The organism is Actinokineospora guangxiensis, assembly GCF_042657845.1.
Classification (GTDB): domain Bacteria; phylum Actinomycetota; class Actinomycetes; order Mycobacteriales; family Pseudonocardiaceae; genus Actinokineospora; species Actinokineospora guangxiensis.
This window is the reverse complement of the sequence record NZ_JBHSKF010000013.1, coordinates 172,181-225,984: the sequence shown is the minus strand read 5'-3', so window position 1 is coordinate 225,984 and position 53,804 is coordinate 172,181. Positions and strand designations below refer to the sequence as shown.

The following is a 53,804-nucleotide window of genomic DNA, read 5'->3' as shown; positions in this document are numbered from 1 at the left end:
GGGGGGGGGTGGCGGGAGGGGGGTGGGGTGAAAGGGCGGAAGGGATCAGGAGAGCGGGAGGGCGGGAGGAAGCGAGCGGGGTTGGGTGGGCGAGTGAGTCGTGTGCAAGTGGGTTTGTGGAGTGGGCGAGTACGTGGCGTGGGTCAGGGGAATGGGTGGGGGAGGGTGTGGGTGGCGTGGAGGCGGGGGAGGTTGGTCAGACGGCGGAAGCGGTGTCCGAAGGTCATCGGCAGGGTGCCGGGGATGATGACCTTTGTGGACCAGAGACCCAGGCGGGAGCGGGGGGTGGGGTCGCTTTGGTCCACTGAGAAGAGGGGGAGGTTCAAGGGGCGCAGGTGGTCGGCGTAGTGGGTCAGGAGGTCGGGGAGGGAGGGGCCGTCGGCCAGCCAGGGGGGTGGGGCGGGGAGGTCGACGGTGGGCCCTTCGCGGAGGAAGGTGTAGGCGGGGGCGGCTTCGGGGAGGCCGTAGAGGGCTACGTGGTCGTCCATGGTGCGGACGAGGTCGGGGTTGTCGAGCATGGGGAGTAGGCGGGCACGGTCGTAGAGGTGGGGGTTGTGGCGGGCCTGTTCCGCGGCGCCGACGACGCACAGGGCCAGTTCGGCCGCGGCTGAGCGCAGGGCCGTCGCCGGGTCGGGGTGGGCGCCTGCGGCGAAGAAGGCGGCGGGGGCGGGGCCGCCGCGGTGTTCGGCCCAGGCCAGGACTGTGGGGACGCCGAGGTCGTTGGTGGCGTCGAAGTAGCGGGCGCGGTAGCCGAGGTCGGCCATGCGGTCGTCCAGGTGGGGGACGAAGCCCTCGCGGGCGGGGACCCGCAGGCGGGGCAGCGGCGCGCGCGTGTACCAGGCCATGAGGAAGGCGTCGCGCTCGGCGCACTCGAAGAAGCCGTGCAGGGCGGCTTCCTCGCGGCTGCCGCCCAGGCCGCAGCCGCTGGAGGTCTCCCGGAGGAAGCGGGGACCCGGCGCGCCCCAGAACGCGACCTGCTCGGGCACGGCGATCGCTCGGCCTGCGCTGTGGTCCCACCCGTGCACCCAGCGGATCGGCTGGTCGGGGGCGAAGCGGGTCAGCTCCCCGCTGTCGTACGCGGCGTCGGGGTGCAGGCCCAGCAGACGCGGGTCGAGCGCGTCGGGGCCCAGTTCGGCCAAAGAGGCCGTGATGACGGCGTTGGCCCCCACCCCGATCCCGCAGCGGCGCTCGAGCGCCTCCAGCAGCGCGACCCGCTCCGCCGCGGCGAAGTCCCCCGTCCTGCCCACCCCGGCCTGCCGCGACCCGCCCAGCTCCGCCGACACGACGGCCAGCGGCAGCGGGGAGTCCACGCGGGACACCGAGGTGATCGGTCCGTGCCGCTCGTCGACCAGCTCGGCGCGCAGCGCGGGCAGGGCGGTGCCGGGGTTGGGCACGCGCAGGGTCCCCGGCACCGCCCGGGTCGGGACGCTCGCCGGGGCGGGCGCGCCCGCCGGGCACTCGGGACGGTGCCCCACCCGGTGGCCGCGCACCCGGCCGGTCGTGGTGTCGACCGAGTAGAGCGCGTCCGTCGTGACGGCCTTCCGGACGGCCCGCACCGCGAGGGCGAGCGCGGGAGCGACCACGGCCGGGTCGGCCGGGCGCGCCGTCACCTCGCGCCGGGCGGACTCGGCGCAGTCCGCGCAGCCGGGCGCATCCGGGTGGGGGAGCGGGCCGAGGTAGGTGAGGGGGCCGTCGTGGCGGATGGGGAAAGCCGGTGCCCGACGCGTGGTCGTGGCCGGCTGCCCGGGGGTCATGGGTGCGCCCCGGGCAGCCGGAAGGCGGTGATGCCCGCCGCGCGGGCGGCGGCGGACAGCGGGGTGGGCGTCGGCAGGTCGGGCAGGGCGGCGCGGGCCGCCGCGCGGAAGGCGGGCTCGTCGGTGGGGGCGGGCCAGCGGAAGTCCTCGGCAGGCCACGGCGGCGCTTGCGGGGGCGTCGCCCCGCTGCCGGTCAGCAGCGGGCCGGGGCGGACGCCGACCTGGCAGCCCGCGGCGGCCGACGCGGCGGCCCATGCGGCCGCGGCGCCGGGTGTGGACTCGACCGCCCAGCCCAGCAGCCCGGCGTCATCGCGGACGACCGCGTGGACGACCCCGGGCGCCCACTCGGACACGGTCATGGTCGCGGGCACCCCGAAGCGCAGGGTGACCGTCTTCCACCACCGGCGGGCGGCGGGGTCGCCGGACCAGGCGGACGCGGGCAGGGGAGTGCCGCCGCCCAAGGTGTGCACGGCGGTCCGCAGGGCCAGGCCCTCGGCGTCATCGGCGATGCCCGCGACGACTCCCGGCCCGGCGACGGCGGCCGTGACGGCCGCGACGCGGGCCCGGCCGGGCTCGACGCCAGCGCCGATCGCCGCACCGCAGCGGGCGACCGGCACCGGCAGCTGCGGCAGGTCGTCGGGCTCCACGGGGGCCAGGTCCCCGAGCCGCGCGTCGCACAGCGTGTCCAGTCCGCCGACCGACTCCCGGTGCCGGGAGAACCAGGGGTGGTACTCGGCGCGCAGCGGGTCGAGGTCGGCCACGAACACCGACGGGCCACCGGACTCCCGGCCAGGCCGCTCGGGCCCGCCCGACGGGTCCGGCAGCCCGGCCACCGCGCACACCAGCCGGTGCGCCGCCGCCGAGCCCACCAGCGCGGCCAGCACCTCCGCGGGCTCGCCGACGATCCCCAGCCGCCGCGCGACATCCGCGGCGTCCGCCTCCACCGCGCCCTCGCCGCCGGGGGCCACCGCGAACCCGGTGCGGTCCCCGCACCCGGCCGCGACGGCGACCCCGCCCGCGGACAGCAGCACCCCGTCGCCCGCCGAGATCGACACCTCGACGCCGATCCCGACGTTGCGCAGCGCGCGCACCGCCGCCGCCGCGAGCAGCCCCGACCCGCGGACCGCGACCGGCTCGGCCGACAGCCTCCGCCAGGCCAGCGCCGGGTCGGCGGCGACGCTCTCCAGCCAGGCCAGCACGTCCTCCGGGGGTGGCGGCCCGTCCCACCTCGTCGGGATCGGGACCAGCATGTCGTGGGCCCGCAGCTGCGCGACCAGCGCGCCGACGGGTCCGGTGTCCGGGAGTGCCTCGGCCGGGACGCCGGTGGCGAGGGCGGTCGCGACGCGGTCCCACAGGGTCGCGACGCCACCGCCCTCGACGGCGAAGGAGGAGCGCCATCCCCGCACCAGGACGCCGGTGGCGGTGGGGGAGGCGTGGACGACGGGGCGCAGGCGCAGCAGCATCTCCGCTCAGCCCCCCGTGACCGCGGCGAGCTGCTCGCGCCAGGTCAGGCCGGTGACGACCTCGACGGCGCGGGCGGTGAGGTCGGCGGCGAGCAGGCGCTCCACGGGCGCCAGGTCGCAGACGGCCAAGAGCAGGTAGAGCATGTTCGTGGTGAACCGGTGGGCCGTCAGCGGGCCCGCGACCGCCGGGGCGGTCAGGTCGATGCGGGCCAGGACGCGGTGGTACTCACTGCCCTCACCCGGGGTGGCCGGGCGCCAGCGGGCGGACAGGGCCGGGTCGCCGAAGCGGTCGGCGGTGGCGCTGTGGCCGGTGGGCGGCCCGGCCAGGGCGCCCAAGCCGCGGGTGGCCGACTGCCAGGACGTCCACCTGGTCTCCGCGCCGTCGATGGCGGCCCGCACGCGCAGGACGACCTCGTCCGCCCCGTCGGACCACGCCCGGTCGAAGCGGGCCCGCAGCACGCCCGCGGTGTCCTCGTGGAACAGCAGACCGTCCACGTGGGAGCGGAAGGACTGGGCGCCGAGACCGCAGCCGCTCGGGTGCCCGGCGGCGATCGCGGCCATGGCCGAGCAGGCCAGCAGCACCCGCTCGGTCGGCGAGTCGCCCGCCGCGCCGAGGCGGGCCAGCAGGTCGGACACGGCGGGGACGCCGTCGGCGAGGGCGGTGTCGCGCAGCAGCGCCGTGCGCTCGCCCAGGATCGACACGACCCTGGCCCGGTCGACCTCCCGCACGGCGACGGTGTTGTCCGGCTGGATCGGGCCGTAGGGGGGCGGCACCAGCTCGGCGCGCCCGGCGACCTCGGACTCCGCCAGCAGCCGCGCCTCGGTGATGTCCGAAGTGGAGGGAAGGGCGGCGAGGCGGTCGCGCAGGACGTCGGCGAAGCGCCGGGCGGCGGCGCCGTCCGGGACGCGGAACAGCAGGTGCGGGCCGCGCAGCCAGTGCCGTTCGACGTGGGCGTCGTCGGGCAGAGCGGGCAGGACCGCGCGCAGCAGCGGGGCCTTGATCGGCGCGCGGTAGAAGCAGAGGACGTCGGCGGCGGTCATGTGGCCCTCCGGTAGGTCTCGATCACCATCTCGGTGACCCTGGTCCCAGTCGCGCCGGGCACGGGCGTGGCCTCGGCGACCTGGAAGCCGTCGGGGTGGCGGTCCAGGAGCCGGGGCAGGCAGCGCAGGTGCAGGGCGTCGGCCAGGTCGACGTACTGCGGCTTGGCGGCGCGCTGCCTGCGGCTGAACTCGCTCATCGAGCTGACCCCGCCCAGCGTGCTGACGAACACCTCGGCGGGCAGCCCGTGCTCGCCGCGCAGCCGGGCCGCGGCCAGCGCGGGGGACTCCCCGCCCAGCCCGGCGCGCAGCGCGGTGGCCGCCGCGCCGTGGAAGCGCACGGACCGGCGCACCAGCACCACGTCGCGGTAGGTCAGGCGGTGCTCGGTGCGCACCAGACCGTCGCCGGTGCGCACGGCGAGCCGGGACAGGCCCGGCAGCCCGCACGCCAGGTCCGACACCAGCGGGGAGAGCCGCTCCGGCAGCGCGAACGGCACCAGGAACCCCAGGTACAGCACGTCGAGGTCGACGCCGCCGGTGCGGTGGCGCACGCGCAGCTGGTCGCCCACCGGGTCGTGGCGCAGGACCAGGCCCGCGGTCGTGATGTCCGCGCGGGCCGGGTCCTCGCCGACCTCGTGCTGGGTGACGAGCGGGTGCAGGTTGGCGTTGAAGCCCGCGGTCGGCCGGAACTGGGCGGGCAGGTCGGCCAGCGACCGCCGCACCTGGGTGGCGACCATCGCCCGCGCGGCCGGGGCGAACTGGTCGAGGAAGCGGCTGGTGAACCGGCCGAAGCCCGCGTAGACGTGGTTGACGACCAGGCCGCGCTCCAGCGGCTGGGCGAAGAAGGAGTACGACACCGGCCGCGTCCGCATCCAGTGCGGCAGCAGGTCGGCGGCGGCGAGCACGGCCTCGTGCGGGATCTCCCGGTCCCCATCGCCCGCCTGGGCGACCAGGTCGGCGACGACCGTGCGCGCGGCGGTCAGGTCGCTCGCCGCCCCGCCCGCGGCGCTCTCCGGGTCGAACGCCTCACTCCACAGGTCGGCCATCATCCGCGCGCCGTCGGCCAGGTCGACCTCGGCGCCCTCGCCGAAGCGCTCGACGAAGCGGTCGCGGGAGAGCCTGCGCACGAGGAGCTGGTGGTCGAACAGCATGGTCAGCGGGGTGAGCGCGGTCAGCGTCGGGATGGTGCCGCGGCCGTGCGCCGCGCCGAGGCGCACCGGCGCGGGGTGGGCGACGTCCTCGGCGAGCACGGGCGCGCCGGACATGTCCGCGCCGACGGCCTCGCCCAGCGCTGCCCAGCCCTCGGCCAGCGCGGCCAGCGCCGAGACGCGCTCGGCGGCGGGCAGGTCGCCGAAGGCGGTGGTGGCGCGGTCGAGGTCGACCACCTGGTCGGCCACGTCGGCGGCTCCCGCCTCGCGCAGCCACCGGGCCCACGCGCCCGCCGCGTCGGTGTCCTGCTCCCCGACGGGCAGCAGCGGCACCAGCAGGCCGGTGGCCACCAGCTGGTCTACATAGGACCTGGCGGCGGCGGTGTCCGCCCCGGGCAGCCGGGCGGCCAGCTCGGCGACCAGCTCGGCCAGCGGCCGGGGCGCCGAGGCGGTCGAGACGACGAACCGCACGGGCGGCGTCGCGGGCAGCCGCACCTCCTCCTCCCTGGTGGCCGAGAGGTGGGTGCTGGCGACGGCGACGTCCCGGTTGAACAGGTACTGCCCGTCGCGCTCGCGCAGGTCGGCCGCCAGCCGGTGGGGCAGCGCCGCGCGCCGCGCCGGGTCGGCGACGAGGGCGGCGGCCATGCGGTCCAGCAGCGCGCGGTTGATCCGGGTGGTCGGGCGCGGGGCGTTCGGCCCGGAGTCCGGCACGTCCTCGGTCGCCTCGTCCTCCCAGAGGCCGAAAGCCACATGGGTGTACCAGGACAGCGGGCTGGTCTTGGCCGCCGCGCGCAGGGCGTAGCGCAGGGCGGTGTGCTCGGATTTGCGCGCCCGCTTGTCCGGGTGCGCGCCCGCCGCCGCGGCCCGGTCGATGCCGTGCAGCAGGTCGCGGCCGGTCAGCGTCGCGGCCTTGCGCAGCTCCTCGCGTCCGCACAGCTCGGCGAGGCGGGCCCGGTCGGCGGCCAGCGCGTCCGGCCAGAGCGCGGTCAGCTCCTCGGCGATGGCGGCCAGGCGCTCGTGGGCGGTGAGCCAGGAGTGCAGCTCGGGCACCCGGGCGCGCAGGCCGTCGAGGTCGGCGCGGCGCGGGGTCCTGCCGTTGTGGATGTCGCGCCGCAGCGGCAGCACCACGCGGCGGTGGAAGTCCGCGCCGTGGCCCGGGGCGCTGGCGTGCAGGGCGTCGGCGGCGGGGCCCGCGGCGGCCGCCAGCGCGCCCGCGGTCTCGGCCGCCTCGGCGAGGGCGGCGCGGAAGCGGGCGGTGGCCGGGTCGGGAGCCGGGTAGGGCAGCGCCGCGACCCTGGCCAGGGCGTACGGAGCGGCCTCGACGCCATGCTCGGCACCGTGCTCGGAACCATGCTCGGGACCGTGTCCGGCGCTGTCCTCGGCGGGGCGGGGGTCGGGGCGACCCCGGTGCCGCTCGGTCGTCAGGGATGTCGTCATCGGGTTCTCCGGGGTCGTCGGGGCGGGGCGCTGGGCGACCCGCCCCCGGCGGGCTACTGGATCTGGGGCTCGGTGCAGCAGCAGCAGGACGACGCCCACCAGCTGCTCGCCGCGGCGGACGCGCCGGTCTCCGGCAGCGCGACGCCGTCGCGCAGGGAGGTGACGGTCAGTCCCTCGATCACCAGGTCGGAGAGGTCGAAGTTGATGTCCACGGGAATCCTCGCTTCCTTGGGGTTGGGGTTGGGGGAATCGGGTCAGTCCTGGGCGCGGCGGCGGAAGCCCGCCACGCCGACAGCGGTGAACAGGGCGGCGGCGGCGGTCATCACCGCGAGGCAGATCAGCAGCGGGATGTGCGGCACCGACGGGACGACGACCGCGCGCATCGCCTCGCTGAGATAGGTCAGCGGGTTGGCCGCGCAGACGATCTGGAACCAGCGCATCCCGTCCAGGGCGGGCCACGGGAACTGGGTCGCGCCGGTGAACATCAGCGGCGTCAGCACCACGGTGAACATCACCGTGATCCGACGCGCGGAGACCACCGTGCCGACGGTCATGCCGATCGCGGCGCCCAGGTACGCGCCGATGACGGTGACGCCGAGCGCGGGCAGCCACGCCGACGCGGGCCAGGCGACGCCGGGCAGGATCAGCAGTCCGATGGGGACGATCACGGCGGCGGCGACGATGCCGCGCAGCGTGCCGAACACGATCTTCTCCAGCGCCACCAGGGAAGTCGGCAGCGGCGAGAGCAGCCGGTCCTCGATCTCGCGGCTGAAGGAGAAGTCCATCACCAGCGGCAGCGCGGTGTTCTGCAGCGCGCCGAGGAAGGCGTTCATCGCGACCAGGCCGGGCAGCAGCACGTCGCCGAAACCGGAGCCGGTGTAGCCGATGTCGCCGAGCACCTTGCCGAAGATGAACAGCAGCAGCACCGGCTGGATGACGACCTGGGCGAGGAAGGAGCCCATCTCCCGCCAGGTGGCGACGAAGTCGCGGCGCAGGATCGCCAGGAAGACGGCCGTGCGGCTGGGCAGGGGGACGTGCCTGCGCGCGGTGCTCCCGGCAGACGGCGGGGTGATCAAGGCGGTCATCGCAGTTCCCGTCCGGTGAGGTTGAGGAAGACGTCCTCCAGGCTGGGGCGGCCGACGGCGGCGTCGGTCATCGCCAGCCCGGCGCGGCCGCACGCGGCGAGCGCGGCGGGCAGCACGGCGGCGGCGTCCTTGGCGGTGTAGAGGCGCACCCGCACCGACGGCGGGCGCGGGGAGACGACCTCCAGGCGGATGACGTCGTCCACGTCGCACAGCGCGGCGACGACGTCGTCGGAGGTGCGCTCGCCGACGTCGACGGTCAGGTCCAGGGTCGCGCTGCCGGGCAGGGAGGCGGTCAGCTCGTCGGGGGTGCCGACGGCCAGCAGCTTGCCCTTGTCCACGATGCCGACCCGGTCGCACAGCTTGGCCGCTTCGGCCATGTCGTGCGTGGTCACCACGACGGTCACGCCCTCGTCCTTGAGGTCGGCGACGCGCTCGTGCACGAACAGCCGCGACTGCGGGTCCAGGCCGCCGGAGGGCTCGTCCAGCACGAGCACGCTCGGCTCGTGCATGAGCGCGCGGGCGATCATCACCCGCTGCGCCTGCCCGCCGGAGAGCCGGTCGGCCCGGTCGCCGCCGCGACCGCCGAGGCCGAGGCGCTCCAGCAGGGCGTCGGCCCTGCGGACCCGCTCGGCCTTCGGCACCCCGTGGTAGGCGGCGTGGAACAGCAGGTTCTGGCGGATGTCGAGCGAGCGGTCGAGGTTGTTGCGCTGGGGGACCACCCCCAGCCGCGCCCGCGCCGCGACCGGGTCCCGGCGCACGTCCACGCCGTCGACCTCGACCTCGCCCTCGGTCGGCGCGAGGCGCGTGGTCACCGCGCCGATCGTGGTGGTCTTGCCCGCGCCGTTGGGGCCGAGCAGTCCGAAGACCTCGCCGCGGCGCACCTGGAAGGACAGTCCGTCGACGGCGGCGGCCGGGCTCTTCGGGTATTTCTTGACAAGATTCCTGACTTCGACAGCGTTCACGGCCCACACCAATGCAGAGAGGCTATTAGTCGGATCGGTCCGGCCACCGTCGGCGGCGTTCCCGTGAAATGAACGGTACCGGCGGCTGGAAACGTGTCAAGACAGCAGTTTTCGGGTTTCAGTGGGCTCGTCTACCGCTGCCCGCCGGGGTTGTCAATACCGCAGAACGGCGGTCGGGTGTTCTGCGCCGAACCTGTGCAGACTTCATCCCATGCCGCCCCGGTCGGAGCGGAAGAACCCCCGAGAAAGGCCACCACCATGAGCATCGACGGCCAGCGCGACAACGGTTTCAGCCTGGGCGAGCTCGACCTGTCGGACCTCAGCGTCACCGTGATGCGCGACGCCGTGGACGTGCCGGAGACCGGCGCGACCTCCGGTTCGTCCAGCTGCACCACCTGCTCGACCTGCGGTTCGTCCTCCTGCTGCAACGACCAGGTCCTGCAGTAGTCCGACCCGGGGCCCAAATGCCCCGGTAAGCGTTACCGATATACGGGGGTCCGGGATATCTGATCCAGATATCCCGGACCCAATCGTCGCTTTTCCCGTCAATCCCGGAGTGGGCCGTGTACGACGTCGTCTGCTATTACCACGAATCGCGCAAGGCGCCGTTGCTGCGCCGTGCGCTCCTCCCCGCGGTGCGCGAGCTGGCCGGCGCGGGCGTGCCCGCCCACATCGAGCGGCACTGGCTGGGCGGCCCGCACGCTGTGCTCCGCGTCGCCGCCGAGCGCGAGGTGGCCGAGACCGCGGCCGCCGCGCTGCGCGACCACCTGGCCGAGCACCCGTCGACCACCGTCCTCGACCCGGACGCGCTGCTGCGCCAGGCCGAGGAGCTGGGCAGGCGCGAGCTGATCCCCGGCCCGTACTCCCCGATCCACCCGGACAACACCGTCATCGTCCGCCCGTCGGACTTCTCCGCCCTGACCGCCCTGCTGGGCACCGAGCGCGCGGTCGCCGAGCGTTCGGCGCTGCTGCGGCTGGGAATGGAGCCGGTGGCGACCACTGTGGACTACCTCGCCCGCAACGGCGACAGCTCCGGCGCGCGGGTCACGGCCACCATCGCCGCGATGGCCGCGCACGCCGCCAACTACCCCTCCGGCATCGGCGCGGGCTACCAGTCGATGCTCTCGCACGTCGAGGACCACCTGGCCTTCGCCGACCCCGACGGCGCGCTGCGCGCGGGCTTCGAGCGCGCGGGCGCTGCCCTCGGTGACGGCCCGGCCGAGCTGGTCGCCGCCATCGCCGACGGCGACGACGGCCCCGCCGACCTCGCCCCGGTGATCGCCGCCTGGCGCGGCTGGACCACCGCGGCGAGCGCGCACGCCGACGCCGCGCTCGACACCGCCGAGCTGGTCGGCAGCCGCAACGGCCACGCGGGTGTCGCGGCGGGCTTCGGCGGCGAGACCGAGCTGCGCTGGGACTTCACCAGGCGCAGCGTCTACAGCGCCTATCACGACGCGCTCAACCGCTCCGGCTTCGAGCAGATCGCGATGGAGCGCAAGTTCGGCGTCTACCGCTTCGGCACCAACGTGCTCTACCGGCTGCTCGCCCTCTACGACCTCGTGCCCGTCGAGCGCTACCTGGCCGCGCATGTGTTCAGCGCCGCCACCGAGAAGGTCGTCGGCCGGACCTGGCAGGAGCTGCTGGGGGTGGCCCGGTGAGCACCTTGCGGCTGCGCCCGGCGGTGCGCGCCACCGCGACGACGTCGGGGCTGCACCTGCGCGGCTGGGACAGCTCGGTCACCATCGACGGCGGCACCGGCGTGCACGCGCTGTGGCGCTGGCTCGACGGGCACCTCTCCGCGGGCGTCGACCGGGAGGCGCTGCTCACCGAGCTGCCGCCGCCGTCGGCGCGGCCCGCGGTCCGGCTGCTCGTCGACCAGCTCGAAGACCTGGGCATGGTGTACGCGGGTGAGCGGGCCCCGGACTGGCTGGCCGCCTTCGCCGACGCCCCCGCCGACGCAGGCCGCCGCCTGTCCGCCGCCACCGCGGTGGTCACCGGAGGGCCGCTCGGCGCGGCTGTTGTCGCGGCGCTCGTGCGGTGCGGTGTGCGTGCCGAGCACGTCCCCGGGGAGGGGCCGGTCATCGCCGCGAGCGGCGAGCACGCCGTCGTCATCGACGGCGAGGTGCCGATCGTCGTCTCGCCGGTGACGGAGCCGGACACCGCCCACGCCCTGGTGCAGCACGCCCGCGGCGCACTGGGAACGACATCCGCGCCGACTCCGGCCGCCCGCGAACTGGCCGCGTGGATCGCCGCCGACCGCCTGGTCAGGGCACTGGCGGGGATGGCGGCCGACCCGGCCGTGGCGGTCGTGCGCACCGATCCCCTCGGCGTCACCCGGCACACCCGGCCCGACTCCACGCCCCCCGCCGCCGACACCCTCGACGCCGCCCTGCTCGCCGCCGACGTCCTGGCCGACCCCGTGTTCGGCCTGCTGCGACCGGTCCGCGTCGACACCCACCCGCAGCTGCCGGTCGGACTGGCCGAAGTGGACGGTCCGCGTGCGCCGGTCACCGCCGCGGGCACCACCACCGACACCGCTCGGCTCGCCGCCGTCACCGCCGCCGCGCAGCAGCTGCTCGGCCCGGCGCGGGACTCCGCCGTCGGCTTCACCGCGAGCCACGCGCTCGGACTCCTCCTGCGCCACCGCGTGCACGCCGACCCCGCGCTGGGCACCCCCCGCGACACCGACTGGCGGACCGACCCGCAGGCGGCCCGCTGGACCCGCACCACCGGCCACCGCCTCGGCCTCGACGTCACCGTCGGCACCCGCGACCTCGGCGGCGCCTGGCACGCCGTCGCCGTCGCCCCGTCCGGGGACGTCCTGGGCTGGGCCGTCGAGCTGACCGCAGGCTCCGCCGCCGCCCTGGCCCTGGTCGCCGCCGCGGGCCGCCACATCGCGGGCACACCGGTCGTCGGCCCGTCCGGCGCGCTCCCGGCACCCGACATCACCACCGACGACCTGCGCGGCGACCTCGGCGCCTGGCTCTGGCCCGCTCCGCTGGCCGAGCGCGAGCCCCAGCTGCACGACGTGCTGGGCCGCCTCGTCGGCGGCAGGCACGGCACCGCCCCACCCGCCGCCGCTGACCTCGCCCGAGCGGGCCTGACCGTCGCCACCGGGCCGGGATCGCCGTGCTGACCGGCCGCGTCGACACCGCGCTCGCGGACCCGCCACCCCGGCCAACCGACCCCTACGCCGACATCCTCGGCTGGCTGCTGACCGCCCCGCCCGCCGCGCGCGACCCCGAGCCCGCCACCGTCCTGCCCGCCGCCACCGGAACAGAGCCGCCATGCTGACCGACCTCATCGACACCGCGCTCGCGGGCACCGGCTGGACCATCCACACCGGACCCCGCGACGACGGTCCCGCCGTCGTCCTGATGGAGCGCTGGCGCCAAGCCGACGCCAACGCCCTCGCGGTGGCCGCCCACGCCGGCGGCCACCCGGTGCTGCCGATCCGCTGGGACGGCGCGCTCACCCTCATCGGCCCGGTCACCGGCCCCGGCTTGCGCGGCTGCGTGAGCTGCGCCGAACGCGCCCGCATCGCCGCGCTGCCACCCGGCGGACCCGGCGACGGCGCCCAGCACATGGGCGGCGCCTGCCCGCCGTCGGCCGCCGCGCTCGTCGCGACCCTGGCCGCCGAGCTGGCCACCAGCCCGGAGCCCGGCCTGCTGCTCGCCGTCCGCGGTGACTCGCCGCAGGTCTCGGCGCACCGCGCCCGCGCCTTCGGCGGCTGCCCGGTGTGCGCGCCGCTGCCCGAGGACGGCCCCGACCCCATCGCGATCGGGTCCGAGCCGCTGCCCGACCCGGCGCAGCTGCGCCTGCCCAATCCCCGCACCACCCCCGAGGCCCTGCGCGAGTCCCTCGCCGACTGGCGCCTGGGCCCCGCCGCGCACCTGTTCCGCTGGGAGGCCCGGCCGCTGCCGCTCGTCAGCGCCGAGATCGTCACCGGCGTCAACGGGCGCAACGCGGGCTACGGCCGGGCCACCGACTTCCGCACCGCCGAGCGGGTCGCCCTCTTCGAGGCGCTCGAACGGCTCACCGGGATGCGGCCCCGGCGCAGGCGCACCACCGTGGAGGCCGCCTACCGCGACCTCGACCCGGCCGTCGCCGTGGACCCCGACACCCTCGGCGCGCACGACCCGGAACTCCAGGCGCACCCGGCTTTCGTGCTCGACCCCTACCACCCCGACAAGACCGCGCAGTGGGTGCACGCCTGGTCGCTGACCCACGACCGGCCGCGCCTGGTGCCCGAACCGCTGGCCTACTGGCAGACCCCGCGCAAGCCCGACGGCTCCGAGCGGCGCATGGTCTACGACTCCTCCAACGGCTGCGGTCTCGGCAACAGCCTCGCCGAGGCCATCCTCTACGGCCTGCTGGAGGTCGCCGAGCGCGACGCGTTCCTCATGGCCTGGTACGCGCGCACCCCGCTGCGGCGCGTCGCCGTCCCCGACGACGACCCGCAGACCGCGCACCTGGCCGACCAGCTCGACGCGCTCGGCCACGACCTGCTGCTGTTCGACGCCGGAAACGACTTCGACGTCCCCGTCGTGCTCGCCATGACCCGCAGGCGCGACCCGCACCCCGACCGCCCCAACACGCTGTTCGCCGCGGGCGCCCACCCCGACCCGCTCTCGGCCATCCGGGCCGCGGCCGTCGAGGTGGTCGTCGACACCCGCAACGCCGCCGACCCCCGCATCCACGTCTTCGACCCCGACCGCCTGCGCCCGATGCTCGCTGACCCGGCTCTCGTGCGCACCCTGGACGACCACGTCGACGTGAACGCCCTGGCCGAGGCCGCCGACCGCCACGGTTTCCTGCTCACCGGCGCCGAGCCCGCGCCGTGGCGGGAGGTCTGGCCCGCCTGGGAGCCGCCGACCGACCTCGGCGCCCACCTCGCCGACTGGGTCGGCAGGCTCGGCCGCGCCGGGCTGGAGGTCATCGCCGTCGACCAGACCGAGCCGGTCACCCGCGACCGCCTCGGCCTGCACGCGGCGAAGGTGATCGTCCCCGGATCGCTGCCGATGACCTTCGGCCACGTGTTCCGCCGCACCACCGGCCTGGACCGCCTCGCCGAGGTCCCTGTGCGCCTCGGCCGCGTCCCGGCCGTCGACCTGGACAACCTGCACCCGCACCCGTTCCCCTAGGAGGACACCGTGACCGCCACCGCGGACCCCGCCATCGCGGCGGGGACGCGGTGGACCAGCCTGCACCTGCACGTGCACTGGTCCGCCGCGCAGACAGACGAGTTCCTGACTGGGACGCTCGGCCCGATGCTCGACGCCCGCGCGGCGGACGGGCTGCTGGGCGAGTGGTTCTTCATCCGCTACTGGATGGGCGGCCCGCACCTGCGGGTCCGCGCGACCGGCGTCGCCGACGCCGCCGAGCTGGCCGCGGCGCTGCGCGCGGCCGTCGCCGCCGGACCCGCGCCGGAGGGCGAGCCCCGGCCCGGCTGGACGGCGCACGGCACCGTGCTCGCCGTGCCGTACGAGCCGGAGACGCAGCGCTACGGCGGCGAGGAGCCGCTGCCCATCGCCGAGAAGGTGTTCGCCGCGTCCACCCGCGCCGCGCTGCGCGCGCTGGCGAGCCCGGTCGAGCGCAGGATGGCCGCGGCGATGGCGCTGGTCTACGCCACCGGCGTCGCGCTCGGCTTCGGCGACCGGGCCATCGCGCTGTGGCTGCGCAGGCACGCGGGCGCGTGGCGCTGGGTGCGTGAGACGGAGATGCTGCCGGCGGCCACCGTTCTGGCCCGCACCGCCGCGGTGCGCGCCGACCACGGCACGCCGGTCACCGCCGCGCTGCGCGCGGTGCGCGCCGGACGCGCCGACAGCGCGGTGGGGGAGTGGACGGCCGACGTCGCCGACGCCGACCGCGCCGCGGCGGCGGTCGGCCTCGAAGGACCGCGCCGCGCGGCGGTGTGGGCCTCGCAGGTGCACATGCTGTGCAACCGGATGGGCGTGGCGCCCGACGAGGAGCGGGCGCTGTGCTGGCTGCTCGCCGCGATCCTGCTCGACGGCCTGGAGGGCGAGGACTACAGCGACACCCGCTACCTGGAGCGCTCGCGCTACGAACCCGGCCAGTTCGGCCCGCTGCCCGTCGACGACGAGCACTCCGACGGCGGGCTGCCGTGGGCGCGCTTCGCCCGCCGGATCACGCTGCCGCCGGGACCGGACCTGGACGCGCCGCTGGGCGCCGCCCTCGGCAAGCGCTCATCGGGCCGCGCCTTCGGCGGTTCGCTGCCCGCGTCCTCGCTGGGCGGCCTGCTGCGCGGGGCCTACGGCGCGCTCGGCAGCCGGACCGTCCTGATGGACGACGGCGTGCGGCGCAGCTACGAACGCCGACCCTTCCCCAGTGCTGGGGCCAAGGTCGCCACCCGGCTGCGCCTGCTCGCTCTCTCGGTGGACGACGTTCCGTCCGGGACCTACCACGTCGACACCGACGGTGCGACGCTCGTGCGACTGGGCTCCGCGCCGACGGTCGATGACCTGCGGGCGTCCTCGATGTGGTTCTCGACCGACCGCCGCCCCGGTCTGATCGATATCCGCTCGGTGCCCGCCATCCTGGTGCTCTCGGTCGACCTCGGGGTACTGCGACCCCGCTACGGACTGCGATCGCTGCGCTTCGCCGCGCTGGAGTCCGGCCACGTGGCGCAGAACCTGGCGCTGTGCGCCGCCGCGCTCGACCTCTCGATGATCACCCTGGGCGGGTTCTTCGACGACCTGGTGCACGAGCTGGCCGGGCTCGATGGCGTCGACGAGGTCGCCCAGTACCTCATCCCCCTGGGGAAGGCGGTCAGCTAGCCCGCGATGAGGCCGTCCTCGCGCGCCCGCAGCGCGAGGTCGAGCTTGGTGTACGCCGTGCGCCCGCTGTCGGTGTACTTGCGCTTGACGCGCTCCAGGTACTTCTTCGCCGTCGCAGGCCGCACCCCGGCCTGCCGGGCGGCGGCGGCCAGCGTCAGCCCGGACGCGTAGCCCACCATCACCAGTTCTTCCTGAGTGGACAGCCGCGGTGCGCCGAACACCAGCGGCCGCAGCCTGTCCAGGTCGTCGGGGCCGATGCAGGCCACCCCGCTCAGCGGCGGGGCCGACCCCACCGCGACCACCCGGCACCCCAGCTCCACCGCCGGTTCCCCGTCGGCCTCCCCGGCCAGCACGAGGACCTCGACCGGTTCGAGCGCCGATTCCGCGTCCAGCACCCGGACCAGCGGATCGGCGCTCAGCCGCGTCCGCACGCTCTCGGCCACCTCGCCCTGGCCGACCACCGCCACCGTGATCATCACGTCGTCCCCGCCCGCGCCGTCGGCCCTCAGGCCTCCCGGCAGCCTTCCCACAGGAACGCCCCGCTGGAGCCTTCCTCGCCGCCACCGGACTCGCCGCCGTCGCCGGGCTCCACGGGCTCGGTGGGCAGGGGCAGGGTCGGGGTGATGGTGGGGACCGGCACCGGGCACGGCGGCACCTGGCCGGTGTCCGCCGACGCGACCCCGCCGAAGACCACCCCGGCGACGACCGCGAACGCCGCCACCGCCCCGCCCATCGCCGCCGCCGCGCGAACCCTGTTCGACTTGTGGCTCATGACTTTCCCCTTCCGGAGGACCTTGCCGCTCGTGACCCGACAGGAGCAATCCTGCGTGGGCAAGCCGGAAGTGGACAGTCACCGGGATGTCAGCATCCGGACCGCCCTCTGACAGGAAGCGGACGCCCGGCGGATCGCCGTTCTCGCAGGGTGGGGCGGTGCGGGCACGGTTGTGCCGCGCGACCTGGGAAGTGGTAAGACCTGCCTGTTCGCAAGCGAATCCGGTGAGAAGCCACCACAGACGCGGGGTGGCAGCAGGCTGCCGGGGACGGCCGGAAGCGGACGTCGGGGAAAGCGGGGCAGCGGCGGCGAAAGCGCTCGTGCACAGGAACTTCTCGCTGGCTGTGGTGATCCGACTTCGAGCGGTCACCGGCGCGCTCGGAGGCCCCACGTGCGCTCGGGGTGCCAGACGCGCGGAAGGGGTGTCAGATCCAGCCCTTGCGGGCGGCGGCCACCCCGGCCTCGAAGCGGCTCTCGGCTTCGAGTCGGTCCATCAGCTTGGCCACGCGCCTGCGGAGGTTGCGGACGGACATGCCCAGCGCCCGCGCCCCGGTCTCGTCGGTGCCGCCGGAGGCCAGGTGCCGCAGCACGGCCTTGTCCTCCTCCGTCAGCTCCTCGTCCTCGCCGTTGGCCGAGGCGCCCTTCTCCCACGGCAGGGCGTCGGCTTCGGCCCACATGCGCTCGAACAGGCGCAGGAAGCCGGTGATGAGCCCGGCCTGGCGCACGACGAGCGCGCCGCGCTTGCTGTCGGCCGGGTCGATCGGGACGACCGCGACGCGGCTGTCCATGATGATCATCCGTTCCAGGGCCTGGCCGCTGACGCGGTACTGGGCGCCCGCCTCGCTCAGCTCGCGGAGGTAGGCGCGGTTCACCTCGTCGTCGAGGACGGCGACGTCGTAGATCACGCGCATGTCCAGGCCGCGGCGCAGGCCGCGCATGTCCAGCGGCTTGCTCGCCGCCAGGGCGGCCGCGGTCTGCGGGCCGCCCGGCTGCACCGCGTAGACGCTGGAGCGGGTGAAGAACGACAACTCCTGCAGGGCCTCGCGCACCGCGCCCAGGTCCTCCAGGCGCTGGATGTCGGGCTCGTCGGCGCCGGTGGAGCCCACCGGGCGCTCGAAGCGCCGGGCCAGCTCGGAAAGCTCGGACCGGGCCGCGGTCACCCGGCGCTGCCTGCGCAGCAGGTCCTCCTCGGCCTCCTCGATCAGCGCGCCGACGGCGGAGGTGGGGTTGATCAGCTCGAACCCGGCGGGGTGGTCGTCGGCCAGGCGGACCACGCCCAGCGCGACCAGTCGGTCGACGGCGTCGGCCAGCTCCTCCTTGGACAGGCGCAGGCGCTCGACCAGTCCGCTCGCCCCGAGCGCGGGCTCGTCCAGCGCGGCCCGGTAGGCCCGCTCGGCGACTTCGTCGAATCCCAGATCCCGCAGGCCCACCCAGGCACCTCCCGTGTCCGCGTGATGACACACCGGTGGCAGCTACCGGCCACCGACGCCACTGGCGGACCCCGCTCCGCAGCCACATGCTAATCACGTGGAAGTGCGAATGAAGCTGACCAGAACCACTGTTCCCCCAGAGCTGCCGAGCCCGGCGGTCCTGGCCGCCGCCCGCTTGGGCGCCGAGCTCGGCCACGAGGTCGCCGTGGACCTCGCCGGCTGTGACATCGAGGTCACCGCGGCGGGCATCTCCCGCGCCGACCTGGCCGCCCGCCTGGCCCGCGCCCTCGCCGAACCCCGGTTCGACGGCTGGCGCATCGCCGCGGAGTAGCGGCGGACACCCCTACGGCCCGGCTCGTGCCGATCGGCTGGGCCATAGGGGTGCCAGGGTGACTCCGAACGTCTCCGAACGCCGTCCTGTTAGGAAGCGAACGCGCTCGGGGTCCCGGGGCTGACCCGGATGCAGTTGCCGGGGTCGTCGTAGCCGTGGACCCACGGCGGGCCCGAGGGCAGATCGGCGCGCCTGAGCGGACGTTGGCGCGGGCAGGTGCGCCCGATGGGACAGCGCCCGGCTCGCGGAGCCCTCAGCGCGCGGCGGGTGCGGCGGTGCTCTCCCTGACCACCAGCTCGGTCGCGAGATCGATCCGCTCGTTGGGCGGGCGCTCGCCCCTGGCCAGGGAGAACACCATCCGCGCCGCCGTGGTCGCCATCTCGCGCAGCGGCTGGCGGACGGTGGTCAGCGGCGGGCCGATCCACTCGGTCACCGGCAGGTCGTCGTATCCGACGATGGACAGGTCGTCCGGGATGGACAGGCCGAGCTGGCGGGCGGCGCGCATGACGCCGAGGGCCTGGAAGTCCGAGCCCGCGAAGATCGCGGTCGGGCGGTCGGGGCGGTCCAGCAGCTCCAGGCCGTGGCGGTAGCCGCCGTTGACGTAGAAGTCGCCGTAGCGCACCAGCGCCGGGTCGATCGGCACGCCGTCGGCCTCCAGCGCGCTGCGGTAGCCGTCGACCCTGGCGCGGCTGCACAGCATCGTCGTGGGGCCGGAGATGACCGCGATCCGCCGGTGCCCGAGGCCGAGCAGGTGCCGGGTCGCGGCCAGGCCGCCCGCCCAGTTGGCCGAGCCGACCGTCGGCACGTCCGGCGGCTGCTCACCCGCGGTGTCGACCACCACGAACGGGATCGTGCGGGTGGTCAGCTGGTGACGCTGCCCGGCGTCGAGTTCGGCCAGCACGAGGATGACGCCCAGCGGGCGCCGGGTGAGCAGGTCGTCGAACCACTCGCGGCGGGGGCGGTGCGCCCCGCCCAGCTCGGAGAGCACGACGGCGGCGCGCTCGGCGGCGGCGGCCTCCTCGACACCGCGGATGATCTCGGTCGCCCAGGCCGAGTTCATCTCGTGGAAGACCAGGTCGATCAGCGCGGGCCGCGACGACTGGCGGGCGCGGCGCCTGCGGTACTGGTGGCGCTCGATGACGCTCTCGACCCTGGCCCTGGTGTCGGCGGCGACGTCGGGCCGCCCGTTGAGGACCTTCGACACGGTCGGCACCGAGACCCCGGCCTCGGCCGCGATCGAGGCGATGGACGCGGGGCCCTTGGTCCCCGGGGCGCCGCCCGGTTCCGGTTCCGTGGTCGCGCTCATGTCTGGTCCTGTCTGACCTCGGGCGCGGAGACGCGCGATTCCGAAACTTTCGATTCCGAGTCTATCCGCAGAAGCATTGCTAGCAGTTCTGCTCACCCAGTGAATCATTGACCTGGTAGTGAATGGGCTTTCCGGCCCGCCCCATGAATCTTAGTATCGGCGAGAGTTTCGATAGTTTCGGACTTCCGATGTCGTGGGAGCGGAGGGCCTGATCGATGCCGCGATGTCGCTGCGCGAGAAGCTTGCGCAGCTCGTCGGGCTCTGGGCGGGCGCCGACCCCGACGGCGGCGAGGTGGCCCCGCACCAGAACGACATGCTGGGGGAGCCCGTGGCGTGGGCCGAGGCCATCACCGCCGGGCTGGGCCGGCTGACCCGCCCGCCCGCGTGGGGGGCGAGCTTCGACCCCGAGCTGGGCGCCGAGGTCTCCGAGCTGATCGGGGCGCAGCCTGCTCATCGGCGTCGCCGTGTTCCCCATGTGATGAAGGCGTTCTTCGAGAGCCTGCCCAACGAGCTGGAGGAGGCCGCAGCCATCGACGGCCTGAGCGCCTACGGCATCCTGCAGCGCGTCGTGCTGCCGCTGTCCAAGGCGGTGATCGCGACGATGGTGCTGTTCTACGCGGTGGCCAACTGGAACTCCTGGTTCAGCGCGTTCCTCTACGTCGACCGGTTGGACCTGTTCCCGGTGCCCCCGTGACCCGCACTCGCCGTGACCCGATGGGTCGGCCGTTGTCGTCACCCGGTTGAACCTAGGCAGGGAAGCTTTGTCGGACAGGGGATCAGTGTCCACACAAGACGCGTTGAGGCATCGAAAACGGTTCAGGACAACGACTTTGTGTGGGCGAGTATTGGAACGCCGTGTCAGATGCCTTCTGTTGACCATGAACGCGCCCGCCGAGGGGGTTGTGTCTTTCCGGCGAACCTTCTTATAGTGGGCGTGACGACCCGATGTAAGCGCTTACATAGCGTTCACCTTATGTAAGCGCTTACAGACTCTGATCAGCGACGATGCGGGAGGCGGCGTGGCGCGGAAGACGGCCGGGGCCACCGGGCCGGGCGCGACCATCTACTCGGTCGCGGACCGGGCCGGGGTATCGATCGCGACCGTGTCTCGGGTGCTGCAGGGCGGGACGGTCGTCGCCGAGCGCACGCGCGAGAAGGTGCTCGCCGCGGTCGAGGAGCTGGGGTACGTGCCGCTGGGGGCGGCGCGCAGCCTCGCCGTGCGCCACCACGAGGCGCACGGGCTGGTGCTGCCGGAGCTGTCCGGGCCGTACTACTCCGAGCTGCTGATGGGCTTCGAGGCGCGGGCCGCCGAACTGGGGCAGTCGGTGGTGCTCGTGCTGACCAACGGGCGGCGGGATCTCGTGGGTGACGTGCGCAGGCTGGCCACCAGGGTCGACGCGATCGCGGTGCTCGGGTCGGCGGCCATCCCCGGCGAGGTCGTGCGGACGCTGGCGGAGAAGAAGCCGGTGGTGGTCATCGCCGGGCAGCCCGGCGACGGTGTCGAGGCGGTGGCGGCCGAGAACGTCGACAGCGCCAGGGAACTGGTCGGCCACGTGCTCGGGCACGGGCGTCGGCGGGTGCTGTTCGTCGGCGACCCGGCGAGCGGACCCGACATCAACAACCGGCACGCGGGCTACCGCCAGGCCCACCACGACCACGGTCTCGCCCCCGCCGAGCCGGTCCGGATCTCCCTGCGCGAGGACGACGGCTTCGCCTTCGCCCGACGGCTGCTCGCAGGCGAATACCACGCCGACGCCCTCGTGTGCGCCAACGACGAGCTGGCGCTGTCCATCATGACCGCGCTGCAGGACGCCGGACGCGACGTCCCCGGCGACACCGCCGTCGTCGGGTGGGACGACGTCATGACCGCCCGGTACGTGCGGCCCGGATTGACCACCGTCCGCCAGCCCGTCCAGGAGCTGGGCGCACTCGCCGCCGACCGCCTGCACGACCTCGTGGGCGGAGACCGCCCACCCACCGACACCCGAGTCCTGCCGACCCGCCTCGTGCTGCGCGCCTCCTGCGGCTGCACCCCCTGACCACCCGGCCCCGACCCCGCTCCGCACACCCAGGAGCCCCACGGGCTTCTCCTTCCCACTCCACCCCCTTCACCCCATCCCCCAGGAAAGCGAGGAACCATGGGACGCCGCACAACCAGGGCGGTCGCGGGCTTAGCCGCGACGGCTCTCGTCCTCTCGGCCTGCGGCCGCGGCGACGAGCAGGCCGACGGCCAGACCGGCGCCGAGGTCGCCCCCGGCGCCGCGACCGGCACCATCACCGTCTGGGCCATGGGCGCCGAGGGGGAGAAGCTGCCCGCGCTGGCCAAGCAGTTCGAGGCGGCCAACCCGGGGGCCAAGGTCGAGGTCACCGCCATCCCATGGGACTCCGCGCACAGCAAGTTCACCTCGGCCATCGCCGCGGGCCAGACCCCGGACGCGGCCATGGTCGGCACCACCTGGATGGGCGAGTTCGCCGACATGGGCGCGCTCGACCCGACCCCGCCGTCGATCGACAAGAGCGTGTTCTTCGAGGGCGCGCAGAGCACCACCGAGGTCGACGGTACGTCCTTCGGCATCCCCTGGTACGTCGAGACGCGGCTGCTCTACTACCGCACGGACCTGGCCACGAAGGCCGGGTACGAGACGCCGCCGACGGACTGGCAGGGCCTCAAGGAGATGGCCAAGGCCATGCAGACCAAGGCGGGCGCCAAGTGGGGCATCGGCCTGCAGGCGGGCGGCACCGGCTCCTGGCAGTCGCTGCTGCCGTTCGCCTGGTCCAACGGCGTCGAGCTGACCAAGGACGGCGGCGCCGCCTACAACTTCGACAGCCCCCAGATGCTGGAGACCCTGGAGTACTACGGCTCGTTCTTCAGCGAGGGCATCGCCGACAAGGCCGCGCCTGTACAGCCGACCACCGAGCCGGACTTCGCCAGCGGGCGGGTGCCGATGTTCATCTCCGGGCCGTGGATGATGTCGGCCGTCGAGAAGGTCGGCGGGCCCGGCTTCGCGGACAAGTACGACGTGATGCCGATGCCCACGAAGGTGACCTCGTCCAGCTTCGTCGGCGGCTCCAACTTCGTCGTCTTCAAGAACACCGACAACCGCGACACCGCCTGGAAGTTCGTCCAGTGGCTGGCCGACCCGGCCGTGCAGGTCACGTGGTACCAGCAGTCCACCGACCTGCCCTCGGTCGCCAGTGCCTGGGAGGACCCGGCGCTGAGGGCGGACACCAAGCTGGCGACCTTCGGTGAGCAGCTCAAGACCGCGCAGGCCCCGCCGACCTTCGCGACCTGGGAGCAGGTCATCACCGCCCTGGACATGGAGGTCGAGAAGGTGGCCCGCTCCGGCGCTGACCCGGCCGCGGCGCTCAAGGCGGCGCAGGCCTCCGCCGACTCCATCGGCACCGGCCGGTGACCACCACGGCGCGCGGCTCCGTCTCCCGTGGGCGTGCCTCACGGGGGACGGGCCGGGCGGCGTGGCTGCTCGCGCTCCCGTTCTGCCTGCTGTTCGTCGTCTTCACCGCGTGGCCGGTGGTCCAGTCGCTGTTCATGAGCTTCACCGACACGCGCAACCGCGACCTGCGCACGCCGTTCGCGGTGGACTTCGTCGGGCTTGAGAACTACGCCAAGGCGTTCAGCGACCCGACGTTCCTCACCGCCGCGGGCAACACCGCCTACTTCGTGCTGGTCGGCGTCCCGCTGACGCTGGGGGTCGCGCTCGCCGCGGCCATCGTGCTCGACAAGGGCATCAGCCGCTTCCGCGCGATCTTCCGGCTCGGCTTCTACACCCCGGTCATCACCTCGATCGTCGCGGTCGCCGTGGTCTGGCGCTTCCTGCTCCAGGACGAGTTCGGCCTGATCAACACCGTGCTCGGCTGGGTCGGGATCGACGGGCCGAACTGGCTCGGCGACCCGGACTGGGCGATGCCCGCGATGATCCTCATGGGCGCGTGGCGCAACTTCGGCACCGCGATGATCATCTTCCTGGCCGGGCTGCAGGCCGTCCCGGCCTCGTTGCACGAGGCCGCCGCCATCGACGGCGCGGGCTCCTGGCAGCGGTTCCGGCACATCACGCTGCCGCTGCTGCGCCCGACGCTGCTGTTCGTGTCGGTGACCACGGCGATCGGCTACCTCCAGTTCTTCGAGGAGCCGTTCGTCATGACCAACGGCGGTCCGCTCAACTCGACCATCTCGGCGACGATGTACACCTACGAGCAGTTCGGCTTCGGCGACTACGGCTACGCCTCCGCGATGAGCTACCTGATCTTCGTCGTCATCGCGATCGTGACCGCCGTGCAGTTCCGGCTGCTGCGCGAGAGGGCGTGACATGACCTCCACCCGGAGCCGCTGGTGGCTCTACCTCCCGCTGACCGTCGCCCTGTTCGCCGTGGTCGCACCCTTCGCCTGGATGGTGCTGGGCAGTCTCAAGGGCGAGGGCGAGCTGCGCGCGAACCCGCCGACCTGGCTGCCCGAGAGCGCGTCGCTGGACAACTACACGCAGCTGTTCTCCCGGCTGGACTTCGGCGTCTACTTCGTCAACTCCACCGTGGTCGCCGTGGTCGTGACCCTGGGCAACCTGCTGTTCTGCTCGATGGTCGGCTACGCGCTGGCGATGCTGGAGTTCACCGGCAAGAAGGCGCTGTTCGCCGTCGTCCTCGGCACCCTGATGATCCCCGGCGTCGTGACGTTCGTGCCGCTGTACGTGCTCGTCGTCAACGCGGGCCTGGCGGACTCGCTGCCCGCGCTGATCCTGCCGTTCCTGGTCTCCCCGTTCGGGGTTTTCCTGATGCGGCAGTTCATCATCGGCCTGCCCAAGGAGCTGCTGGACGCCGGCCGCGTCGACGGCGCGGGCGAGCTGCGCATCTTCGCCAGGATCATCCTGCCGCTGTGCGGGCCCGCTCTGGCGACCCTCGGCATCCTCACATTCCTGGGCAGCTGGAACTCCTTCCTGTGGCCGCTTGTGGTGGCCCAGCAGGAGGCGCAGTACACGCTGCCCGTCGCCCTCGCCCTCTACTCGACCGGGCAGAACTCCATCCAGTACGGCCTGCTGCTGGCGGGCGCGACCATCGTCGTCCTCCCGGTGCTGGTCGTGTTCCTGGCTTTCCAGCGCCGCTTCATCGAAGGCATCGCCACGACCGGCATCAAGTGACCCCGACCTGCAAGGGAGTCCCATGAGCACCCCAGCCCGCCCCACCCGCCGCACCCTGCTCGCCGGGGGAGCCGCGGCCGCCGCCGCGCTCGCCGTCCCCTCGGCCGCGTTCGCGAACCCCGGCCCCAGCGCGTTGCGCAGGCGGGTGCTGACCGCCAGCCGCTCGCGCGTGCGCGGCTGGGCGAAGGACACCTGGCGCAGCCTCGTCGCGATGACCCCGTCGGACACCGGGCTGCCCGCCGACAACATCCCCGAGTCGCTGGCCGCGCCCGACCGCTCCGGCTACACCTCGCCGACCAACATCGGTGGCTACCTCTGGTCGACCATCGTCGCCCGCGAGCTGGGCCTCATCTCCCGCGGTGAGGCCTCGGCCCGGCTGGTGCGCACGCTCAAGACCGTCGAGCGCATGGAGCACCACCGGCCCAGCGGCATGTTCTACAACTGGTACGACGAGGCCACCGGCGAACCGGTGCTCAGCTGGCCGGGAACGGGCGAGAAGGTGTACCCGTTCTGCTCCAGCGTCGACAACGGCTGGCTGGGCGCGGCGCTGCTCGTCGCCGCCGAGTCCGACCGCGCGGCGTCGGGATGGGCGCGGCGGATCTTCGCCCGCATGCGCTGGGACGCCTTCTACAACCCCGGTGACGACCCCGCGCACCCGGTGCGGCCGGGCGGTCTCATCCACGGCGGCTTCTTCCCGTTCGAGCACAACCGCCCCGGCGGGGTGTATCAGGGCACCCACATCGGCGGCGACCCGGTGTGGCTGACCACCCACCACTACGACACGACCGTGTCGGAGACCCGCATCACCAGCTACCTGGGCATCATCACCGGGCAGGTCCCGGCCCGGCAGTACTTCGCGATGTGGCGGACCTTCCCCGCCTCCTGCGACTGGGCCTGGCACGAGATGCAGCCGGTGGGGGAGACCCGCACCTACCACGGCATCGAGGTCTTCGAGGGCGCCTACACCTACCGCGGCATGCGGATCGTGCCCGGCTGGGGCGGTTCCATGTTCGAGGAGCTGATGCCCGACGTGTTCGTCGACGAGGCCCGCTGGGCGCCGCGCTCGTGGGGCCGCAACCACCCGCTGCACGTGCGCGCCCAGCGCGAGCACGGGCTCATCGAGGCCGGGTACGGCTTCTGGGGCTTCAGCCCGTCGAGCGACCCGGCGGGCGGCTACCGCGAGTACGGTGTGGACGCCCTCGGCATGGGGCCCGGCAACGAGCCGGGCAACGGCGCCAACGGGTACTTCTCCGACCAGGAGATGACGAACTACGACGTCGGCTTCGGCGAGTGCCGCGAGGCGACCGCCCCCACCCCGGCCTACGGCGACGGCGTGGTCACCCCGCACGCGGCGTTCCTGGCGATGATGCACGAGCGCGACACCGCCTACACCAACCTCGTCGGCATCCAGCACGACCTCGGCGCGTACGGGGCGGGCGGGTTCTTCGACGCCGTCGCCGTGCGCTCGGGCGTCATCGCCCGCCGCTACCTCGCGCTCGACCAGGCGATGGTGATGGGCGCGATCGGCAACGTGCTGTGCGGCGGGGTGATCCGGCGGGCGTTCTCCACCCGGGCCGTCGAGCGCGCCCTGCGGCCGGTGATCGGGATCGAGGAGTTCGGCGCGAGCCGGGTCTGACCACTTCGAGTGAGGGAGGTAGAGGCATGCAGCCCGTGCGGCTGGTCTCCGCGGACGGTGTCGAGTTCCGCGATCTCAACGGCAACGGTGTGATGGACCCCTACGAGGACCCGCGCCTCCCGGTCGGGGAGCGGGTAGCGGACCTGATCACACGGCTTTCCCTGGAGGAGAAGGCGGGGCTGCTGTTCCACACCGTCATCGAGGCCGCCGCCGACGGCACGGTGAAGGAGGCGGCGGGCGACATCAGCAAGTCGCCGACGAGCGAGGTCGTGCGGCGCAAGCACCTGTCGCACTTCAACGTCCACGTGCTGCGGGACGCGCGGATGGCGGCCCGCTGGCACAACAACCTCCAACTCCTCGCCGAGTCGACCCCGCACGGCATCCCGGTCACCATCTCCACCGACCCCCGGCACGCCTTCATCGAGAACGCGGGCGTCTCCTTCTCGGCCAAGGCGTTCTCGCAGTGGCCGGAGGCCCTGGGCCTGGCCGCGCTGCGCGACCCGGCGGCGGTGCGGCGCTTCGCCGACATCGCGCGGCAGGAGTACGCCGCCGTCGGCATCCGCGCGGCCCTGCATCCGGCCATCGACCTGGCCACCGAGCCCCGCTGGGCCCGCCAGGCCGGGACGTTCGGGCAGGACCCGGACCTGGTGACCGAACTCGGCGTCGCGTACGTGCTCGGCTTCCAGGGCGAGGAACTGGGCCCGGGTTCGGTGGCGTGCACCAGCAAGCACTTCCCCGGCGGCGGCCCGCAGAAGGACGGCGAGGACGCGCACTTCCCGTACGGGCGCGAACAGGTCTACCCGGGCGGGCGCTTCGCCGACCACACCCGGCCGTTCCCGGCCGTCATCGCGGCCGGGACGGCGGGGGTGATGGTCTACTACGGGATGCCGGTCGGCCTGGTGGTCGACGGCGAGGACATCGAGGAGGTCGGCTTCGGCTACAGCAGGCAGGTGATCACCGGCATGCTGCGCGAGGGGCTGGGCTACGACGGCGTGGTGCTGACCGACTGGGAACTCATCATGGACAACCACGTCGGCGACAAGGTCCTCCCGGCCCGCGCCTGGGGCGTCGAGCACCTGGACGCGCACGGCCGCATGGAGCGCATCCTCGCCGCCGGGGCCGACCAGTTCGGCGGTGAGGAGTGCGTGGAGGTCCTGCTGGACCTCCTCGCGCAGGGCCGGGTGAGCGAGGCCAGGATCGAGGAGTCGGCGCGCAGGCTCTTGGCGGTGAAGTTCCGCCTCGGCCTCTTCGACAACCCGTTCGTGGACGAGGACCGGGCCGCGGAGACCGTCGGCCGGTCGGACTTCCGCGAGGAGGGCCACACCGCCCAGGCCCGCTCGGTCACCGTCCTGGAAGCCGCGGAAGATGGTCCGGCGGCCCTGCCCCTGCGGCCCGGCCTGACGGTGTACGTGGAGAACATGTCCCCGGACGCCGCCGCGCGCCTCGGCACCGTCGTCACCGACCCGCACGACGCCGACCTGGCCGTCGTCCGCCTGCACGCCCCGTTCGACCCGCGCTCGGACCTGTTCCTGGAATCCTGGTTCCACCAGGGCTCCCTGGACTTCCCACCCGGCCTGCCCGCCCGCCTGGCCAGGATCGCCGCGCACTGCCCCCTGCTGGTCGACGTCGCCCTGGACCGCCCCGCCGTCCTCACCCCCCTCCAACCGATCACCGCGACCCTGCTCGCCACCTACGGCACCACCGACGACGCCTTCGCCGACGCCCTCACCGGCGCGATCCCCCCGTGCGGCCGGCTGCCCTTCGACCTGCCGAGGTCGATGGAGCAGGTCCGCCGCCACCCGGAGGACGTCCCCGGCTACGACGACCCGCTCTACCCGTTCGGCCACGGCATCCAGGTCCGCTGACGGCGTCCGCGCGAGCCGGGACGCGACCTTCCCCCGACCGCGAGGGCGGCCGGGGGAAGGCAGTGGACAGGTGGTCTAGTTAAAGGTCACATCGCTGCACCACATGTAGGCCTGGTCCAGGTGCGACGCCTGCCAGATCGTGAACACGACGTGGTGGCCGCTGTAGGCGCCGTTGGTGTTCACGGTGAAGTTGATGTCGGTGGCGGGGGCGTAGCGGCCGGTCTGGGTGATGAAGTCGAGATCGCCCCAGCCGAGGCGCTGGGTTGTCGGGTCGAAGCCGTTCTTGCTGATGTAGACGCGGAAGTAGTCGGCGCCGTGGCTGGCCTGGTCGTGCAGGCGCATGGTGAAGGTGTCGCCGACGGAGGTGGTCTTCCAGCGGCCCGGGGTGTTGAGGGAGTTGTTGCGGGACAGGGCGTTGCTGCAGAGCTGGCCGTCGGGGGTCGCGCCCTGGAAGTTGCCGCCGAGGCCGTCGCGCAGAGCGCTCATCCAGTTCCACATGGTGTCGGCGTTGGCCTGGAAGGCCTGGTAGCACATGGGGTCTTGCTGCTGCATGGCCGGATTCGTGTGCTGGCTGCCCCAGGTCTGCCAGCACTGGTAGGCGCGGGTGGCGGGGCTGACGATCGTGCCGTGCGCGGACGCGGTCGGGGTCCAGGCGAACAGACAGGCCAGCGTGGCGGCGACGAGCGCGACGACACCTCGTCTGGCGACGGACCCGGAAGTGCTGCGCAGAGGCATGGATGGTCCTCCAATTCTCGGTTCACTCAAGGGGCGGTGATCCACGGGAGCGCTCCCAGAGCGCCTTCCACGGTAGGTGCCGATCAGCGAAAGGTCAACGAAACATCGAACGGGTATGTGGCTTGTTCCCGAACTGCTGGGCCGTCCGAAGCGGGTGCCGGTGCCAAGAGGACAGCCGCTTGAGCGGCATTGGCAGCTTGTTTCGCATCCGCCACTCGGGTGACCGCGCGCGTGTACGCTGCCTGGGGCGAGGTGCTGGGCCACGACTTCGGGCATTTCGCACATGTCCGGGGAATCGGCCCGCTGGGGGGCACAGTGCACTTACCGCGCTCGCGCGCGCTTTCCGCGCCGGTTGCCGTTGTCGGCATGGCCTGTCGGCTCCCCGGCGGCGACGGGCCCGACGGCTTCTGGACGCTGTTGCGCGCGGGTGGGCACGCGGTGTCCGAGGTGCCGCCGGAGCGGTGGGACGCCGACGCGGCGCCGCGGGCGCGGTTCGCCGCGCTGCTGGCGGACGTGGCGGGGTTCGACGCGGGGTTCTTCGGGATGTCGCCGCGGGAGGCCGCGGCGGCCGACCCGCAGCAGCGGTGGGCGCTGGAGCTGGTGTGGGCGGCGCTGGAGGACGCCAGGGTGGTGCCCGCCGCCCTGCGGGACTCGCCGACCGGCGTGTTCCTGGGCGCCATCGCCGACGACTACTCCGCTCTGCTGCGCGAGAGCGGTGCGATCGACCGGCACTCCTTCACCGGCGGGCAGCGCGGACTGATCGCCAACCGGGTGTCGTACTTCCTCGGGTTGCGCGGGCCGAGCATGACGGTCGACTCCGCGCAGTCGTCCTCGCTGGTGGCGGTGCACCTGGCGGTGGAGAGCCTGCGCCGGGGGGAGACCGGCCTGGCCGTGGCGGGCGGGGTGAGCCTGGCGCTGTCGGCGGCCGGGGCGATCGCGGCCGACCGGTTCGGGGGACTGTCGCCGGACGGGCGCTGCCACACCTTCGACGCCCGGGCCAACGGCTACGTGCGGGGCGAGGGCGGCGGGGTCGTCGTGCTCAAGAAGCTGGACCGGGCGCTGGCCGACGGCGACCGGGTGCTGGCGGTGATCCGCGGCGGCGCGGTGAACAACGACGGCGGCGGCGACGGGCTGACCGTGCCCCACCAGGCCGCGCAGGAAGAGGTGCTGCGCGCGGCCTACCGGGACGCCGACGTCGACCCGGCCGAGGTCCAGTACGTCGAGCTGCACGGCACCGGCACCCCGGTCGGCGACCCGATCGAGGCCGCGGCCCTCGGCGCGGTGCTCGGCGCGGCGCGGCCCGAGGACGACCCGCTGCCGGTGGGCTCGGCGAAGACCAACGTGGGGCACACCGAGGGAGCCGCCGGGATCGTCGGCCTCATCAAGACGGTGCTGGCGATCCGCCACCGCGAACTGCCCGCCAGCCTCCACTTCCACGAGCCGAACCCGGCCATCCCGCTGGATCGGCTGCGGCTGCGGGTGCCGACCCGACTCGGCGAGTGGCCGCACCCGGACCGCCCGCTGGTCGCGGGGGTCAGCGCGTTCGGCGTCGGCGGGACCAACTGCCACCTGGTGCTCAGCGAGCCGCCCCCCGTCCGCGCCGAGGAGCCCGCGGCGGCGGATGGGCCGTGGCCGTGGGTGCTCTCCGGTCGCGACGAGGCCACGCTGCGCGAGCAGGCCACCGCGCTGCGCGCACACCTGACCGGCGAGCGGGCCGTGGACGTCGGGCACACCCTGGCCACCGCCCGGACCCGGTTCGACCGGCGGGCCGTGCTGGTCGGGGACCGCACGGAGCTGCTGGTGGCGCTGGACGCCCTGGTGGCGGGGGTGCCCGCGGCCGGGCTCGTCGCCGGGTCGGCAGGGCGGGTTCGGCGGCGGGCGGTGCTGGTGTTCCCCGGCCAGGGGGCGCAGTGGGCGGGCATGGCGGTCGACCTGCTGGCCGAGCCGGTGTTCGCCGCGCGGATGGCGGAGTGCACGCGGGCGCTGGCGCCGCATGTCGACTGGTCGCTCCCCGCTGTGCTGGGGGACGCCGACGCGTTGGCCAGGGTCGATGTCGTGCAGCCCGTGCTGTGGGCGGTCATGGTGTCGCTGGCCGAGGTGTGGCGGGCGTACGGGGTCGAGCCCGCCGGAGTGGTCGGGCACTCGCAGGGGGAGATCGCGGCCGCGTGCGTCGCGGGCGGGCTGAGCCTGGCCGACGGGGCGCTCGTGGTGGCGCGGCGCAGCGCGGCGCTGGTGGAGGTGGCCGGACAGGGGGCGATGGCCTCGATCGCACTGCCCGCGGCCGAGGCGGGCGAGTGGCTGGACGGGCGTGGCGGGGTGTCGGTCGCCGCGGTCAACGGGCCGTCGTCGGTGGTGGTGTCGGGCCCGGTGGCGGAGGTCGACGCGCTGGTGGCCGACTGCGACGCGGCGGGGGTGCGGGCGCGGCGGGTGGCGGTCGACTACGCCTCGCACTCGGCGCACGTCGAGTCCATCCGGGAGCGGCTGCTCGCGGACCTGGCGCCGATCAAGCCCCGTGCGGGCGCTGTGCCGTTCCACTCCACGGTGACCGGCGGCGTGCTGGACACCGCCGAGCTGGGACCTGATTACTGGTACCGGAACCTGCGCCAGACCGTCCACTTCGGTCCGACCATCCGGGGTCTGCTCGCGGGGTCGGCGTTCATCGAGGTCAGCCCGCACCCGGTGCTGACGGCGGCGGTGCAGGCCACCGCCGAGGAAGCCGGGGTGGTCGCCCCCGCCGTGGCCACGCTGCGCCGCGGCGACGGCGGGCGTGCCCGGATGCTGCTGGCCCTTGGCGAGGCGCACGTCGCCGGGGTCGAGGTCGACTGGACCCCGGCGCTGGCCGGCGGACGCCCCGTCGACCTGCCCACCTACCGCTTCCAGCGCACCCGGCACTGGGCGCTCGGCGCGCGGCCCGCGCCTGCCGCGACCGGCGTCCCGCTGTCCGGCCTCCTCGACCCGCCCGCGTCCGCGGGACCGGACCTGCTGCGACTCGTCCGCGCGCACGCGGCGGTGCTCCTCGGGCACCCCGGCCCGGACGCGGTCGACCCGCTGCTGCCGTTCCGCGACCTGGGCTTCGACTCCGCCGCCGGGGTCGACCTGCGGACCCGGCTGGCGGGCGCGCTCGACCGGGCGCTGCCCACCACGCTGCTGTTCGACCACCCGACGCCTGCCGCCGTCGCCGGCTTCCTCGCCGGAGCCGAGCCCGTGCGGGCAGCCCCGCGCGCCGCCGCCGACGAGCCGATCGCCATCGTGGGCATGGGGTGCAGGCTGCCCGGCGGCGTCGGGTCGCCGGAGGAGCTGTGGCGGCTGCTGGTCGACGGCGGCGACGCCATCTCCGGCTTCCCGGCCGACCGGGGCTGGGACCTGACCGCCCTGGGGCCGGACGTGCCCCGCCACGGCGGGTTCCTGGCGGGCGCGGGCGACTTCGACGCCGGGTTCTTCGGGATCAGCCCGCGCGAGGCGCTGGCGATGGACCCGCAGCAGCGGCTGCTGCTGGAGGTCTCGTGGGAGGCCTTCGAGCGGGCCGGGATCGACCCGGAGGGTCTGCGCGGCGGCCAGGTCGGGGTGTTCGCCGGGGCCATGTCCCAGGACTACGGTCCGCGCCTGCACGAGAGCGCCGACGGGCACCGGCTGACGGGGACCACCGCAAGCGTCCTGTCCGGCCGAATCGCCTACACCTTCGGTTTCGAGGGACCGGCGATCACCGTCGACACCGCCTGCTCGTCGTCGCTGGTGGCGCTGCACCTCGCGGTGCGGTCGCTGCTGGCGGGGGAGTGCTCGATGGCGCTGGCCGCCGGGGTCGCGGTCATGGCGACGCCGGGGCTGTTCGCCGAGTTCAGCACGCAGGGCGGGCTGGCCGCGGACGGGCGCTGCCGGTCCTTCGCCGAGTCGGCCGACGGCACCGGGTGGTCCGAGGGCGTCGGCGTGCTGGTGGTCGAGCGGCTCTCCGACGCGCGGCGCAACGGGCACCAGGTGCTCGCCGTCGTGCGCGGCTCGGCGGTCAACTCCGACGGCGCGTCCAACGGGCTGACCGCGCCGAACGGGCCGTCGCAGCAGCGGGTGATCCTGGCCGCGCTCGGGGCGGCGGGACTTGAACCGTCCGATGTGGATGCCGTTGAGGCGCACGGCACCGGAACCCGGCTCGGGGACCCGATCGAGGCCCAGGCGCTGCTGGCCGCCTACGGCCAGGACCGGGAGCGGCCGGTCTGGCTGGGGTCGCTGAAGTCGAACATCGGGCACGCCCAGGCCGCGGCCGGGGTGGCCGGGGTGATCAAGGTGGTGCAGGCGCTGCGGCACGGGCTCCTCCCGCGCATGCTGCACGTCGACGCGCCGTCCTCGCGGGTGGACTGGTCGGCCGGGGCGCTCGCGCTGCTCACCGAGAACACGGCGTGGCCGGAGACCGGGCGACCGCGCCGGGCCGGGGTGTCGTCGTTCGGGATCAGCGGGACCAACGCCCACGTCGTGCTCGAACAGGCCCCGCACGCTCCGGCGGCGCCGCGGCCGGTCGACGGGCCGGTGCCGGTTCTGCTGTCGGCGCGCTCGGGCGCCGCGCTGCGCGAGCAGGCCCGCCTGCTGCACGACGCCGTGGCGGCGCAGGGGCTGCGGCCCGCCGATGTGGCGCACACCCTGGCGACCGGCCGCGCCGCGCTCGGCCACCGGGCCGCTGTCGTGGCGAGCGACCTGGGCGGGCTGCGGTCCGGCCTCGCGGCGCTCGCCGCCGGGGAGCCCGCCGCGGACGTGGTGCTCGGTGAGCGCGGTCCGGCCCCGCGGCCGGTGTTCGTCTTCCCCGGTCAGGGTTCGCAGTGGGCCGGGATGGGGCTCGACCTCCTGGAGCACCCGGTGTTCGCGGCGCGCATGGCCGAGTGCGCCGCCGCGCTCGACCCGTATGTGGACTGGTCGCTGCATGACGTTCTAGCCGACGAATCCGCCCTTGCCAGGGTGGATGTGGTGCAGCCCGCGCTGTTCGCGGTGATGGTGTCGCTGGCGGCTTTGTGGCGGTCGTACGGGGTTGAGCCCGCCGCGGTGGTGGGGCATTCGCAGGGGGAGATCGCGGCGGCGTGTGTGGCGGGCGCACTGTCGCTTGAGGACGCCGCCAGGGTGGTCGCCCTGCGCAGCCGGGCGTTGACCGCGCTGGCCGGGCAGGGCGGCATGGTCTCGGTGGCGCTGCCGGCGGAGCGGGTGGCTGACCTCTTGGAGCCGGGGACCGCCATCGCCGCCGTGAACGGGCCCGGCGCGGTCGTCGTGTCCGGCTCGCCGGAGGCGTTGGACGCGCTCGTGCTCCGCTGCGAGGACGCCGGGGTGCGGGTCCGGCGCGTCCCGGTGGACTACGCCTCGCACTCCCCGCAGGTTGCGGCGATCGCCGAGCGGCTGCTCGCCGACCTCGCGCCGGTCAGGCCCCGCCCGGCCGCCGTGCCGATGGTGTCCACCGTGACCGGTGAACCAGCGGGTGTCCTCGACGCCGACTACTGGTACAGCAACCTGCGGGAGCCGGTCCGCCTCGACCGCGCGATCGCCGCGCTGGCCGAGCGCGGCGCGTTCCTGGAGATCAGCCCGCACCCGGTGCTGACCGCCGCCGTGCAGGACAGCGCCCCCGACGCGGTGGTCCTGGGCACCCTGCGCCGCGATGACGGCGGCCCGCGCAGGCTCACCCTCGCCGTGGCCGAGGCCCACGTGCACGGGATCGCCGTCCGGTGGTCGGTGCCCGGCCGGGCGATCCCGGCGAGCCTGCCGACCTATCCCTTCCAGCGCGACAGGTTCTGGCTGGACACCCCGTCGGCCGACCCGGCCGAGGAGGGCTTCTGGGCGGCGGTGGAGTCGGGGGACACCTCGGCCGTCGCCGACCTGGTGGGCGCCGATCCCGCCGCCGTGGCCGCCGCCGTGCCCGCGCTCGCGGCGTGGCGGCGAGACCGGCGCGGACGATCGGCCTCCGACGCCTGGCACCACCGTGTCGAGTGGGCGCCGCTGGACCTGCCCGACGCGCGGTTGACCGGCAGCTGGGCCGTCCTCGGCCCCGACACCGCCGAACGCGCGGCTGCCGCCGAAGCGTTCACCCGGGCAGGCGCGGACGTCCGGTTCGGTGTGCCCGGCGCGGACTGCGCGGGCGTGGTGGCCCTGCACCCGTCGCTGGAGGAAGCCTTCGCGCTGGCCGCGGGCGTCGACGCGCCGCTGTGGCTGATCACGGCGGGCGCGGTGCGCACCGAGGGCGACCCGGCGCCGGACCCGGTCGCCGCCGCGCTGTGGGGATTCGGGCGCGTGGCCGCCGTCGAACACCCACGGCGGTGGGGCGGGCTGATCGACGTGCCCGCCGGGACCGTGCCGTGGGCGTCGGTCGCCCGGGTGCTCTCCGGGGCGGGGGAGGACCAGGTCGCCGTGCGGGCGGACCGGGCCATGGGGCGGCGACTCGGGCCCCGGCCCGTGCCCGCCGCGGTCACGACGTGGGACCTGCGGGGGACCGCGCTGGTCACCGGCGGCACGGGCGCGCTGGGCGGGCACGTGGCCCGCTGGCTGGCGCGCGGCGGTGTCGAGCACCTTGTGCTGACGAGCAGGCGCGGCCCCGACGCGGACGGCGCGGACGCCCTGCGCGCCGACCTGGAGGCGCTGGGGGCGCGGGTCACCATCGCCGCCTGCGACGCCGCCGACCGCGACGCGCTCGGCGCGCTGGTCGCCGAGCACCCGCCGCGCACCGTCGTGCACGCGGCCGGAATCCTCGACGAGGGCCAGATCGGCGCGCTGACCCCCGACCGGGTCGCCGCCGTGCTGCGCGCCAAAGTGGACTCGGCGCTGCTGCTGGACGAACTCGTCGGTGAGTGCGCCGCGTTCGTGCTGTTCTCCTCCGGCTCCGGGATCTGGGGAGCGGCGGGCCACGGGGCCTACGCCGCGGCCAACGCCGCCCTGGACGCGCTCGCCGAACGGCGGCACGCCGCCGGACTGCCCGCCACCGCCGTCGCCTGGGGCGCGTGGGCGGGCCCCGGCCTCGGCGGGGACCGCTGGGCCGCGCTCGGGGTGGCCCCGATGGCCCCGGAGGCCGCCCTCGCAGCGCTGCGCCGGGCGGTGGAGTCCGGCGAGCCGACAGCGGTGGTCGCCGACGTCGACTGGGACCGGTTCGTGCCCGCGTTCACCGGTGCCCGGCCGAGTCCGCTGCTGGCCGGGCGGGCCGCCGCGCCCGCCCCCGCCGCCGACGGGTTCGCCGACCGGCTCGCGCGCTTGCCCGCCGCCGAGCGGGCCGCGACGGTGCTCGACCTCGTGCGCGGGCACGCCGCCGCCGTCCTCGGGCACGCCGACGCGGGCGCGGTCGCGCCGCGCACGGCGTTCAAGGACGCCGGGTTCGACTCCCTGACCTCGGTCGACCTGCGCAACCGGCTCGGCGCGGCCACCGGCCTGCGCCTGCCCACCACGCTGCTGTTCGACCACCCGACCCCGGCCGCCGTGGTGGACTTCCTGCTCGGCGAGACGACAACCGCCGAGGCCCCGGTGCCGCCGAGCCCAGCGGCTGACACCGACGACCCGCTGGCGATCGTCGCGATGAGCTGCCGCTTCCCCGGCGGGGTCGCCTCGCCGGAGGACCTGTGGCGGCTCGTGGCCGACGGTGTCGACGCGATCGGCCCGTTCCCCGCCGACCGGGGCTGGGACCTGGCCGCCCTCGCCGACCCGGACGGCTCGCGGCCGGGCAGCACCTACCTCACCCAGGGCGGGTTCCTGTCGGACGCGGGCGACTTCGACGCCGGGTTCTTCGGGATCAGCCCGCGCGAGGCGCTGGCGATGGACCCGCAGCAGCGGCTGCTGCTGGAGGTCTCGTGGGAGGCCTTCGAGCGGGCCGGGATCGACCCGGCCGGCCTGCGCGGCTCCGACACCGGCGTGTTCGTCGGCGCGATGGACCAGGACTACGGGCCGCGGCTGCACGACGCCCCGCCGGAGCTGGAGGGCCACCTGCTGACCGGCAACACCGGCAGCGTGGTCAGCGGCAGGCTCGCCTACACCTTCGGCCTGGTCGGGCCCGCGCTCACCGTCGACACCGGCTGCTCGTCGTCGCTGGTCGCGCTGCACCTGGCCGCGCAGGCGCTGGCGCGCGGGGAGTGCTCGCTGGCGCTGGTCGCCGGGGTCACCGTCATGGCGACCCCCGGGCCGTTCGTGGAGTTCAGCCGCCAGCGCGGCCTGGCCCGCGACGGGCGGTGCAAGTCCTACGCCGAGGCCGCCGACGGCACCAGCTGGTCCGAGGGCGTCGGGGTGCTGCTGGTGGAGCGGCTGTCCGAGGCGCGCCGCCGGGGGCACACCGTGCTGGCGCTGGTGCGCGGCACCGCGGTCAACTCCGACGGCGCGTCCAACGGGCTGACCGCGCCGAACGGGCCGTCGCAGCAGCGGGTGATCCGCTCCGCGCTCGCCGCCGCCGGCCTGCGCGCCTCCGATGTGGACGTGGTGGAGGGACACGGCACCGGGACGGTGCTGGGCGACCCGATCGAGGCGCAGGCGCTGCTGGCGACCTACGGGCAGGACCGGGAGACCCCGCTGTGGCTGGGGTCGCTCAAGTCCAACATCGGCCACACCCAGGCCGCGGCGGGGGTGGCGGGCATCATCAAGATGGTGCAGGCGATGCGGCACGACACCCTGCCGCGCACCCTGCACGTGGATGCCCCGTCCACGCACGTCGACTGGGAGTCCGGTGCCGTCTCGCTGCTGACGGAGTCCGTCCCGTGGCCGAGCACCGGACGACCGCGCCGCGCGGGCGTCTCCTCCTTCGGCGTCGGCGGGACCAACGCCCACACCGTCATCGAGCAGGCCCCGGACACCGCGCCCCCGGCCGAGCCTGCCCCGGGCTTGTGGCCGCTGCTGCTGTCCGCGCGGTCGGTCCCGGCGCTGCGGGAGCAGCTCGCCCGGCTCGCGGACCACCTGGCCGAGCAGGCCGTCCCGGTCGCCGATCTGGCGCACACCCTCGCCAACCGGTCCAGGTTCCCGGTCCGCGCGGTGCTCCACGCCGACTCCGCCGACACGGCTCTGCTGCGGCTGCGGGCACTGCTCGACGAGTCGGACTTCGCCGACCCCGCGCCGGAGGAGCCGCCCGGGGTGGCCTTCGTGTTCCCCGGTCAGGGGTCGCAATGGGCGGGCATGGCGGTGGAACTGCTGGAGAACCCGGTGTTCGCGGCCAGGATGGCCGAGTGCGCCGCGGCGCTGGCCCCGCATGTGGAGTGGTCGCTGTTCGATGTCTTGGGGGACGAGTCCGCCCTGGCTCGGGTGGATGTGGTGCAGCCGGCGCTGTTCGCGGTGATGGTGTCGCTGGCCGAGGTGTGGCGCTCCTACGGTGTGGAGCCTGCTGCGGTGGTGGGGCATTCGCAGGGGGAGATCGCGGCGGCGTGCGTGGCCGGAGCATTGTCGCTTGAGGACGCGGCGCGGGTGGTGGCGTTGCGCGGCCAGGCTTTGGTGGCGCTGGCCGGGCGGGGCGGGATGGTCTCGGTTGCGCTGTCGGAGGACGACGCGGCGGCTCTGCTGGGGGACGGCCTGTCGGTCGCGGCGGTCAACGGACCCGCTTCGGTGGTCGTCTCCGGCGACCCGGCCGCGTTGGACGCGCTGCTGGCGCGGTGCGAGGCCGACGGGGTGCGGGCTCGGCGCGTTCCCGTAGACTACGCCTCGCACTCCGCCCACGTGGAGGCGATCCGCGAGGACCTGCTGAGGGCACTGGCCGGGATCGCCCCCGGTGCGGCGCGCGTGCCGTTCGTCTCGACGGTGACCGGCGAGCTGCTCGACACCACCGCGCTGGACGCCGACTACTGGTACCGCAACCTGCGCGAGACCGTCCGTCTCGACGTGGCCGTGCGGACGCTGGTCGGACGCGGGCTGGACCGCCTGCTGGAGGTCAGCCCGCACCCTGTGCTGGCGGCCGGGCTCCAGGACAGCGCCCCCGACGCCGTGGTGCTGCACACCCTGCGCCGCGGCGACGGCGGACGGGAGCGGCTGCTGGCCGCGCTCGGCGAGGCGCACGTGGCGGGCGTGGACGTCGACTTCTCCGCCGAAACCCCCGGACGGCACGTCGACCTGCCCACCTACGCCTTCCAGCGCCGCCGCTACTGGCTGTCCGGCTCCGGCCGCGACGCGGGCGTCACCGCCGCGGGCCTGCGCGCCGACGAGCACCCCCTGCTCGGGGCCGCCCTCACCGTGGCCGGTTCGGAGACGCTGGTCTTCACCGGGGTGCTCAGCCCGCACGCCCACCCGTGGCTGGCCCAGCACCGGGTGCGCGGGGCCGCCCTGCTGCCCGGCACCGCCGTGGTCGACCTCGCCTGGCACGCCGCCGACCGTGTGGACCTCGACCACGTCGCGGAACTGACCCTGGAACGCCCGATCCCGCTGCCCGACGGCGAGACCCCGCGCCTGCAGGTCCTCGTCGGCGCACCCGACGAGGAGGGAACCCGGTCCTTCGCCCTGCACACCAGCGTCGACGGCGAGACCTGGACCCGCAACGCCACCGGCGTCCTCGGCCGCGCCGCCGCCCCGGCGGACAGCGTGGCCGACTGGCCGCCCGCCGCCGACCCCGTCGACCTGACCGCGCTGCACGACGGCCTCGCCGAGCGCGGCTTCGAGCACGGCCCCGCCTTCCTCGGCGTCACCGCGGCCTGGCGGCGAGGCGGTCAGGTGTACGCCGAGATCACCGCGCCCGAGGGGATCGACACCGCGGGCTTCGGCGTGCACCCGGCCCTGCTCGACGCCGCCCTGCAGACCACCGCGCTGGTGCTGGACGAGCCCGGCATGCCGTTCGCCCTCACCGGTCTCACCCTGCACGCCACCAGCGCCCGCGTCCTCCGGGTGCGCCTCACCCGCACCGCCCCCGACGCGGTGAGCCTGCTCGTCACCGATCCGACCGGAACCCCGGTGGCGTCCCTGGACTCGGTCGTCCTGCGCCGCCCCAGCGGCTCGGCCCCGCCATCGGGATCGCTGTTCCAGCTCGACTGGGTGCCCGCCGCGGCGGGGGAGCCGCTGGACGTCCCCACGGAGATCGTGCGCGTTCCGGACACCGACGACGCCGTGTTCGCGGTCCCCGGCCTGGTGCGGGACTGGCTGGCCGGCGAGGCCGACACCCAGCTGGTGGTCGTCACCCGTGACGCCGTCGACACCGAAGCCCCGAACCCCCGCCACGCCCCGGTGTGGGGTCTGCTGCGCGCCGCCCAGGCCGAACACGCCGACCGCATCCGCCTGGTCGACGTCCACACCGACGACGACCTCGCCGCCGCGCTTGCGGTCGGCGAACCGCAGGTCTCGGTGCGGCACGGGATCGCCCGCGTGCCGCGCCTGGCGAAAGTCGGCGGCGCGGGCGCGCCGGTGCGCCTCGCCGGGACGGTGCTCATCACCGGGTCGGCGACCGGCCTGGCCGGGCTCGTCGCCCGGCACGTCGCCGCCACCCACGACGCCTCGGCCGTCGTGCTCGCCGGCAGGCGCGGCCCGGACGCCCCCGGCACCGCCGAGCTGGCCGCCGACCTCGCCGAGCAGGGCGTCCGGTTCCACGCGGCGGCCTGCGACCTGGCCGACCGGTCCGCTGTCGCCGCGCTGCTGGGCGAGCACCCCCCGACCGCGATCGTGCACACCGCCGCGGTGCTCGACGACGGCCTGGTGGCCGACCTGACCCCCGAGCGCCTGGCCCGGGTGCTGGCCCCCAAGATCACCGCCGCCCGGCACCTGCACGAGCTGGCGGGCGAGGTGACCGCCTTCGTGCTGTTCTCCTCGGCCGCCGGCGTCCTCGGCGGCGCGGGGCAGGGCAGCTACACCGCCGCGAACGCCGCGCTGGACGCGCTCGCCCAGCACCGCCGCTCCCTTGGCCTGCCCGCCCAGTCGCTGGCCTGGGGTCTGTGGGCCGACCGGGGCGGCATGACCGGCAGGCTCGCCGACGCCGACCTGGCCCGCGCCGCGCGCGCCGGGTTCGCCGCCATGGCCACCGACCGGGCGCTGGCCCTCTTCGACCTCGCCCTCTCGGTCGACCGGCCGCTGCTGCTGCCCGTCGAGCTGGACTTCGCCGCCCTGCGCCGAATCGCGCCCGTCCCCGCGCCGCTGCGCGCGCTGATCCGCCCCGCCCGCCGCACCGCCGCCCAGCTCCCCGGGCTGTCCCTGGCGGGCGCCGACGGTGACCAGGACCTGCTGGCCCTGGTCACCGCCCAGGCCGCCGCCGTCCTCGGCCACAGCGACGGCGCGGACCTCGATGAGCGGCGCGCGTTCCGCGACCTGGGCTTCGACTCGCTGACCGCCGTGGAGCTGCGCAACCGCCTCGCCCGCGCCACCGGCCTTCGGCTGCCCGCCACCCTGGTGTTCGACCACCCCACGCCGTCCGCGCTCGCCGCCCGGCTGGCCGCCGACCTCGGCGGCCCGGCCGACCCCGCTCCCGGCGCGCGGGCCGACGCCGACACCGCAGATGGCACCGAACGCCCTGATAGCACCGAAAGCACAGACCCGGTGGTGATCGTCGGCATGGGCTGCCGGTTCCCCGGCGGCGTGGACAGCCCCGAAGCCCTGTGGCAGCTGCTGCTGGCGGGCGGGGAGGCGGTCGGGCCAGTGCCCGCCGACCGCGGCTGGGACATGGACCGCCTCTACGACCCCGAAGGCGGGCCCGGCACCACCCACACCCGCGAAGGCGGGTTCCTCACCGACGCGGGCGGGTTCGACGCGGAGTTCTTCGGCATCAGCCCGCGCGAGGCGCTGGCGATGGACCCGCAGCAGCGGCTGCTGCTGGAGACCGCGTGGGAGGCCGTCGAGCGGGCGGGCATCGATCCGTCCTCGCTGCGCGGCAGCGACACCGGGGTCTTCGCGGGAACCAACGGGCAGGACTACGAAGCCCTGGTCGCCGCCGCCGAGGAGGGCGGCGCGGGCTACCGCGCCACCGGCACGGCCGCCGCGGTCGTGTCCGGCCGCCTCGCCTACGCCTTCGGGTTCGAGGGCCCGGCGGTCACGGTGGACACGGCGTGCTCGTCGTCGCTGGTGGCGCTGCACCTGGCCGCGCAGTCGCTGCGGGCGGGGGACTGCTCGCTGGCGCTGGTCGGCGGCGTCACCGTCATGGCCACCCCGGACCTGTTCGTGGAGTTCACCCGGCAGCGCGGTCTGGCCCGCGACGGCCGGTGCAAGGCGTTCGCCGAGTCCGCCGACGGGGCGGGCTGGGCCGAGGGCGCGGGCGTGCTGCTGGTCGAGCGGCTCTCCGACGCGCGCCGCAGGGGGCACGAGGTGCTGGCGGTCGTGCGCGGCTCCGCGGTCAACTCCGACGGCGCGTCCAATGGCCTGACCGCACCCAACGGGCCCGCCCAGCAGCGGGTCATCCGCGCGGCGCTCGGCTCGGCCGGGCTAATCCCGTCCGATGTGGACGCTGTCGAGGCGCATGGCACGGGGACCGCCCTCGGCGACCCCGTCGAGGCGCAGGCGCTGCTGGCCGCCTACGGGCAGGACCGGGAACGGCCGCTGCTGCTCGGGTCGGTCAAGTCGAACATCGGCCACACCCAGGCCGCCGCCGGGGCCGCCGGGCTGATCAAGGCCGTCCTCGCGCTGCGGCATGGGGTGCTGCCCAAGACGCTGCACGTCGACCAGCCGTCCAGCCACGTCGACTGGTCCTCGGGCGCGGTGGACCTGCTCACCGAGACCACGCCGTGGCCCGAGGTCGACCGGGCCCGCAGGATGGGGGTGTCGGCTTTCGGGGTGAGCGGGACCAACGCGCACACGATCCTGGAAGCGCCGCCCGCCACCGAACCGCCCGTCACGCCCCCGGACGGTGACGCCCCGCTGCTGCTCTCCGCGCGCACCCCGGCGGCTCTGCGCGCCCAGGCGGGCCGTCTGCTCGACCACCTCGCCGCCCACCCCGGTCTCGCCCGCGCGGAGGTCGCGCACACCCTGGCGACCGCCCGCGCGCGGTTCGACGAGCGGGCCGTCGTCGTCGGTGACGACGTGCCGGGCGCGCTCGCCGCGCTGCGCGACGACCTGCCGCACCCGGGGGTGGTGACCGGTGCGCGCCGGGCGGGGCGGCCCGTCTTCGTGTTCCCCGGCCAGGGGGCGCAGTGGGTCGGGATGGGGCTGGACCTGATGCGGAACCCGGTGTTCGCGGCGCGGATGGCCGAGTGCGCCGCGGCGCTGGCCCCGCATGTGGAGTGGTCGCTGTTCGAGGTTCTGGGGGACGAGTCCGCCCTGGCTCGGGTGGATGTGGTGCAGCCGGCGCTGTTCGCGGTGATGGTGTCGCTGGCCGAGGTGTGGCGCTCCTACGGGGTCGAGCCGTCGGCGGTGGTGGGGCACTCGCAGGGCGAGATCGCGGCGGCGTGCGTCGCGGGGGCACTTCCGCTTGAGGACGCCGCGCGGGTGGTCGCCCTGCGCAGCAAGGCGCTGCTGGCCATCGCCGGACGCGGCGGCATGGTGTCGGTGGCGCTGCCGGTCGACAGCGCGCGCGCCCTGCTGCGCGACGGGCTGTCGATCGCGGCGGTGAACGGGCCGTCGTCGGTGGTCGTCTCCGGCGGCCAGGACGGGCTGGCCGCGCTCCTCCGGCGCTGCGAGGCCGACGGCGTGCGCGCCGGCCGCATCCCGGTGGACTACGCCTCGCACTCCGCGCACGTCGAGGAGATCCGCGCCGACCTCGCCACCGCGCTCGCCGGACTCACCCCCCGCGCGGCGGATATCCCGTTCGTCTCCACCGTGACCGGCGCGCGCCTGGACACCACGGGTCTCGACGCGGACTACTGGTACCGCAACCTGCGCGGCACCGTCCGGCTCGACACCGCCGTCGCGAGCCTCGCGTCCGCGGTGCTGATCGAGGTCAGCCCGCACCCGGTGCTGGTCGGCGCGCTCAAGGACACCGCGCCGGACGCGGCCGTGCTCGCCACCCTGCGCCGCGACGAGGACGGGCCGCGCCGCCTGCTGCTCGGCCTCGCCGAGGCCCACGCGCACGGCGTGCCCGTCGACTGGACCCCGCTCATCCCCGCCGCCCGGACCCGCGCCCTGCCCACCTACCCGTTCCAGCGCGAGCACTTCTGGCTCACCCCGGCCGCGAAGGCGGGCGACCTGGCCGCTGTCGGGCTCACCCCCGGTGAGCACCCGCTGCTGGGCGCGGCCGTGCCCCTGGCCGACGGCGGACTCGTCGCGACCGGCGCGCTCTCCCGGGCCACCCACCCGTGGCTCACCGGTCACCGGATCGGCGGGTCGGCCGTCCTGCCGGGCAGCGCGCTGCTGGAGACCGCCCTGCGCGCCGCCGAGCTGGTGGACAGGCCGGGCCTGGCCGAACTCGTGCACGACGCCGCGTTCGCCTTCCCGGACACCGCCACCGTCCAGCTCCAGGTCTCGGTGTCCGGCGACGCGCTGACCATCCACGCCAGGACCGACGGCGGACCGTGGACCCGGGTCGCCACCGCCACTCTGTCTACAGAGGATGATCCGGTCGCCGGCGGCGGGGAGTGGCCCGCGCCGGGCGCAGAACCGCTCGACGGCTGGGACACCGGCGCGGTCGACCTCTCGGCCGCCTTCACCGCCGTCTCCTCGGCTTGGCGCGGCGGAGACGCCATCGGCGCCGAGGTGCGGGTGCCCGAGGACCCCGCTCGCGGCTACCTCGTGCACCCGGCGCTGCTCCCCGAAGCCCTGCACCTGATCCAGCCTGGTCGGCTGCCTCAGGCGTGGCGGGGGGTCCGCCGCGCCGCCGGGGCCGGGACACCCGCCCGGGTCCGCTTCGACGCCCGCGGGACCGTGGTCACCGACGCCGACGGCCTTCCCGTGCTGTCGGTCGAGCGGATCGACTACGCCGACCCCGCCACGACCGCCCTGCACGCCCTGCGCTGGACCCCCGCCGACATGCCCGGCGAGCCCCTGCGGGCACTGCGCGTCGGCAGCGGCGACACCCACGCGGTTCTCTCCGACCTCGTCGCCGCGCTGACCGCCCACCTCGACTCGCCCACCCCGCTCGCCGTCGTCACCCGGGGCGCGGTCGCTATCGCGCCCGACGACCACGTCGACGTCACCGCGGGCGCGGTCTGGGGTCTGGTCCGCTCCGCGCAGACCGAACACCCCGGCCGCTTCGTCCTGGTGGACACCGACACCGACACCGACACAGACACAGACACCGAGGTGGTGGTCCCCGCCGGGGCGACGCAGGTCGCCCTCCGCGCGGGCCGCCCACACGTCCCCGCCCTCAGCCCGCTGCACCCCGACGGCCTGCGGACCCGCCTCGACGGAACCGTGCTGGTCACCGGCGGCACCGGCACCCTCGGCAGCCGTATAGCCCGGCACCTGGTCACCCGGCACGGCGTGCGCAGCCTGCTGCTCGTCAGCCGCCGTGGACCGCACGCCCCCCACGCCGCCGAGCTGGCCGCCGGCCTGCGAGAACTCGGCGCGCGCGTCGAGATCGCCGCCGCCGACCTCACCGACGAGGCCGCCGTCCGCGCGCTCCTCGACGCCGTCCCCGCCGAGCACCCGCTGACCGCCGTCGTCCACGCCGCGGGCGTGCTGGACGACGGCGTGCTCGCCTCGGTCACCGCCGACTCCCTGGCTCGGGTGCTGCGGCCCAAGCTCGACGCGGCCCGCACCCTGCACCGGCTCACCGCCGGGGCCGACCTGGCCGCCTTCGTGCTGTTCTCCTCGGCCGCCGGGGTTCTCGGCGGCGCGGGCCAGGCCGCCTACGCCGCCGCCAACGCCGGGCTCGACGCCCTCGCCGCGCACCGCCGCGCCACCGGCCTGCCCGCGGTGTCGCTGGCGTGGGGCCTCTGGGCCAGCGACAGCGCCATGACCGGGCGGCTCGGCGACACCGACCGCCGCCGCATGGCGCGCGGCGGCGTCGCCCCGATGACCGACACCGACGGCCTCGCCCTCTTCGACGCCGCGCTGCGCCACGGCGTCGATCCGGTGCTCGTGCCCGCCCGGTTCGACCTCGCCGCGCTGCGCGAGCTCGGCCCGGACGTCCCGCCGCTGCTGCGCGGGCTCGTGCCCGCCGCCCGCCGCGCCGACAAGCCCGCGGCGGGCGACCTGCTGGCCGTGGTCCGCGCCGCCGCCGCGGTGGTGCTCGGCCACACCGGGACCGGGAAGGTGCCCGCCGACCGGGCGTTCCGCGACCTCGGGTTCGACTCGCTGACCGCGGTCGAGCTGCGCAACCGGGTCGCCGCCGCGACCGGCCTGCGGCTGCCCGCGACCCTGGTGTTCGACCACCCGACCCCCGCCGCGCTCGCCGCGCACCTCACGCGCGAGCTGGCAGGCGACCCCGAGCCGGAGCCGCCCGCCCCGGCCGAGGTGCGGGCGGCCGACGAGCCGATCGCGATCGTGGCCATGGGCTGCCGCTTCCCCGGCGGCGTGCGGTCCCCGGACCAGCTGTGGGACCTGCTCGCCGCGGGCGCCGACGTGGTGGGCGAGTTTCCGCGCGACCGGGGCTGGGACGTCGAGGCGCTCTACGACCCCGACCCCGACGCGCTGGGCACCACCACGACCCGCGCCGGCGCGTTCCTGCACGACGCCGACCGCTTCGACGCCGACTTCTTCGGCATCTCCCCGCGCGAGGCGCTGAGCATCGACCCGCAGCAGCGCCTGCTGCTGCAGACCGCGTGGGAGACCCTGGAGCGCGCCGGGATCGACCCGGCGGGCCTGCGCGGCAGCCGGACCGGGGTCTTCGCCGGGGTGACCCACGGCGACTACGCCGCGCGGCTGCCGCTGGACCACCCCGACCTCGCGCCGTACGCGGGGCACCTGCTCACCGGCAGCGCGGCCAGCGTCGTCTCCGGCCGGATCGCCTACACCTTCGGCTTCGAGGGCCCGGCGGTCACCGTGGACACGGCGTGCTCGTCGTCGCTGGTCGCCCTGCACCTGGCCGTGCAGGCGCTGCGGTCGGGGGAGTGCGACCTCGCTCTGGCGGGCGGCGTGTCGGTGATGTCGACGCCGCGCGCGTTCGTGGAGTTCAGCCGCCAGCGCGGCCTGGCCCCCGACGGCCGCTGCAAACCGTTCGCCGAGGCCGCCGACGGCACCGGCTGGGGTGAGGGTGTCGGCCTGCTGCTGGTGCGGCGGCTCTCCGACGCCCGCCGCGACGGCGACCCCGTGCTGGCGGTCGTGCGCGGCAGCGCGGTCAACTCCGACGGCGCGTCCAACGGCCTGACCGCGCCCAACGGACCGTCCCAGCAGCGGGTCATCCGCGCCGCGCTCGCCGCCGCCGGGCTGGCCGCATCCGACGTCGACGTCGTGGAGGCCCACGGCACCGGCACCCGGCTCGGCGACCCGATCGAGGCCCAGGCCCTGCTGGCGACCTACGGCCAGGACCGGGCGACGCCCGCGCTGCTCGGCTCGGTGAAGGCCAACCTCGGCCACACCCAGGCCGCCGCGGGGGTGGCCGGGCTGATGAAGGTCGTGCTCGCCATGCGCCACGGCGTGCTGCCCGCCACCCCGGGCATCGACCAGCCGACGTCCCAAGTGGACTGGACGGCGGGCGCGCTGAGCCTGGCGACCGCCGCCACCCCGTGGCCGGAAGCCGGTCGCCCGCGCCGCGCGGGGGTGTCCTCGTTCGGCATCAGCGGGACGAACGCCCACGTCATCGTCGAACAGGCCGGCGCCGAACCCGCTGACAGCCCCAGCGACGTCACTACGCCGACCGTCCTGCCTTTCGTGTTGTCCGCGCGCACCGACACCGCGCTGCGCGAGCAGGCCCGCCTGCTGCACGAGCACCTCGCGGGCGACCGCGTGCCCCGCATGGGCGACCTCGCGCACACCCTGGCCACCACGCGCGCCGCCTTCACCCAGCACGCCGCCGTCCTGGCCGCCGACCCCGCCGGTCTCCGGCACGGCCTCGCCGCCTTCGCCGACGGCGTCGCGCACCCCTCGGTCGTACGCCCCCCGGCGGTCCCCGAACCCGGCGGGCTCGCCGTGGTCTTCACCGGCCAAGGCGCCCAGCGCGCGGGCATGGGCGGCGGGCTGCGGGTGTTCCCGGTGTTCGCCGCGGCCCTGGACGAGGCCGCCGCCGCGCTCGACCGGCACCTGGACCGGCCGCTGCTGGAGGTGATGTCCACCGGCGACGGCCTGGACGACACCACCTACGCCCAGCCCGCGCTGTTCGCCTTCGAGGTGGCGCTGTTCCGGCTGCTGACCTCCTGGGGCGTGCGCCCCGACGCGGTCGCGGGGCACTCCGTCGGCGAGATCGCCGCCGCCCACGCCGCCGGAGTGCTCGACCTCGCCGACGCGGCCCGGCTCGTCACCGCCCGCGGGCGGCTCATGGGCGCGCTGGCGCCGGGCGGGGCGATGCTGTCGGTGCGGGCGGGCGAGGACGTGGTCCGGCCGCTGCTCGCCGGACGCGACCGGGTCGCGCTGGCCGCGGTCAACGGGCCGGAGTCCGTCGTCGTGTCCGGCGACGCCGAGCAGGTGGCCGCCGTGGCCGCCGACCTCAGCGGACACGACACCAAGGCGCTGGCGGTCAGCCACGCCTTCCACTCGCCGCTGATGGACCCGATGCTGGCCGACTTCGGCGCGGTGGCCGCCGACATCACCGTCCGTCCGCCGGTGATCCCGCTGGTCTCCACGCTGACCGGCCGCGCCGCCACCGTCGAGGAGCTGCGGTCCCCGGAACACTGGGTGCGCCACGCCCGCGAGGCCGTCCGCTTCGCCGACGCCGTGGCGGCGCTGCGCGCCGATGGGGTCACGACGCTGTTGGAGGCCGGGCCCGACGGCGTGCTCACCGGCATGGCCCAGGCCCTGCTCGCCGACGGCGCGACCGCGATCGCCGCGGCCCGCGCCGACGTGCCCGAGCCGTGGGCCGCCGCCGCCGCCGTCGCCGCGCTGCGCGCCGCCGGGGTCGCCGTCGACTGGTCGGCGCTGTGCCCCGGGCACACCCGCGTCGACGGGCTGCCGACGTACCCGTTCCAGGAGCGCCGGTACTGGCTCGACATCCCACCGCCCACCGCGTCGGACCCCGGAACCGGCTGGCGCTACCGCGTCACCTGGAAGGCGCTCCCCGACGCCGCCGCCACACCCGCGGGCGACTGGCTGGTGCTCGTCCCGCCGGGGGTCGAAGCTCCGTTCGGCGACCGGGTGCTGCGCATCGAGGACACCGACGGAATCGAAGCGCTGGTCCGCGCGGAGTTCGAGCAGCGCACCCCTGACGGCGTGCTGTCCCTGCTGGCCCTGGACGACCGCCCCGACCCCCGCATCCCGGACGTCCCGCTCGCCGTCACCGCCACGCTCGCCCTGGTGCGCGCCTGTGCGGCGGTCGACGGGGAAGCCCGGCTGTGGTGCGCCACCAACGGCGCGGTGTCCACAGGGGACGCCGACCCGCTGCGCTCGCCCGTCCAGGCGATGGTGTGGGGCCTGGGCCGCGTGGCCGCCCAGGAGCACCCGCGCCGCTGGGGCGGTCTGGTCGACCTGCCCGAGACCGTGGACGAGCAGGCTCTCGCCCGGCTGCGCCGCGTGCTGGCCTGCCCCGATGGTGAGGACCAGGTCGCCGTGCGCGGCGGCGGGGTGTTCGCCCGCAGGCTCGGTCCCGCCGGCCTCGGCCGCGCGCACCGACCGTGGCGGCCAGAGGGCACGGTCCTGGTCACCGGCGGGACCGGGGCGCTCGGCGCGCACGTCGCCCGCGACCTCGCCGGGCCGGGGGTGCACCTGCTGCTCGTCGGCAGGCGCGGGGCCGACGCGCCGGGAGCGGCCGAACTGCGCGCCGAGCTGCGCGCGACGGGCGCGGAGGTCACCGTCGCCGCGTGCGACGCCGCCGACCGGGCGGCGCTGGCGCGGCTGCTGGAGGCCATCCCCGCCGAGCACCCGCTGACCGCCGTGGTGCACACGGCGGGCGTGCTCGACGACGGCGTGCTCGACGCGCTCGACCCCGAGCGGGTCGCGGCCGTGCTGCGGCCGAAGTCGCTGGCCGCGACCCACCTGCACGAGCTGACCCGGCACCGGGACCTGGCGGCGTTCGTGCTGTTCTCCTCGGCCGCCGGGGTGCTCGGCGGCGCGGGGCAGGCCAACTACGCCGCCGCCAACGCCCACCTCGACGCCCTCGCCGAGCACCGGCGCGGCCTCGGCCTGCCCGCGACCGCCCTCGCCTGGGGCGCGTGGGCCGAGAGCGGCATGGCCGCAGAGACCGGGGCGGTGGCCTCGCGCATGGGCCGCACCGGGCTGCGGCCGATGCCCGCAGGCCGGGCCGTCGCCGCCCTGCGGACCGCCGTCGAGCACGGCGACACCGCGCTGACCATCGCCGACGTCGCCTGGGACACCTTCGTCCCGCACTTCACCGCCGCCCGCCCCAGCCCGCTGCTGGCCGACCTGCCCGCCGCCCGGCGGCTGCTCCCCGAGCCGGCCCCGGCCACCCCGGCCGACCCGCTCGCCCTGGTGCTCGGCGAGGTCGCCGCCGCGCTCGGCCACGGCTCGGCGGCCGACATCGACCCCGGGCGCGCCTTCCGCGACCTCGGCTTCGACTCCCTGACCGCCGTCGAACTGCGCAACCGGCTCGCCGCCGCCACCGGCCGCGACCTGCCCGCCACCCTCGTCTTCGACCACCCGAACCCGGCCGCCCTCGCCGCCCACCTCGCGGGCGAGGACGCCCAGACCGTCCCCGCCCGTCCCGCCGAGACCGCCGACGACCCGGTGGCGATCGTGGGGATGGGCTGCCGCTTCCCCGGCGGGGTCGACTCGCCCGACGCGCTCTGGCGGCTGGTGGCCGACGGCGCGGACGCGATCACCCCGTTCCCCGCCGACCGCGGCTGGGACCTCGACGGCCTCTACGACCCCGACCCGACGGCCTCCGGCCGCAGCTACACCCGCGAAGGCGGGTTCCTCACCGATGCGGGCGGGTTCGACGCGGAGTTCTTCGGGATCAGCCCGCGCGAGGCGCTGGCGATGGACCCGCAGCAGCGGCTGCTGCTGGAGGTCTCGTGGGAGGCGCTGGAGCGCGCGGGAATCGACCCGACGGCGCTGCGCGGCACCGCCACCGGCGTCTTCGTCGGCGCGATGGCCACCGGCTACGGTCCCCGGCTGACCGAGGCCCCCGAGCACGTCGAGGGCCACCTGGCGACCGGCAGCGCCACCAGCGTGGTGTCGGGCCGGGTCGCCTACACCTTCGGGCTGGAGGGCCCGGCGGTCACCATCGACACGGCGTGCTCGTCGTCGCTGGTCGCGCTGCACCTCGCCGCCCAGGCCATCCGGGCGGGCGAGTGCGACCTCGCGGTGGCAGGCGGGGTCACGGTGATCGCCGAGCCGGGCGGGTTCGTGGAGTTCAGCCGCCAGCGCGGCCTCGCCGAGGACGGCCGGTGCAAGGCGTTCGCCGACGCCGCGGACGGCACCGGCTGGGGCGAGGGCGTGGGGGTGCTGGTGGTGCAGCGCCTGTCCTCGGCGCGCCGGGACGGCAACCCCGTGCTCGCGGTGGTGCGCGGGACGGCGGTCAACCAGGACGGGGCGTCCAACGGGCTGACCGCCCCGAACGGGCCGTCGCAGCAGCGGGTCATCCGCGCCGCGCTGGCCGCCGCCGGACTGGAACCGTCCGATGTGGACGCGGTGGAGGCGCACGGGACGGGCACCGCGCTCGGCGACCCGATCGAGGCCCAGGCGCTGCTGGCGACCTACGGGCAGGACCGCGCCGCGCCGTTGTGGCTGGGCTCGGTGAAGTCGAACATCGGGCACACCCAGGCCGCCGCTGGGGTGGCCGGGGTGATCAAGATGGTGCAGGCCGCCCGGCATGGCGTCCTGCCCAGGACGCTGCACGTGGACGAGCCGTCCCGCCGCGTCGACTGGGCGGCCGGGGCGGTGGCCCTGCTGACCGAGGCGACGCCGTGGCCGGAGACCGGCGGCCCCCGGCGGTTCGGGGTGTCGTCGTTCGGGGTCAGCGGCACCAACTCCCACGCCGTCATCGAGGTCGAGACCGACGGGCCGCGCGCTGCCGAGGCGGCCGGGCCGCGCGCGGTGGTGCTCTCGGCGAAGTCCGCCCCGGCGCTGGCCAACCAGGCCGCGAGGCTGCTCGCGGCCGGGTACGAGGACGTGGCCGCGCTCTCGCGCGCCTCGCTCGGCCGGGCCGTCTTCGCGCACCGGGCCGTTGTGGTCGCGGCCGAGCCCGCCGACCTGGCCGCAGGGCTGAGCGCGCTGCGCGCCGGCGGGTCGGCGCCGGGGCTGGTCAGCGGTGTCGCGGCGGGGGAGACCCGGCCGGTGTTCGTCTTCCCCGGCCAGGGGGCGCAGTGGGTCGGGATGGCGGTGGACCTGCTGCAGAACCCGGTGTTCGCCGCGCGCATGGCCGAGTGCGCCGAGGCGCTGAGCCCGTTCGTGGAGTGGTCGCTGCTCGACGTGCTGGGCGACGCTGCCGCGCTGGCGCGGGTGGATGTGGTGCAGCCCGCGCTGTTCGCGGTGATGGTGTCGCTGGCCGAGGTGTGGCGCTCGGCCGGGGTGGAGCCGGTCGCGGTGGTCGGCCACTCGCAGGGGGAGATCGCGGCGGCGTGCGTGGCCGGGGCGCTGTCCCTTGAGGACGCGGCGCGCGTGGTGGCGTTGCGCAGCAAGGCTCTGGTGGTGCTGGCCGGGCGCGGCGGGATGGTGTCGGTCGCGCTCGGCGCCGACGGGGTGCGCTCGGTGATCGACGACCGGCTGTCCGTCGCCGCGGTGAACGGACCCGCCTCCGTGGTGGTCTCGGGTGAGCAGGCGGCGCTGAGCGAGCTGATCGAGCGGTGCGCGGCCGACGGGGTCCGTGCCCGGCGGCTGCCGGTCGACTACGCCTCGCACTCCGCGCACGTCGAGGAGATCGAGGACGACCTGCGCCGGGCGCTGGAGCCGATCACCCCGCGCCCGGCCGCCGTGCCGTTCCACTCGACCGTGGCGGGCGAGGGGGACGCCGGGTTCGACGCCGGGTACTGGTACCGCAACCTGCGCGAGACCGTCCACTTCGAGCAGACGTGCCGCGCGCTGGTGGCCGACGGGCACACCGTGTTCCTGGAGCTGAGCCCGCACCCGGTGCTGACCGCCGCCGTGCAGGAGACCGCCGAGCGCGTCGGCCGGGCGGTGACCGCGGTCGGCTCGCTGCGCCGCGACGAGCCCGGCCCGGTCCGGCTGCTGCTCGGGGCCGGTGAGCTGTTCGCGGCCGGGGTCCGCGTCGGCTGGTCGGCGCTCACCGGTGGCGGACCCGCCGCGGTCGACGCGCTGCCGACCTATCCGTTCCAGCACGAGCACTACTGGCTCACCGCGTCGGTGAGGAGCGCCCGCGGCGCGGCCGGGCTGGGACTCGATCCGGCCGGGCACCCGCTGCTCGGCGCGGTGGTCCCCGTGGCGGGCGGTGATGGGCTGCTGCTCACCGGCAGCCTGTCCACCACGGCCCACCCGTGGCTGGCCGACCACGCCGTGCACGGCGCCGTGATCCTGCCCGGCACCGCGCTGCTCGACCTCGCCCTGCACGCCGCCGACGCGGCGGGCGGCGCGGGCGTCGCGGAGCTGACCCTCGCCGAGCCGCTCGTCCTGTCCGAGCGCGGGGCCACCCAGATCCAGGTCGCCGTCGGCACCGAGGACGGACGCCGAACCGTCACGGTGTTCTCCCGGCAGGACCCGGGGGAGTGGACCCGGCACGCCGACGGCGTCCTGGCCGAGGAGCCCGGCGTCGCGGGCGAACTGCCGTGGCCATCCTCCGGCGACCCGATCGAGGTCGGCGGCTTCTACGAGCGCGTCGCCGCGAGCGGTTTCGCCTACGGACCAGTCTTCCGCTGCCTGACCGCCGCCTGGCGCGCGGGCGATGACGTCATCGCCGAGGCGCGGCTGCCGGAGGGGAACGACGTGGCCGGGTACGGGGTGCACCCGGCGCTGCTCGACGCCGTGCTGCACGCGATCGGGCTCGGTGACTTCCTGGGCGCCACCCCAGCAGCTGGCCCGGGGCATCTGCCGTTCTCCTGGACCGGGGTCGCCCTGCACGCCACCGGGGCCACCGCGCTGCGCGCCCGGCTCGCCCCCGCCGGCCGCGACACCGTCTCGCTCGTGGTCACCGACCAAGACGGCAAAC

Annotated in this window: 27 protein-coding genes (1 of these 27 cut by a window edge); 15 read left to right on the top strand and 12 right to left on the bottom strand. The window is 75.4% G+C overall.

The window, feature by feature from the left end:
• Window positions 1-143 precede the first annotated feature (143 nt).
• From ACFPM7_RS23225 to ACFPM7_RS23195, 7 genes are read right to left on the bottom strand one after another with little or no spacing between them, the layout of a single operon-like run.
• Window positions 144-1,754 (bottom strand): YcaO-like family protein, encoded by a 1,611-nt coding sequence (locus ACFPM7_RS23225; protein ID WP_378249845.1) that lies wholly within the window; start codon window positions 1,752-1,754, stop codon window positions 144-146.
• Window positions 1,751-3,217: a hypothetical protein gene (locus ACFPM7_RS23220; RefSeq protein WP_378249844.1), complete on the bottom strand. Its 1,467-nt coding sequence runs from the start codon at window positions 3,215-3,217 to the stop codon at window positions 1,751-1,753. The genes ACFPM7_RS23225 and ACFPM7_RS23220 overlap by 4 nt, the downstream gene beginning before the upstream one ends.
• 6 nt (window positions 3,218-3,223) lie before the next feature.
• Complete coding sequence (locus ACFPM7_RS23215) at window positions 3,224-4,258, bottom strand: hypothetical protein (RefSeq protein ID WP_378249843.1); 1,035 nt, start codon at window positions 4,256-4,258, stop codon at window positions 3,224-3,226.
• On the bottom strand, window positions 4,255-6,840 hold the full coding sequence (locus ACFPM7_RS23210) for a lantibiotic dehydratase (RefSeq protein WP_378249842.1): 2,586 nt from the start codon (window positions 6,838-6,840) through the stop codon (window positions 4,255-4,257). The genes ACFPM7_RS23215 and ACFPM7_RS23210 overlap by 4 nt, the downstream gene beginning before the upstream one ends.
• Window positions 6,841-6,893: 53 nt before the next feature.
• Entirely contained in the window at window positions 6,894-7,052 is a 159-nt protein-coding gene (locus ACFPM7_RS23205) for a thiazolylpeptide-type bacteriocin (RefSeq protein ID WP_378249840.1), read from the bottom strand.
• Between the two features lie 42 nt (window positions 7,053-7,094).
• On the bottom strand, window positions 7,095-7,925 hold the full coding sequence (locus ACFPM7_RS23200) for an ABC transporter permease (protein ID WP_378249839.1): 831 nt from the start codon (window positions 7,923-7,925) through the stop codon (window positions 7,095-7,097).
• Entirely contained in the window at window positions 7,922-8,887 is a 966-nt protein-coding gene (locus ACFPM7_RS23195; protein WP_378249838.1) for an ABC transporter ATP-binding protein, read from the bottom strand. Before ACFPM7_RS23195 ends, ACFPM7_RS23200 begins: the two co-directional genes overlap by 4 nt.
• A 258-nt stretch (window positions 8,888-9,145) precedes the next feature.
• Between ACFPM7_RS23195 and ACFPM7_RS23190 the strand changes: the two genes are divergently transcribed.
• From ACFPM7_RS23190 to ACFPM7_RS23165, 6 genes are all read left to right on the top strand, one after another.
• Window positions 9,146-9,334: a thiazolylpeptide-type bacteriocin gene (locus ACFPM7_RS23190; RefSeq protein ID WP_378249837.1), complete on the top strand. Its 189-nt coding sequence runs from the start codon at window positions 9,146-9,148 to the stop codon at window positions 9,332-9,334.
• Window positions 9,335-9,450: 116 nt separating this feature from the next.
• The gene (locus ACFPM7_RS23185) at window positions 9,451-10,545 is read left to right on the top strand and encodes a hypothetical protein (protein WP_378249836.1); all 1,095 of its coding nucleotides are present in this window, start codon (window positions 9,451-9,453) and stop codon (window positions 10,543-10,545) included.
• A complete protein-coding gene (locus ACFPM7_RS23180) occupies window positions 10,542-12,023 on the top strand; it encodes a hypothetical protein (RefSeq protein WP_378249835.1) in 1,482 nt (493 codons plus the stop codon). The genes ACFPM7_RS23185 and ACFPM7_RS23180 overlap by 4 nt, the downstream gene beginning before the upstream one ends.
• Window positions 12,017-12,181, top strand: a complete 165-nt coding sequence (locus tag ACFPM7_RS23175) for a hypothetical protein (RefSeq protein ID WP_378249834.1) — start codon at window positions 12,017-12,019, stop codon at window positions 12,179-12,181. The genes ACFPM7_RS23180 and ACFPM7_RS23175 overlap by 7 nt, the downstream gene beginning before the upstream one ends.
• Entirely contained in the window at window positions 12,175-14,031 is a 1,857-nt protein-coding gene (locus ACFPM7_RS23170; protein ID WP_378249833.1) for a TOMM precursor leader peptide-binding protein, read from the top strand. The genes ACFPM7_RS23175 and ACFPM7_RS23170 overlap by 7 nt, the downstream gene beginning before the upstream one ends.
• Window positions 14,032-14,040: 9 nt before the next feature.
• Window positions 14,041-15,684: a thiopeptide-type bacteriocin biosynthesis protein gene (locus tag ACFPM7_RS23165; RefSeq protein ID WP_378249832.1), complete on the top strand. Its 1,644-nt coding sequence runs from the start codon at window positions 14,041-14,043 to the stop codon at window positions 15,682-15,684.
• Here ACFPM7_RS23165 and ACFPM7_RS23160 read toward each other — a convergent pair.
• The 3 genes from ACFPM7_RS23160 to ACFPM7_RS23150 form a co-directional block, all read right to left on the bottom strand.
• The gene (locus ACFPM7_RS23160; RefSeq protein WP_378249831.1) at window positions 15,681-16,160 is read right to left on the bottom strand and encodes a helix-turn-helix transcriptional regulator; all 480 of its coding nucleotides are present in this window, start codon (window positions 16,158-16,160) and stop codon (window positions 15,681-15,683) included. The two genes, ACFPM7_RS23165 and ACFPM7_RS23160, sit on opposite strands and share 4 nt — an antisense overlap.
• A 29-nt stretch (window positions 16,161-16,189) precedes the next feature.
• Window positions 16,190-16,456 (bottom strand): hypothetical protein, encoded by a 267-nt coding sequence (locus ACFPM7_RS23155; RefSeq protein ID WP_378249830.1) that lies wholly within the window; start codon window positions 16,454-16,456, stop codon window positions 16,190-16,192.
• A 425-nt stretch (window positions 16,457-16,881) separates the two neighbouring features.
• Window positions 16,882-17,886: a hypothetical protein gene (locus ACFPM7_RS23150; protein WP_378249829.1), complete on the bottom strand. Its 1,005-nt coding sequence runs from the start codon at window positions 17,884-17,886 to the stop codon at window positions 16,882-16,884.
• Window positions 17,887-17,995: 109 nt separating this feature from the next.
• Between ACFPM7_RS23150 and ACFPM7_RS23145 the strand changes: the two genes are divergently transcribed.
• Window positions 17,996-18,217, top strand: a complete 222-nt coding sequence (locus tag ACFPM7_RS23145; protein ID WP_378249828.1) for a hypothetical protein — start codon at window positions 17,996-17,998, stop codon at window positions 18,215-18,217.
• A gap of 253 nt (window positions 18,218-18,470) precedes the next feature.
• On the opposite strand, the gene ACFPM7_RS23140 is transcribed toward ACFPM7_RS23145, so the two are convergent.
• Window positions 18,471-19,523 carry a LacI family DNA-binding transcriptional regulator gene (locus tag ACFPM7_RS23140; protein WP_378249827.1) on the bottom strand — a complete coding sequence of 351 codons (1,053 nt, stop codon included), beginning with the start codon at window positions 19,521-19,523 and terminating at the stop codon, window positions 18,471-18,473.
• Between the two features lie 193 nt (window positions 19,524-19,716).
• Between ACFPM7_RS23140 and ACFPM7_RS23135 the strand changes: the two genes are divergently transcribed.
• From ACFPM7_RS23135 to ACFPM7_RS23105, 7 genes are all read left to right on the top strand, one after another.
• Window positions 19,717-20,217 carry an ABC transporter permease subunit gene (locus ACFPM7_RS23135; protein ID WP_378249826.1) on the top strand — a complete coding sequence of 167 codons (501 nt, stop codon included), beginning with the start codon at window positions 19,717-19,719 and terminating at the stop codon, window positions 20,215-20,217.
• Between the two features lie 325 nt (window positions 20,218-20,542).
• Complete coding sequence (locus ACFPM7_RS23130) at window positions 20,543-21,562, top strand: LacI family DNA-binding transcriptional regulator (protein ID WP_378249825.1); 1,020 nt, start codon at window positions 20,543-20,545, stop codon at window positions 21,560-21,562.
• A gap of 99 nt (window positions 21,563-21,661) precedes the next feature.
• Entirely contained in the window at window positions 21,662-22,936 is a 1,275-nt protein-coding gene (locus tag ACFPM7_RS23125; protein WP_378249824.1) for a sugar ABC transporter substrate-binding protein, read from the top strand.
• Window positions 22,933-23,847: a carbohydrate ABC transporter permease gene (locus ACFPM7_RS23120; protein WP_378249823.1), complete on the top strand. Its 915-nt coding sequence runs from the start codon at window positions 22,933-22,935 to the stop codon at window positions 23,845-23,847. The genes ACFPM7_RS23125 and ACFPM7_RS23120 overlap by 4 nt, the downstream gene beginning before the upstream one ends.
• Before the next feature lies 1 nt (window position 23,848).
• Window positions 23,849-24,670 carry a carbohydrate ABC transporter permease gene (locus ACFPM7_RS23115; RefSeq protein ID WP_378249822.1) on the top strand — a complete coding sequence of 274 codons (822 nt, stop codon included), beginning with the start codon at window positions 23,849-23,851 and terminating at the stop codon, window positions 24,668-24,670.
• A gap of 22 nt (window positions 24,671-24,692) precedes the next feature.
• Entirely contained in the window at window positions 24,693-26,306 is a 1,614-nt protein-coding gene (locus tag ACFPM7_RS23110; RefSeq protein WP_378249821.1) for a glucoamylase family protein, read from the top strand.
• 26 nt (window positions 26,307-26,332) lie between these two features.
• A complete protein-coding gene (locus ACFPM7_RS23105) occupies window positions 26,333-28,171 on the top strand; it encodes a glycoside hydrolase family 3 protein (protein WP_378249820.1) in 1,839 nt (612 codons plus the stop codon).
• 75 nt (window positions 28,172-28,246) lie between these two features.
• On the opposite strand, the gene ACFPM7_RS23100 is transcribed toward ACFPM7_RS23105, so the two are convergent.
• A complete protein-coding gene (locus ACFPM7_RS23100; protein ID WP_378249819.1) occupies window positions 28,247-28,906 on the bottom strand; it encodes a lytic polysaccharide monooxygenase auxiliary activity family 9 protein in 660 nt (219 codons plus the stop codon).
• A gap of 219 nt (window positions 28,907-29,125) precedes the next feature.
• On the opposite strand from ACFPM7_RS23100, the gene ACFPM7_RS23095 reads away from it, so the two are divergent.
• Window positions 29,126-53,804, top strand: the 5' portion of a protein-coding gene (locus tag ACFPM7_RS23095) for an SDR family NAD(P)-dependent oxidoreductase (RefSeq protein WP_378249818.1). It continues 1,730 nt past the right edge of the window; the window shows 24,679 of its 26,409 coding nt (coding positions 1-24,679); its start codon is at window positions 29,126-29,128; its stop codon lies off the right edge, out of view.

What these genes read in the sequence shown, in the direction of transcription:
- ACFPM7_RS23190 (WP_378249837.1), top strand. Translation starts at nt 9,146, where the DNA reads ATGAGCATCGACGGCCAGCGCGACAACGGTTTCAGCCTGGGCGAGCTC.
- ACFPM7_RS23215 (WP_378249843.1), bottom strand. Translation starts at nt 4,258, where the DNA reads ATGACCGCCGCCGACGTCCTCTGCTTCTACCGCGCGCCGATCAAGGCC.
- ACFPM7_RS23200 (WP_378249839.1), bottom strand. Translation starts at nt 7,925, where the DNA reads ATGACCGCCTTGATCACCCCGCCGTCTGCCGGGAGCACCGCGCGCAGG.
- ACFPM7_RS23170 (WP_378249833.1), top strand. Translation starts at nt 12,175, where the DNA reads ATGCTGACCGACCTCATCGACACCGCGCTCGCGGGCACCGGCTGGACC.
- ACFPM7_RS23125 (WP_378249824.1), top strand. Translation starts at nt 21,662, where the DNA reads ATGGGACGCCGCACAACCAGGGCGGTCGCGGGCTTAGCCGCGACGGCT.
- ACFPM7_RS23210 (WP_378249842.1), bottom strand. Translation starts at nt 6,840, where the DNA reads ATGACGACATCCCTGACGACCGAGCGGCACCGGGGTCGCCCCGACCCC.
- ACFPM7_RS23225 (WP_378249845.1), bottom strand. Translation starts at nt 1,754, where the DNA reads ATGACCCCCGGGCAGCCGGCCACGACCACGCGTCGGGCACCGGCTTTC.
- ACFPM7_RS23155 (WP_378249830.1), bottom strand. Translation starts at nt 16,456, where the DNA reads ATGAGCCACAAGTCGAACAGGGTTCGCGCGGCGGCGGCGATGGGCGGG.
- ACFPM7_RS23105 (WP_378249820.1), top strand. Translation starts at nt 26,333, where the DNA reads ATGCAGCCCGTGCGGCTGGTCTCCGCGGACGGTGTCGAGTTCCGCGAT.
- ACFPM7_RS23115 (WP_378249822.1), top strand. Translation starts at nt 23,849, where the DNA reads ATGACCTCCACCCGGAGCCGCTGGTGGCTCTACCTCCCGCTGACCGTC.
- ACFPM7_RS23145 (WP_378249828.1), top strand. Translation starts at nt 17,996, where the DNA reads ATGAAGCTGACCAGAACCACTGTTCCCCCAGAGCTGCCGAGCCCGGCG.
- ACFPM7_RS23140 (WP_378249827.1), bottom strand. Translation starts at nt 19,523, where the DNA reads ATGAGCGCGACCACGGAACCGGAACCGGGCGGCGCCCCGGGGACCAAG.
- ACFPM7_RS23220 (WP_378249844.1), bottom strand. Translation starts at nt 3,217, where the DNA reads ATGCTGCTGCGCCTGCGCCCCGTCGTCCACGCCTCCCCCACCGCCACC.
- ACFPM7_RS23110 (WP_378249821.1), top strand. Translation starts at nt 24,693, where the DNA reads ATGAGCACCCCAGCCCGCCCCACCCGCCGCACCCTGCTCGCCGGGGGA.
- ACFPM7_RS23160 (WP_378249831.1), bottom strand. Translation starts at nt 16,160, where the DNA reads ATGATCACGGTGGCGGTGGTCGGCCAGGGCGAGGTGGCCGAGAGCGTG.
- ACFPM7_RS23100 (WP_378249819.1), bottom strand. Translation starts at nt 28,906, where the DNA reads ATGCCTCTGCGCAGCACTTCCGGGTCCGTCGCCAGACGAGGTGTCGTC.